We start from the raw sequence: 57,671 nt of genomic DNA, 5'->3' as shown, positions 1-57,671 counted from the left end.
CTGGTCCTGGTGTTTTTTGACTGGAATCGCATCAAACCGCCCCTCAATGCCAAAGTCTCCGAAGAACTGCATCGCCCGTTTGCCATCAACGGCAACCTCGCCGTGGTGTGGCAGCGAGAGCCCGATGAAGGCGGCTGGCGTGCCTGGGTGCCATGGCCTCATGTGATTGCCGAAGACTTGACCCTGGGTAACCCGGACTGGTCGAAAAAACCGCAGATGGTTTCGTTGAAGAAAGTCGAGCTGCGTATTTCGCCCCTGGCTCTGCTGGCACAGCGTGTGGTTATCCCGCGTATCGATCTCACCGAACCGAGTGCAGAGTTACAGCGCCTGGCCGATGGTCGCGCCAACTGGACCTTCACGTTCGACCCTAAAGACCCCAATGCCGAACCCTCCAACTGGGTGGTGGACATCGGTGCCATCGGCTTTGACAAAGGCCACGTGACGCTGGATGACCAGACCCTCAAGACCCAGCTCGACGTGATCATTGACCCCTTGGGCAAACCGATTCCCTTCGGTGAAATCGTCGGCGATGCCGATGCCAAGAAGGCTCTGGAGAAAGGCTCGGCGCCCCAGGACTATGCGTTCGCCCTCAAGGTCAAAGGCCAGTATCACGGCCAGAAGCTCGACAGCACCGGCAAGATCGGCGGCCTGCTGGCCCTGCAGGATGCGGCCAAGCCGTTCCCGCTACAGGCCCAGGTCAAGATCGCTGACACCAACATCGCCCTGGCTGGCACCCTGACCGACCCGCTCAACCTCGGCGCTCTTGACCTGCGCCTGAAGCTGTCCGGCAGCAGCCTGGGCAACCTGTATCCACTGACCGGCGTCACGCTGCCGGACTCGCCGGCCTACGCCACCGACGGTCACTTGATCGCCAAGCTGCACGATGCCAGCGGCGCGTCCTTCCGCTACGACAACTTCAACGGCAAGATCGGCAACAGCGACATTCACGGCAACCTCGCCTACGTCGCCAGCCAGCCACGGCCCAAGCTCAGCGGCGCGCTGGTGTCCAACCAGTTGCTGATGACTGACCTTGCACCCTTGATCGGCGCCGACTCCAACGCCAAGCAAAAGGCCCGTGGCGGCGAAAGCAAACAGCCGGCGACCAAAGTGCTGCCGGTGGAAGAGTTCCGCACCGAACGCTGGCGCGACATGGATGCCGATGTGGAATTCACCGGTAAACGTATCGTGCACAGTGCCGAATTACCCTTTACCGATCTTTATACCCATCTGGTGCTCAACGACGGCGAGCTGAGCCTGGAGCCACTGCGTTTCGGCGTCGCTGGTGGCAAGCTCGATGCGCAGATTCGCCTGAATGGCCGCATCACACCGATGGAAGGTCGCGCCAAATTGACCGCGCGCAATTTCAAGCTCAAGCAACTGTTCCCGAGCTTCGAGCCGATGAAAACCAGCTTCGGTGAACTCAACGGCGATGCCGATATTGCCGGGCGAGGTAACTCCGTGGCGGCGCTGCTGGGCAGCTCCAATGGTGACCTGAAGATGCTGATCAACGACGGTGCCATCAGCCGTGGCCTGATGGAAATCGCCGGGCTCAACGTGGGCAACTACGTGGTGGGCCGCTTGTTCGGCGATAAGGAAGTGAAGATCAACTGTGCCGCCGCGGACTTCGGCATCAAGACGGGCTTGGCGACTACGCGGCTGTTTGTGTTCGATACCGAGAACGCCATCATCTACATCGATGGCACCGCGAACATGGCGACCGAGCAGTTGGACCTGACCGTCACCCCGGAATCCAAAGGCTTCCGTCTCTTCTCCCTGCGCTCGCCGTTGTATGTGAACGGGCCGTTTATCAAGCCGAATGCCGGGGTCAAGGCCATTCCATTAGCCCTGCGCGGCGCGGGCATGGTGGCGCTGGGCGTGATCGCCGGTCCTGCTGCCGGCTTGCTTGCGTTGGTCGCCCCAAGTGGTGGCGAGCCCAATGAGTGCGCGCCGCTGCTGCAGCAGATGAAAGAAGGCAAGGCGCCGAAGACCGTTAAAGGCTAACCAAATGTGGGAGGGGGCTTGCCCCCGATAACGGTATGTCAGTCAGTACCTCTGAGACTGAATCACCGCTATCGGGAGCAAGCCCCCTCCCACATGGGATTTACGCTATTTAAAGACTTTCGAGGATGTCGGCCATATCGTCCGCATGCTCTTCTTCCTGAGCGAGGATCTCCTCAAACAGGCGGCGAGTGGTCGGGTCTTTGTCGCCGATGTACTGGATGATCTCGCGGTAGCTGTCCACCGCGATGCGCTCGGCGACCAGGTCTTCGTAGACCATTTCCTTCAAGCTGTTACCGGCCACGTACTGCGCGTGGGAGTTCTTCGACAACAGATCGGGGTTGAACTCCGGCTCGCCGCCCAGCTGCACGATGCGCTCGGCCAGTTTGTCGGCATGTTCGGCTTCCTGGGTGGCGTGCTCCAGAAATTCCTCTGCGGCGACGGCTGCTTTAACGCCGCTGGCCATGAAATAGTGGCGCTTGTAGCGCAGCACGCACACCAGCTCGGTGGCCAGCGACGCGTTGAGCAGGCGGATAATTTCTTCGCGGTCGGCGTCGTAGCCTTCGGTCACGGCACCGTTTTCGACGTTCTGGCGGGCGCGGCTGCGCAGGGTCGCAACGTCGGTCAAGTTTGCTTCAGTCATCTCAATCTCCTGGGGCTAATCCGGGTTACGCCACGCTCTGTCGGCGTGATCGCTCCAAGTTGTGAGTGCCGGGCAGCGCAAAAAGTTTTATCGGATTTACCTCGCGCGTCACGAGCCCGACTTGCAACTGGGCTAGGCTGCATTGCATCAAACGCGCTGCGAGGATATTCGCTTCATGTCACAGTCGTTGGCCACACGCTATCCCCTGGTATTGGTGCCCGGCATGCTCGGATTTGTGCGCATCGGGTTTTTCCCCTACTGGTATGGCATCGTCCCGGCTTTGCGGGCTGGTGGGGCTCAGGTATTCCCGATACAGGTGGCACCGCTGGACTCCAGCGAGGTGCGTGGCGAGCAACTGCTGGTGCAGATCGAGCGCATACGCCGCGAGACTGGGGCGGAAAAGGTCAACTTGATCGGCCATAGCCAAGGCTCACTGACTGCGCGCTATGCAGCAGCCCTGCGCCCGGATTGGGTGGCGTCGGTGACTTCGGTGGCCGGGCCGAACCACGGTTCTGAGCTGGCGGACCATATCCACACGCATTACCCCATCGACGGCGCCAAGGGCCGGATCATGAGCGCGCTGTTTCACCTGGTCGCCTGGGTGATGGGTGTGCTGGAAACCGGTTATCGCGGGCCGCGCTTCAAGGCGGATCTGCAGGCGTCTCACCATTCCCTCACCAGTGAAGGTGTGGCTTTGTTCAATCGCCGGTATCCCCAAGGCTTACCCGAGACATGGGGCGGGCAGGGTGCGGAGGTGGTCAACGGCGTGCGCTATTACTCGTGGTCCGGCACGTTGCAGCCGGGCATCACGGATCGGGGCCGTAATTTGTTTGATGGTACCCACCGCAGTTGCCGCTTGTTCGCCCGCAGCTTTGTGCGGGAAAAGGGCCAGTGTGATGGCATGGTCGGGCGCTACAGCTCACACCTGGGCACGGTGATTGGCGATGATTTTGCCTTGGACCATTTTGATATCGTCAATCAGTCCATGGGGCTGGTGGGCAAGGGCGCCGAGCCGATCCGATTGTTTGTGGAGCATGCCCGGCGCTTGAAAGCGGCGGGTGTTTAAGCCAGGCGGCGCACCGGTGTGGTCCAGCGCTCCGACAAGATCACCCCGCCCAAGGTCAGCAAACCGCCCACCAGGTGATACAACGCCAGTTCCTCCTTCAATACCACCGCTGCAATCAACGCGGTAATCAACGGCAGCAGGTTGAAAAACAGCGTGGTACGGCTTGGTCCCAAGGTCTTCACCGAGTGCATCCACGCCAACGGCGCGAGCATCGACGCCAGTAAACACGCGTACAGCACCAGTGGGATATTTGCCCAGCCCAGGCCGGTTTTGGCCGAGAACAGGAACAGCGGAAACAACACCACCACCGCCACCAGTATCTGCAAATACAGCAACACCAACGGCGGCAGGCGCAGCTGCCATTTTTTCAGCAAGGTGCTGTAGACCGCGTAGGCCAGTGTGGCGACCAGCATCATGGCGTCGCCCAGGTTGACCCCGTGTTGCAACAGCGCGCCCAGGCTGCCGGACGACACCACCACGACCACACCGGCAAACGACAGCACAGCCCCGGTGAGTGCGCCGAAGGTCAGGCGTTGGCCGAGGCTGATGATCGCTGCTGTCAGGGCCATCAACGGCATCAGCGACAGGATGATGCCCATGTTGGTGGCGGTGGTCAGGGAGGCGGCGTAATACGCCAGGCTTTGGTACACGGCCATGCCCAGCACGCCGAGGATGACGATCTTGCCCAGATTCGGGCGGATCTGCGCCCAGTGAGCGATCACCGGCTTGAGCATGAACGGCGTGAACAGTAGCGCCGCCAGCAGCCAGCGGTAAAAACCGATCTCCGACGGGAAAATCGAGCCCACGGCCAGTTTGTTGACCACGGTGTTGCCGGCCCAGATAAAAATGGCCAGCAGGGGATACGCGTACTGCATCGAAAGAAACCAAGTGTGTTGATGAAGGGGGATTATCCCCTGTCTGGATCGAAGCCTATACTGCGATCCAGACAACTCACCTTTGCATCCAGACAATATGGCCCGACACACCGTACGCCTCGCCGATTTCCGTAGCTTGCCCAGCCCGGTCTACTTCCGTTATTCCGACTTTGCCCCTGACACCGAGTGCACGCCGCACCAGCACTTCTGGGGCTCGCTGGATTACTCCGCCAGCGGTGTGATGCGCATGGAAGTGGCCGGTAACCGCTTTATGTCGCCGCCGCAGTACGCGGTCTGGATCCCGCCCAATACTGAGCACAGCTCCTACAACGCCCAGGCGATTGTCTATCACTCGGTCGGCCTGGCCCCCGAGCTCTGCGAGCAACTGCCACAACAGCCTTGCACACTGGCGATCAGCGACATTCTCAAGGCGATCCTGCGCGACTTCGCCCGGCGTGACGTGAATATTCCGCATTCCGAAGCCGATATCCGCCTGGCCCAAGTATTGGTGGATCAACTGCGGCAGGCACCGATCCACGACGGTTTCCTGCCCTACGCCCGCCGCCCAGGGCTGCTTGGCGTTCTGGAAGGTATGCAGGCCGACCCCGGCGATAACCGCCCGCTGGCGCAATGGGCTGAACAGGTGCATGTGAGCGAACGCACCCTGGCGCGCCAGTTTGTGCGCGAGTTGGGCATGAGCTTCGGTGAATGGCGCCAGCGTCTGCGCTACCTGGCGGCCATCGAAGCCCTCGACAGCGAACGCAGCGTGCAGCAGGTGGCGTTCGACCTCGGCTACAGCACCGCCTCGGCGTTTATCGCGATGTTCCAGCGCCATGCCGGCTGCACGCCGGAGCAGTACCGCCGGACGAATATTCGCTGTGGATGAAGATGTAACAGGCTTTGACTACACTGCGGATAGGCCATGCCCATCGGCGTGGTAACAGGGAGAAAACTCCATGAAGATGCTGCGTATTCCGTTATTGATGATGGGCTTGCTGCTGTGTTCCCAAGGCTTTGCCGCCACTGCCCAGCAAAACAAAATGACCACCTGCAATGCTGAGGCCACCACCAAGACGCTCAAGGGCGACGAGCGCAAGGCGTTCATGAAAACCTGCCTGTCGGCCCCGGCTGCCAATGACGCCAAGACCCTGACGCCGCAGCAGCAGAAGATGAAGGATTGCAATGCGTCGGCGAAAACCAAAGCGCTGACCGGCGATGCGCGCAAGACGTTCATGAGCACCTGCCTCAAAGGTTGATCACGATTTCGTAGGTGCTGAAGATTAAAAGTGGGAGGGGAGGTGCCCCTCTCACACTTGATCGCATTCACAACCTATCCACTCGCTTGATTCTCTGAAGGCTGGCAGACTGCCCATCCTTTAACGCCGTTCGTTTTGAGGCTGTATGCCAACGTTTTCTCAGCGTCATGTGTTGTTGCTGGCCAGCTACATCATCATTTTCGGCGGACTGCTGCTGGTGCTGCCGCTGAAATTGCTGCCCAGCCTGCTGGCCGGTTTGTTGGTCTATGAACTGGTCAACATGCTCACCCCCCAACTGCAACGGCTGATCGAAGGCCGCCGCGCGCGCTGGCTGGCAGTGGCGTTGCTCGGGACCCTGATTGTCAGCGTGCTTGCGCTGATCTTCGCCGGCGCCATTAGCTTCCTGCTCCACGAAGCGGAAAATCCCGGGGCTTCCCTCGACAAATTCATGGGCGTGGTCGACCGTGCGCGGGGCCAACTTCCGCCATTCCTCGACGCCTACCTGCCGGCCAGCGCCGCCGAATTCCGTGTGGCCATCGGTGAGTGGCTGAGCAAACACCTGAGCGAGCTGCAACTGGTGGGCAAAGACGCCGCGCACATGTTCGTCACCCTGCTGATCGGCATGGTGCTCGGCGCGATCATCGCCCTGCAGCGCGTGCCTGACCTGACCAAGCGCAAGCCCCTGGCGGCGGCGCTGTTCGACCGCCTGCACCTGCTGGTCCAGGCCTTTCGCAACATCGTCTTCGCTCAGATCAAGATCGCCGCGCTCAACACCGCCTTCACCGCCATATTCCTCGCCGTGGTGCTGCCGCTGTGTGGCATTCACCTGCCGCTGACCAAAACCCTGATCGTGCTGACCTTCCTGCTCGGCCTGCTGCCGGTGATCGGCAACCTGATGTCCAACACCCTGATCACCATCGTCGCGCTGTCGCTGTCGATCTGGGTGGCAGTGGCGGCGTTGGGCTATTTAATCGTGATCCACAAGGTCGAGTACTTCCTCAATGCGCGCATTGTTGGCGGGCAGATCAGTGCCAAGTCGTGGGAATTGCTGCTCGCGATGTTGGTGTTTGAAGCCGCATTCGGTCTGCCGGGCGTGGTGGCGGGGCCGATCTACTATGCGTATCTGAAGAGTGAGCTGAAACTGGGTGGGATGGTTTAAGGCGTGTTGTGCCTGGGTGGGCGCCATCGGGGGCAAGCCCCCTCCAATTTACTGTGTTTACACATATAGATTTGTGAATACAGTCAGTGTGGGAGGGGGCTTGCCCCCGATGAAGTCACCACCGTATTTCAGGTGAAACTCAGCAGCCGTACCGCTTGCTCGCCTCAATCGCCAGACCGCTGCCGATGCTGCCAAAGATATTGCCTTCCACATGCCGCGCATTCGGCAGCATCGCCGAGATGCTGTGGCGCAGCGCCGGAATGCCGCTGGAACCGCCGGTAAAGAACACCGTGTCCACTTGCGCCACGGTCACGGAAGCGTCGTTGAGCAGTTGCGTCACGCTGCCGCGCACACGCTCCAGCAGGGCGTCGATGGACGATTCGAACAGCGCCCGGCTCAAGTCGACGCTCAGGCCCGCTTCGATACGGTCCAGCGCCACATGGCGGCTGTCTGCGTGGGTCAGCTGGATCTTGGTTTCTTCCACTTCCATCGCCAGCCAGTGCCCGGCGCGCTGTTCGATCAACTTGAACAGGCGGTCGATGCCGCCGGTGTCTTCGATGTCATAGCGCATGCTGCCCAGGGCCAGCTGGGATTTTTGCGAGTACACCGAGTTGATGGTGTGCCAGGTCGCCAGGTTCATGTGGTGACTGGTGGGCATGTAGGCGCCACTTTTCATACGGCTGCCGTAGCCGAACAGCGGCATCATGCCTTGCAGGCTCAGTTGCTTATCGAAGTCGGTACCGCCGATATGCACGCCGCCGGTGGCGAGGATGTCGTCGTGGCGGTTGTCGTTGTGACGGCGGTCGGGCGACAGGCGCACCAGGGAGAAGTCGGACGTACCCCCGCCGATGTCGACGATCAGCACCAACTCTTCTTTCTCGATGGTGGACTCGTAGTCGAACGCGGCGGCAATTGGTTCGTACTGGAACGAGATGTCCTTGAAGCCGATCTTGCGCGCCACATCCACCAGAGTGTTTTCCGCTTCCTGGTCGGCCATCGGATCGTCATCGACGAAGAACACCGGGCGGCCCAGTACCACTTCTTCGAACTCGCGGCCGGCGTTGGCTTCGGCGCGGCTCTTGAGCTGGCCGATAAACAGTGCCAGCAGGTCGGTGAACGGCATTGCCGTGCCCAGCACGCTGGTGTCGTGCTTGATCAGCTTGGAACCCAGCAGGCTCTTGAGCGAGCGCATCAGGCGGCCTTCGTAGTTTTCCAGGTACTCGTGCAGCGCCAGGCGACCGTATACCGGGCGGCGCTCCTCGAAGTTGAAGAACACCACCGACGGCAGGGTGATCTTGTCGTCCTCCAGCGCGATAAGCGTCTCCTCGCCGGGGCGGATCCAGCCGACCGTGGAGTTGGACGTGCCAAAGTCGATACCACAAGCACGGGCTGGGGATGGGTTTTTCATGTCTATCGGGTTCCGGTCGAAAAACGGCCGCGCAGTGTATGCCAGTCGAAGGCGGATGCGTAGGCCGACCATCCGTTAAATCGTGCTTGAAAGTGTGGGATTTGCCCCCACATCTGGTGCATACGGCAAGTGCCGATAAAACTCTGACGTACCCCCAGGCCACAAGACTCAACAGGTGCAAAGCAGCGCACGTTGTGCCCAGGGCTGTGCGATCTCGATGAAGGATGGTGAACCGCCGATGGATTTCAAAGACTATTACAAGATATTGGGTGTCGAGCCGAGCGCCGATGACAAGGAAATCAAGGCCGCCTATCGCAAACTCGCGCGTAAATATCACCCCGATGTGAGCAAGGAAAAAGACGCCGAAGCCAAGTTCAAGGACGCGTCTGAAGCCTATGAAGCGCTCAAGAGCGCCGATAAGCGCGCCGAATACGATGAACTGCGCAAATACGGCCAGCACGGCCAGCCGTTCCAGGGGCCACCGGGCTGGCAGAGCCGTGGCGGCTTTGGCGGCGGCGGGCAGGGCGAGGACTTTTCGGACTTCTTCAGTTCGATCTTCGGTAACCGTGGCGATGCTTTCGGCGGCGGCCAGCGCCGTCCGGCCGGGCGTAAAGGCCAGGATGTCGAGATGCAACTGACGGTGTCGCTTGAAGAAACGCTGTCCACCGAGTCCAAGCAGATCAGCTTCCAGGTGCCGCAATACGACGCCTCGGGCCGGCATGTGAGCAACACCACCAAGAGCCTGAACGTGAAGATCCCCGCCGGTGTGACCGACGGCGAGCGCATCCGCCTCAAGGCTCAGGGCGCGCCGGGCATCGGCGGTGGGGCCAACGGCGATCTGTACCTGATCATCAAGTTTGCGCCCCATAGCAAGTTTGAAGTGGATGGCGAAAACCTGATCATCAACCTGCCGCTGGCGCCGTGGGAACTGGCGCTGGGCACTGAAGTGGCCGTACCGACGCTGACCGGCAAAATCAACCTCAAGGTGCCGGCTGGCAGCCAGAACGGCCAGCGCATGCGCGCCAAGGGCCACGGCTTGCTGAACAAGGCGGGCCAGCGCGGTTACCTGTTCGTGCAGCTCAAGGCTGTGATGCCCAAAGCTGCAGACGACGAGGTCAAGGCCTTGTGGCAAGCGCTGGCGGAGAAAGCCGCGTTCAACCCGCGCGAACAGTTCTGAACTGACGCAAAAGCGCCAAACGGCACAACTATATGTGCCTTTTGGCGCAAGGGCGTTCGATAGGCTGAGGGCTTAATTCCTGGCCACGGATGAGCCCAAATGCCAAACATACCTTCGCCCGCTTCTTCCTCGCCCGGCTATAGCGGAGTGCATTACGACTTCCTGAAAAGCCGCGTCCCTTCCTGGTTTCTGCAGGCGCCCAAGCAGCGCCAGCAAGAGTTGGCCGACCACTCGCTGAAACTGCCGGATTGGTACCTGAAAGCCGACTCGGCAGGTCGAGCCAGCCTCGCGGTCGCTCACACCCGCTTCCGCGCCGCTCAGCGCGACCTCGAAGACAACCTTGCCCGCATTGACGACGTGCTCGATTTCGCCGAACCGCTGCTTAAAGCGCAGATTCAGCAACGTTTCAACATGGACCTGGATGTCAGGCAGGTGTACTTCGCCCGCAAGTACACCCCCGGAAAAGAGCAAGCTGCCTTTGGTGGATTTTTTACCGTCGATCAAACCAGCAGTCCGGATGCCAATTACCGTTATCGCGGCGTAACGCTGCTTGAAGCCGCCCTGGCCAACTTCGAGCCTTCTGAAGAACAACCCTTGAGTTGCCGCGATTGCTCGATCATCACTCGATTCAGCGCGTTCGAAGGGGAGGTGATCCCGGGGTTCGACGTTCTGCAGGATCAAGCCGTGGCCATCCTGCCCCACGAGTTTGCCCAGCTGTGTCGCTCGTTGAACGTGGGTAAGTTGTATCAGGAGCATCTCAAGGCGGTGCTTGAGCCGCAGGATCAAACCCAGCGCACCACATTGGAGAACCAATTGCATGCGCACCAACGCCAGCAATTTACCCTGAGTCTCGATATTGCCAGCCGGCAACGGTTGGCTGACGCCAACGGGAGAGCGGGTGTGAGTGCCAGCGCACGGCGGATGCTCGATCAGGTGCTCAGCGGCTCGCGCAACGCTTACCTCGATGGCAGCCCGGTCACGTTTGCGGCGTTGAAAATCTTCGGCATTGTGCTCGTCGGGCCATTGCTGATCGGGCCAGAGCGCCTGAGCAGTGTCGATGCCGAGCGGGTGGTGGTGTATATCCCCAACGATCCGCAGCAGCCGATGCGCGAATATGCCTCCGGCGACGCGTTCATGGCCGATTTGAGAGCGCGTCTGCACAGCATCGCCTACCGCCGTTTCTTCAGCCAGTTCATCCCCGTGCAGCATCAAGGTGAGTTCTTTCAGCAACTCAACAAGCTCTATCAACCAAAGGAAAGCGACGACACGCAGACGGATTTCGTACTGCAAGCCGAGCCCGCCAGATTGCCGATCGAAGCGTTCGAGATCACCGGCGACGTGTGGATCGGACAGCGTCAGGCGCATATGCGCAAGCTGCTCAGCGATGCCAGGGCGGTGGCCGTGCCCACCGGCGACGAGGACGCGCAGGCGCGGGCCAGGCGCATGGCAGGTTTCCTGGACGCGGTGCTCAATGTATTCAACCTGGCGGCGTTTGTGGTGCCGGGGCTTGGACCGATCATGCTGGCGGTGGGCGCTGGGCAGATGATGACTGACGTGTTCCATGGCATCGAGGCGTATGAACAGGGTGAAATCAAAGAGATGTGGCGCTGCTTTTCCTCGGTAGCGCTCAATGCTGCATTTTTTGCCGCGGGCGCTGCGGTATTGCCGCATGTTCAATGGTCGGGCCAGGTCGAAAGCCTGAGAAACGTACGCCTGCCCACAGGCGGGAAGACCCTTTGGCGTCCACGACTCGACGGTTATGAACTACCGGATTACGAGCCGCAGGGGCAAGCAGATGAGCACGGTGTGTACCGCCAGAATGGACAACCGGTGCTCGCTATTGAGGGCAAGCATTACCGTATTGTCGAGGACGCCACCACCGGGCATTACCGTATCCAGCACCCGACGCGAGCAGAGGCCTACCAGCCGTTGCTGCGCCACAACAACCAGGGCAGGTGGCTGCATGAGGCCGACCGGCCCCAGGAGTGGACAGGGGCGACGCTGATGCGGCGTATCGGCCCTGCGATGGAGGGCTTCAGCGACGAGGAGCTTGAGCAGATCCGTCAGGTCAGCGATGTCCACGAGGACCAGTTGCGTAGAGTGCACGCGCAAAGTGAGCCGGTGCCGGCGGTGTTGCTGGACACCGCGCAGCAATTTCGCGCCTACGGGCAGGCGAAGGAACTCAACCGGCAGATCACGGCTGGACGTCTCTCTGCCGAGTTGACCGGTTATGCCGCCAGCCTGGTCACAGAGCTTGCCCATTGGCCGGCCAGCACGGGTATTGACGTGTTGGGAGAGGACGGGCTCGACACTTCGGCGGTGCGCTATGGCAACCGGCTGGCGACGGGGCGGGACCTGATCCGGATCAGCCGTGCCGAGCTGATGCAGGGCCAGCTGTCCAGGCGCATTGTCGAGCACCTCAGCCACGAACAGTTAACGCCACTGTTGGGTGAGCGTACAGGGCTCGACACCCCGTCGCGTGCGGCGGAATTGACTCGCCGCCTGGCGGAGTATGCGGCCACCCAGCACACCCGGCTGTTCAAAAGCCTGTACAGCGAGCGCCTTGCGCCTAAAAGCCCCGCCGTGCAGGTTTTGCAGCGCGACTTCAAGCGCTTGCCGAGCCTGATCGCCCAGGAACTGCTGGACTCGGCTTCCCCCAAAGAGCTGGAATTCATCACTGCCAAGGGGCGACTCCCCTTACGGCTGGCCGAAGAGGCGCGCAAGCTGCAGGCGCAGATGCGTCTGTTGCACGCTTATGAAGGGTTGTATCTGGAGCGGCTGGACAACCCGGATACCGAAACCCTGGTGCTGCACTCCCTGGAAAACCTGCCCGGCTGGCACGACAACATCCGGCTTGAAGTGCGCGAGGGCTCGTTCGATGGCAGCTTGCGCGCGGTGTTTGGCCCCGAGGACGCAGGCCAGCGCAAAGTGCTGGCGCGTGTGGCTGATGGGCTTTATCAACCCTTCGATGAAGAGGGCAATGAACTACACGGTACCGACAGCTTGTATAGAGCGTTGCAGCACGCCTTGCCCGATGCCCATCGCAACGCGATCAGCCTGCCCCATGTCGGCCAAGGTGATCAGTTGCATGCGTTGGTCATTCAGCGGGCGCTGCCACGGGATGCCTTAAGCAACGCCTTGCGCATGGCGCCGCGGAACAAGCCGTTCTTCAGGTTCCCGCAGCGCGCACCGAGCGGCCAGCCGGGCTATCCGTTGAGCGGACGCGGGGTGGGCGGAGTTGAGGGCACTTTCCGTCGTCGGCTGCGAACGCTTTACCCCAGTTTGACGGAGGAGCAGGTTGAGGCCTTTCTGCAGGACCGCAGCCTCACCGACGACGCCTGGCTGCGTGCGTTGGAGCGTGATTTCGCAGACCTTGAAGAGACGTTTTACAACTGGCTTTTGAAGGGGCCGAGAACGCCGTCGATTTTGCGCGCACGGTACCGGATTGTGGATGCCATCATGAACGCCTGGAGAATGACCGGCGAGCCGGACATAGATCCCCTCGGTAACGTGCGAGGGCAGCGGATCAATCTGCGAGGCGGCGCTCGCGACCAGCAGCGGATGCTCGGGGCGCAGCTGGCAACCCTGCCAGAGCTGCCAGGCAACTTCGATCATGTCACCAACCTGCAGGTGACCCGGTGCGACCTGACCAACCAGGGCGCGCGTTTTCTGTCGGCGTTCCGCAGGGTGCGGCTGTTGGACCTGAGCGAAAATCGCTTGACTGTCCTGCCGCCCGCCCTTGCGAACATGCCGTTCATGGAAGGGCTGGACCTGGCCGATAACGCCTTGGTTCTGACGGCAGAGACCGCGCAGCACATCAACAATATGACCCGACTGATTTCGCTGACACTGGCCGGTAACCCCATCGGTGAGTGGTTGAACCTCAAGCGCCTGCGTTTTCTGCAATGGCTGGAACTGGCGGGCTGCGGTTTGAAGGCACTGCCGGCGGGCCTTTTCGCCCACCCCAGGCCGCGAGGTTTTGTTCTGGACCTGACCGGCAATCCAATCACTGAAATGCCTGATGTGGCGCCGGGCTCGGACAGGGCAGAGATCATCGCCAGAATCGTGGTGACCCGTGAGTTGCTGGCGCCTGAGGCACTCGATCGGCTCAAGCTCTATATAGAGTCCATCGGGATGGATGCCGGGCGACGTTTTCCCCCCAGGGGCGTGCAGGACAGCGCCCATTGGATGGCCGGCCTGACGCAACAGGAGTGGGTGGTGAAAGCCCGCTACTGGGACGCGGTCGAGGAGCTTGAAGGCAGCGAGCCGTTTTTCAATGAACTGCGCAAACTGAACGAATCTTCCGATGCGGGAACGCCTGAATACAGGAACGATTTGACAGCCAAGGTGTGGCGCATGATCGAGGCCATGCATGAAGACAGTGTGCTGTGTGACACCTTGTTCAAAATGGCCGCTGCACCCACCACGTGTGTCGACGCCGGGGCCCAGTTGTTCAATGCCATGGGCGGGGAGGTGCTGGTGTCCCAAGCCAACGCAATTCCCAATGTCGAGCTGAAAAAAATCGAACTGCTGGACCTGGCCAGGGGGCGCGCAAGGCTCCATGAGTTGGGTCGGATCGCTCAAGCGAGAGTCAACGAACTGCTCGCGCAGGGTCGCAATTTTCCTCAATATGACGCGCAGGGTGAGTTGGTGCGGCAGTACGACGCCCAGGGAAATGCGCTGCGCAGCATCGACGAAGTCGAGATATACCTGGCCTATGCCACACGGCTGGCCGGGCGTCTGGATTTACCCTGGCAGTCCAAGAGCATGATGTTCAACGAGCCGGATGTCACAAGCGCGATGGTGGACGAGGCTTACCTGCGTGTGCGGGCGTTGGAGGAAGGCGACCAGCTACGCAACCAGATCGTGGAGGAACCCTTTTGGGCCAACTTCGTCGAGTCGTTGAACCCCGAACCCTTCAAGGTGCTGCAGGTCAGGGGCGATGACTTGATCAGTTTGCAGGTCGCTCAACAGGAATGGGCGAATGACGGCGATCTTTCGCCGCAGCAAAAGCAAGCGCTGCGCAAGACGATCGATACCACGGTGCTGGCGCTGGGCAAATCGTCGGTGAACTCCGTGCCGGGGTACGTGATGAGTGACGAGGAGTATTTCTCCGACATCAGCGCCGTGCAAAAGGCGCGCTTGCAACTGCTCTACACCATGACCGATCAAATCATGGGCCGCAGCCCGCAACCCGCTCAGGGCAGCGAAGCTTGAGCCCATGAGCGGGTGACGATTCAGAATAGGAAGTAACGCTGTGCCATCGGCAGCACGTCCGCCGGTTCGCACCACAGCAGCACACCATCGGCCTTGACCTGATAGGTCTGCGGATCCACTTCGATTTCCGGTAGGTAATCGTTGTGGATCAGGTCGGTTTTTTGCACATCGCGACAGCCCTTAACCACCGCGATCTGCTTCTTCAAACCCAGGGCGTCGGGCAATCCGGCGTCCAGCGCGGCCTGGCTGATAAAGGTCAGGCTGGTGGCGTGCAACGAGCTGCCAAAGCTGGCGAACATCGGGCGGTAGTGCACGGGTTGCGGGGTGGGGATTGACGCGTTGGCGTCGCCCATCAGGCTGGAGGCAATTGCGCCGCCCTTGAGAATCAGGGTCGGCTTGATGCCAAAGAACGCCGGCCGCCACAGCACCAGGTCAGCCCATTTCCCCACCTCGATGGAACCGACGATATGGCTGATGCCATGGGTGATCGCCGGGTTGATGGTGTACTTGGCGATGTACCGTTTGGCGCGGAAATTGTCGTTGCCGGCGCCATCGCCCGGCAGCGGGCCGCGCTGTTTTTTCATCTTGTCGGCGGTTTGCCAGGTGCGCGTGATCACTTCGCCCACGCGGCCCATGGCCTGGCTGTCGGAGCTGATCATCGAGAACGCGCCGAGGTCGTGCAGGATGTCTTCGGCGGCGATGGTCTCGCGGCGGATGCGGCTTTCAGCGAAGGCCACGTCTTCGGCAATGCTCGGGTCCAGGTGATGGCAGACCATCAACATGTCCAAGTGCTCATCGATGGTATTGCGCGTGAACGGCCGCGTCGGGTTGGTCGAACTTGGCAGTACGTTGGGGAAGCCGCAGGCCTTGATGATGTCCGGCGCATGGCCGCCACCGGCACCTTCGGTGTGGTAGGTGTGAATGGTGCGACCCTTGAGCGCGGCGAGGGTGGTTTCGACGAAGCCGGACTCGTTGAGGGTGTCGCTGTGGATCGCCACCTGCACGTCGTACTGGTCGGCGACGCTCAGGCAGTTGTCGATGCTGGCGGGCGTGGTGCCCCAGTCTTCGTGCAGCTTCAAACCGATGGCGCCGGCCTTGACCTGCTCGATCAACGGCTCCGGCAAGCTGGCGTTGCCCTTGCCGGTAAAACCGATGTTCATCGGGAATGAATCACTGGCCTGAAGCATGCGTGCCAGGTGCCACGGGCCCGACGTGCAGGTGGTGGCGTTGGTGCCGGTGGCCGGGCCGGTACCGCCGCCGATCATGGTGGTGACGCCGCTGGTCAGTGCTTCCTCGATCTGCTGCGGGCAGATGAAGTGCACATGGGAATCGATGCCGCCGGCGGTGAGGATCATGCCTTCACCGGCGATCACTTCGGTGCTGGCGCCGATGGCCATGGTCACGCCCGGCTGGATGTCCGGGTTGCCGGCCTTGCCGATGGCGTGGATACGACCGTTCTTCAGGCCGACATCGGCTTTGACGATGCCCCAGTGATCAATGATCAGCGCGTTGGTGATCAGGGTGTCCACCACTTCATGGGCGAGCAACTGACTCTGGCCCTGGCCGTCGCGGATCACTTTGCCGCCGCCGAATTTGACTTCTTCGCCGTAGACGGTGAAGTCCTGTTCGACTTCGACGAACAGCTCGGTGTCGGCCAGGCGGACCTTGTCACCGACGGTGGGGCCGTACATGTCGGCGTAGGCTTGGCGGCTGATTTTCATAGGTGTGTGCCCTGAGAAGAATGTGTTGAATGTGACACCGCTATCGGGGGCAAGCCCCCTCCCACCTTTGATGTGTGAACACATTCAAATGTGGGAGGGGCGGTGCGACGATTCGACTTGCCCCCGATGAGGCCCTAAAGATCGCCCATGACCCGCCCGGCAAACCCGAATACCCGCCGTCCGCCGCTCAAATCGACCAACTCGATCTCACGGCTCTGCCCCGGCTCAAACCGTACCGCCGTGCCCGCCGGAATATTCAGGCGCATGCCGCGGCTTGCCGCACGGTCAAACGTCAGCGCGTCATTAGTTTCGAAAAAGTGATAGTGCGAGCCCACCTGGATCGGCCGGTCGCCGCTGTTGGCCACGCTGAGCGTGATGGTGCGACGGCCGACGTTGAGTTCGATCTCGCCGGGCTGGATCTGATATTCGCCAGGAATCATGCAGGTTGCCCCAGGGTCTTGAAGTAGATGGCGGTCGGGCTGTAGCGCCCGTCCGGGCTTTGGCAGTAATCGGGCAGTTCGCCGATCTTGGTGTAGCGCAGCGCCTGGTAGAACGCTTCGGCCCCGGAGCCGGCTTCGGTGTCCAGGTACAGCAGGCCGCGCTTGTGCTGGCGTGCGGCAAGTTCCAGGGTGTGCATCAGTTGTTGGCCGAGGCCGTGGCGGCGCGCACTGCTGTGCACCAGCAGCTTTTGCACCTCGGCGCGGTTCAGGCCATTGGCTTTCTGGCACAGCGCCAATTGCACGCTGGCCTGCACCTGTTCGTCACGCACCACCACCCACAGCAGCAGGCTGGCGTCTTCGATGCTCGACTGAACGCCGCGCAGATACTCGCGGGCCTGGGCTTCATCGAAGTCGGCCATAAAACCCACCGATGCGCCGTGCTTGACCGCGTCCAGCAACAGCTCAATCAGGCCCTCGCGGTAATGGGCAAAACTCTCTGCATTGACTCGACGCAGTTGCGCAGCGCTCATCGATCACTCCTTGGGCGGTTCGGCGCCCGGGTTCAAGGCCAGTTGCATAAAGGTCAGGTCGAGCCAGCGACCAAATTTGATACCCACCTGCGGCATTTGCCCGGTGGTGATAAACCCCAGGCGCTCATGCAGGCGGATCGAAGCCTGGTTGCCGCTTTCGATGGCGGCGACCATCACGTACTTGCCGCCTATGCGCGCGCGTTCGATCAAGGCCGCCATCAACTGCGGGCCAAGGCCTTTGCCACGCTGGTCGTTACGCACATACACCGAGTGCTCGACGCTGTAGCGAAAGCCTTCGAAAGGGCGCCAGTCGCCAAACGAGGCGTAGCCGGTGACTTCATCGTGCTCGACCGATACCAGGATCGGATACGCCTGGGCCTGACGCGCGTTAAACCATGCCAAGCGGTTGGCCAGGTCTACCGGTTGTTCGTTCCAGATCGCCGTGGTGTTGCGTACCGCATCGTTGTAGATGTCGCGGATGGCTGGCAGGTCGCTTTCAATTGCATCACGAATCATGACCGGGCCTCAGGCGATGGGTTGGTGGACGGTGACCAGTTTGGTGCCGTCCGGGAAGGTCGCTTCCACCTGGATATCCGGGATCATTTCCGGGATGCCTTCCATCACCTGTTCACGGCTGAGCAGGGTGGTGCCGTAGTGCATCAAGTCGGCAACGGTGCGGCCATCGCGGGCGCCTTCCATCAAGGCGGCGGAGATATAGGCGATGGTTTCCGGGTAGTTGAGCTTCACCCCGCGCGCCAGGCGGCGTTCGGCCACTAAGCCTGCGGTGAAGATCAGCAGTTTGTCTTTTTCCCGTGGGGTCAGGTCCATGGTTCAAGGTCCTTCAAACATCATTCATAAAAACACCGCAGATCCCCTGTGGGAGGGGGCTTGCCCCCGATGGGGAATGCCAGGCAATACATCTGTCACTGACCCACCGCTATCGGGAGCAAGCCCCCTCCCACATGTTGATCTTCATGTGCTCCAGATTCGTGGTGCGACCGCCTCTCGCCCAAACAGAGCGGGACGTAACAATTTCCATAAATCAATCAACCATCCCCGCGCCAGCAGCGCTTCACTGGCCAGGCAGCGGGCGACCAGCAAGCCGGGTAATTGGGTCAGGTCGCCGCGTACTGCATTCGGCAGAGCGCGGCATTGCTCAAGCAATTCAGGGGTGATTTCGCCAGTCACCAACAGGGTGGCAAATACCGGCTGCCCGTCCAGGCCGATAGGCGAGTCGAGCAACCCATCGGCGCCGACAATGCGCTGGCGTTCATGCCAGAGCAACTGGCCGTCGCGGCGGATATCCAGGTGCGATTGAAAGTGCCCCAAGTCGAAGCGCTCGCCACTGGCCGGACGGCCCAGGGCGATCACGTCCCAGTAGAACAATCGGGCATCGCCTTGCAGGTCGATGCGCGTGGTGAGTTCGGCCTGGGCAGCGCTGAATACGATGGTTTCCTGGGGCAGCCATTCCAGGGTGGCGCCGGCTTCGACAGTCAGTTCGAGTTGCTGAAAGGCCGGGCCGCTGGCGCGGTACCACTTGGCCGCGCCAGGGCTGGTCAATTGGGCCCAGGCGCCCTCGGCGACGTGGGCGCTGATGTCCAGGCGATCCCCACCGGCAATCCCGCCGGGCGGGTGCACGATGATGTGCTGGCACACCTCGGGGCCTTCGGCATACAGGTGCTTTTGCACCCGCAGCGGGCCGAGGTGGCGGCGCATCACCGGGCGCGTGGTGTCGCCGAAACGCGCATAGCCGAGTTCCAGCTCGGCGTGCCAGCTGGGGGTGAACAGGGCAGGGGTAACGGGCAGGTTCATGTCTTTATGCTTATCGTTAGGACGCTACAGATTAGATGGTTACGAGACCGCGTACACCCTCGCTTTCCATATTTTCTCCACGGCCTTGCTGCACGATTTCGCCCCGTGACATCACCAGGTACTGGTCGGCCAGTTCAGCGGCGAAGTCGTAGAACTGTTCCACCAACAGAATCGCCATATCGCCCTGCGCTGCGAGCTTTTTGATCACGGCGCCGATCTCCTTGATCACCGACGGTTGGATGCCTTCGGTAGGCTCATCGAGAATCAACAGGCGTGGGCGGCTGGCGAGGGCTCTCCCGATAGCAAGCTGTTGCTGCTGGCCGCCGGATAAGTCACCGCCGCGCCGATGCTTCATTTGCAGTAATACCGGGAACAGTTCGTAGATAAACGCCGGCACTTCCTTGGCCTCGGAACCCGGGAAGCGCGACAGGCCCATCAACAAGTTTTCTTCCACCGTCAGCCGCCCGAAAATCTCCCGGCCTTGAGGCACGTAGGCGATACCGGCGTGCACGCGCTGGTGCGGTTTGAAACCGGTGATGGCCTTGCCTTCCCAGTTCACCGCACCCTCTTTGGCGGGCAGCAACCCCATCAAACACTTGAGCAGGGTGGTCTTGCCCACGCCATTACGGCCGAGCAGGCAGGTGACTTCGCCGATCTTCACGTCAAACGAGAGCCCGCGCAGGATGTGGCTACCGCCGTAATACTGGTGCAGCTTGTCGACTTGCAGCATGTTCAAACCCTCCTCAAATCGTGCCGGTGGCTGGCTTTTATGGTGAATCGACTTTTGTGGTGAGCCGACTTTTGTGGTGAGCCGACTTTTGTGGTGAACCGACTTTTGTGGTGAGCGGGCTTTTTGTGGTGAGCGGGCTTGCCCCGCGCTGGGCCGCGAAGCGGCCCCTTTCCCATTCACCGCGTTCTATCAGGTAAAACTCATTGCCTGGTTCTGGGGCCGCTTCGCGACCCAGCGCGGGGCAAGCCCGCTCACCACATAGTCCTGCGCAACACACATTTTCGTATCCACCTGAAGCTGTTCAGCGACCGAGATAAACCTCGATCACCCGCTCATTTTCCTGCACCTGTTCCAGCGACCCTTCGGCCAGCACGCTGCCTTGGTGCAACACCGTCACATGGTCGGCAATCGAACCGACAAAGCCCATGTCGTGCTCCACCACCATCAACGAATGCTTGCCCGCCAGGCGCTTGAACAGTTCGGCAGTAAATTCGGTTTCGGCGTCGGTCATGCCCGCCACCGGTTCGTCCAGCAGCAACAGTTGCGGGTCTTGCATCAGCAGCATGCCGATTTCCAGGAACTGCTTCTGGCCGTGGGACAGCAACCCGGCGGGGCGATGCACCGAGGCAGTGAGGCGGATGGTATCGAGCACTTCATCAATCCGGTCTTTCTGCTCGCCACTCAAACGTGCACGCAAGCTGGCCCACACCGACTTGTCGGTCTTCTGCGCCAGCTCCAGGTTTTCGAACACGCTCAAGGCTTCGAACACCGTTGGCTTCTGGAACTTGCGGCCGATACCAGCCTGGGCGATTTGCACTTCGCTCATGCTGGTCAGGTCCAGGGTTTCGCCGAACCAGGCATTGCCGTGGCTGGGCCGGGTCTTGCCGGTGATCACGTCCATCATCGTGGTCTTGCCCGCGCCGTTGGGGCCGATGATGCAGCGCAGTTCACCGACGCCGATGTAGAGATTCAAGTCGTTGAGTGCCTTGAAACCGTCGAAGCTGACGCTGATGTCTTCCAGGGTCAGGATGGTGCCATGGCGGGTGTTGAGGCCCTTGCCCGCGGCCTGGCCGATGCCGATGGCATCGCGGCCGCTGCCCGCGTCAAAAATAGGTTCGAGCATGACGTTCCTCATTTCTTCAGCAAGCCGATAACGCCCTTGGGCAGGTACAGGGTGACGATGATGAACAGCGCCCCGAGGAAGAACAGCCAGTATTCCGGAAAGGCCACGGTGAACCAGCTCTTCATGCCATTGACCACACCGGCGCCGAGCAGCGGGCCGATCAAGGTGCCGCGCCCGCCCAAGGCCACCCACACGGCGGCTTCGATGGAGTTGGTCGGCGACATTTCACTCGGGTTGATGATGCCCACTTGTGGCACGTACAAGGCGCCGGCCAAACCGCACAGCACCGCACTCAACACCCACACAAACAGCTTGAAACCACGCGGGTCGTAGCCACAGAACATCAGGCGGTTCTCCGCGTCGCGCAGGGCGGTCAGCACCCGGCCGAACTTGCTCTGGGCCAGGCGCCAGCCGATGTACAGGCTGGCGACCAACAGCAGCACCGTGGCCAGGAACAACGCTGCCCGTGTGCCAGGCTCGGTAATGCCAAAACCCAAGATGCTGCGAAAGTTGGTAAAGCCGTTATTGCCGCCGAACCCGGTTTCGTTGCGAAAGAACAACAGCATCCCGGCGAAGGTCAGGGCCTGGGTCATGATCGAGAAATACACGCCCTTGATCCGCGAACGGAAGGCGAAGAAACCGAACACCAAAGCGAGCAAACCCGGGGCCAATACCACCAGGCACAGCGCCCAGAGGAAGTGATCGGTGCCGGCCCAATACCAGGGCAATTCGGTCCACGACAGGAAGGTCATGAACGCCGGCAGCTCATCGCCGGACGCCTGGCGCATCAGGTACATGCCCATTGCATAACCGCCGAGGGCGAAGAACAAACCGTGACCGAGGGACAGCATCCCGGCGTAACCCCACACCAGATCCAGGGCCAGGGCGACGATGGCGTAGCAGAGGATCTTGCCCACCAGCGTCAGGGTGTAGGCCGAGACATGCAGCGGGTTTTCCGGCGAGAGCAGCGAGCACAGCGGCAAGGCCAGCAGCAGGATCAGGATGATCACACCGGTGGCAATCGTCGCCTTGGGGCCGGCCTTTTGCGCGGCCGTAAGCATCAATGGCTGGTTCATCAGTCGATCACCCGTCCTTTCAGTGCGAAGAGTCCTTGCGGGCGTTTCTGGATAAACAGAATGATCAGCGCGAGGATCAGGATCTTGCCGAGCACGGCGCCGATCTGCGGTTCCAGAATCTTGTTGGCGATACCCAGGCCGAAGGCCGCCGTGACGCTACCGGCCAACTGGCCGACACCGCCCAATACCACCACCAGGAACGAGTCGATGATGTAGCTCTGGCCCAAGTCCGGGCCAACGTTGCCGATCTGGCTCAGCGCGACGCCGCCTAACCCGGCGATGCCCGAGCCCAGGCCAAAGGCGAGCATGTCCACGCGCCCGGTGGGCACGCCGCAGCAGGCGGCCATGTTGCGGTTCTGGGTGACGGCGCGCACGTTGAGGCCCAGGCGCGTCTTGTTCAGCAGCAGCCAAGTGAGCACGACGACAAACAGTGCGAAGGCGATGATCACGATGCGGTTGTAAGGCAGCACCAGGTTGGGCAGCACTTGGATACCGCCGGACAACCATTCAGGGTTGGCCACTTCGACGTTCTGCGCGCCGAACACCAGGCGCACGGCCTGGATCAGCATCAGGCTGATGCCCCAGGTGGCGAGCAGGGTTTCCAATGGCCGGCCGTACAGGTGACGAATCACCGTGCGCTCGAGGGCCATGCCGATCGCGGCGGTGACGAAAAACGCCACCGGCAGCGCGATCAGCGGGTAGAACTCGATGGCCGCAGGCACGTAGCGCAGCATCAGCAGTTGCACCACATAGGTGGAATAGGCGCCGAGCATCAGCATCTCGCCGTGGGCCATGTTGATCACGCCGAGCAGGCCGAAGGTGATCGCCAGCCCCAGGGCCGCGAGCAGCAGGATCGAGCCCAGGGACATGCCGCTGAAGGCCTGGCCGAGGATTTCGCCAAACATCAATTTGCGTTTGACCTGGGCCAGGCTGGTTTCGGCGGCGGTGTGCACGGCGGCATCGGTTTCGACGCCAGGTGCGAGCAAGGCTTCAAGGCGCGTGCGGGCCAGCGGGTCGCCGGTGCTGCCGAGCAAGCGCACGGCAGCCAGGCGCACGGCCGGGTCGGTGTCGACCAGTTGCAGGTTGGCCAGGGCCAGGCTCAGGGCGGTGTGCACGCCTTCGTCGGTTTCGGCGGCAACTTGCTGGTCGAGGAATTTGAGCTGCGCAGGTTGCGCGGTTTTTTGCAGCGTTTGCGCAGCCGCCAAGCGCACCTTGGGGTCGGCGGCGAGCAGTTGCTGGCTGGCTTGCACGTTATCGATCAAGCCGCGCAGGCGGTTGTTCAGGCGCACGGTTTTGGTTTCGCCATTGACCGTAAGCTGACCTTGTTGCAGGGCGTCCACCAACTCGATGCGCGCCGGGTCAGGCTTTGCGGCCCAGTCCTGGAGGAGCTTGGCTTGTTGCGTCGGGTTGGCGGCCTGGAAGTCTTCGGCGTCGCTGGCGTGTGCGGCCAGGGGTAGCAACAGCAGTAGCGTCAGGAGGTAGCGTGTGAGGGCAGTGGGCATAAACAAATGTCCTGATCATGCGTGGACAGTGTGGGAGGGGGCTTGCCCCCGATAGCAGAGTGTCAGGTGATACTTCTGTCACTGACTCACCGCCATCGGGGGTAAGCCCCCTCCCACATTTGACTTGTGGTGGGGCTTTAGTTGCTCTTCACAGCGTGATCCGGTTTTTTGTCATTGCCAGGAATGTACGGGCTCCACGGCTGGGCGCGAATCGGCTCCTGGGTCTGCCACACCACCGAGAACTGCCCGTCCGCCTGGATCTCACCGATCATCACTGGCTTGTGCAGGTGGTGGTTGGTCTTGTCCATGGTCAGGGTAAAGCCGGACGGCGCGGCGAAGGTCTGGCCGGCCAGGGCTTCACGCACTTTGTCGACGTCGGTGGACTTGGCTTTCTCTGCTGCCTGGGCCCACATATGGATGCCCACATAGGTGGCTTCCATCGGGTCGTTGGTCACGGCTTTGTCCGCGCCCGGCAGGTTGTGTTTCTTGGCGTAGGCTTTCCAGTCTGCGACGAATTTCTGGTTGACCGGGTTCTCCACCGACTGGAAGTAGTTCCACGCGGCGAGGTTGCCCACCAACGGCTTGGTGTCGATGCCGCGCAGTTCTTCTTCGCCCACGGAGAACGCCACGACCGGTACGTCGGTGGCTTTCAGGCCCTGGTTGGCCAGCTCCTTGTAGAACGGCACGTTGGAGTCGCCATTCACGGTGGAGATCACAGCGGTCTTGCCGCCGGCGGAGAATTTTTTGATGTTGGCAACGATGGTCTGGTAGTCGGCGTGGCCGAACGGGGTGTAGACCTCTTCGATGTCTTTATCCGCTACGCCTTTGGAATGCAGGAACGAGCGCAGGATCTTGTTGGTGGTGCGCGGGTACACGTAGTCGGTGCCCAGCAGGAAGAAGCGCTTGGCGCTGCCGCCTTCTTCGCTCATCAGGTATTCCACCGCCGGGATCGCTTGCTGATTCGGCGCCGCACCGGTGTAGAACACGTTGGGCGACATCTCTTCACCTTCGTATTGCACCGGGTAGAACAGCAGGCCATTGAGTTCTTCGAACACTGGCAACACCGATTTACGCGACACCGACGTCCAGCAACCGAACACCACCGCGACCTTGTCCTGGGTCAGCAACTGGCGGCCTTTTTCAGCGAACAGCGGCCAGTTTGAGGCTGGGTCCACGACCACCGGTTCAAGCATCTTGCCGTTCACCCCACCCTTTGCGTTGATCTCGTCGATGGTCATCAGCGCCATGTCCTTGAGGGACGTTTCCGAGATGGCCATGGTCCCGGACAGCGAATGCAGGATGCCGACCTTAATGGTCTCGGCGGCCTGGATAGTCCAGGTCATGCCCATGGCGGCGATGGATGCCGACAGGGTGAAAGCCTTGATCAAGCTGCGACGCTTCATGGTGCGGTCTCCATAGGTCAATGTTGTTATGTGGGAGCAATTGCAAGGGCTGTGCCTATCAGTGCCGTCGCGATGCATTCATGCGTGCTTGACGTTTTGCCCAGGATTTCGCGCACCAGATCGGGGCTTTGAACCGGATGATGTGCGCGCTGGCGCACGCTAACGGTGCGGGCTAACTACTTACCGCTCGACGCCTTCCCAGAGGTACAAGAATGGCCGCCAACACTCAGTCAAAAGGAATGTGTATGGCTATTCGATTATCACGCCAGGAACGCGCTGCCGGTGCCGGGAGGGGAGCGTCGCGCTTGCCGCCGTTAAGCCCGGCGTTTGTGCATGAGGCCGACGCCGCGTACTGGGCCCATCGGAAAATCGGCGACCGCCGCGACCGCGAGTACGGCGGCGTCATCCTGAAAAACCCCGCCGGTAAATACTTCGCCACCGATCCGGTGCCAGGGGATGGCATGCAGTTCGATCTGCTCAACGTTCTGGGCATCAGCGCCGAAGGTTATTACCAGCAACCCAGGGGCTACACCTGCGTCGCCAGTTACCATTCGCACCCGGCCCAGCACGCGTTGATCCGCGAGCGCAATCCGTCGTTCGACGAGCGAATGGCCAAGGCATTTCTCGGTTTTTTTTCAGGTTCGGACTTCAGCCACGATGTGGATGATCGCGAATTCTTTCCGGCGGCGTATCTATCGGGGCCGGACGGCTCACTGATTCGCTACGCGCCCAGCGGTTCGTCCCCGGAGCGCAGCTTCGCACTGTGGCTGCGGGCGGGAAAACCGGCCGGCAGTCGGGTGGGGGTGTATGGGCCCTTCAATGAGTTTGTGAAAAAGGTCTCCACGCTGGGCGAGCTGAGCCTGATTGTGCCTACTGCACTGTGGGGCGGTTCTTTCGGTAAGGTGCCGGCGAACTGGGTAGTGTTCGAACCCTTCAGTTCGTCCACGTTGACCGAGTTGCCCTTGTTTACCTCCGTCTTCGATCAAGCTACCAAGGCCATTCGCTCGGCCCTCGCCGGCGGTGGTGCTGGCGGCGTGTTGCTCAAGGCTCGCGACAAGGAGGCCTATATCGCCACTGTCGGTAGGACCCTCGACCCTCACCAGCCTTTCTTGCGGCAACTGTTCCCCAGTCGCGAGGGCAAGTTCGCATTTCCCGCCGATTATGGGGTAGCGGGTTTCTACCTGGGGCCAACGCCACCGGCGACCGTGCTCCCCGTCCAGGAGCCAGAGCTCTACCAGGCATTCTTCGCGCCACGGGCGCTGGCGCTCGGCATCTACCAGGCGCACACGCTGGAGACGGTGGATCAGGCCTTGGGCGTGTCGATTTATTACCGTACCCAGGGGCGAGCGTTGCTCAAATACCGCTGCTCCCTGACCAGTGCCGAAGCGGCACTGTTCAAGGTTGAGGCGGATGGCTCTGTCGTGGATGACGGTTTGGACGCCGCGCTGTTGAGCGGCCAGATGAGCCCGCGCGACTTTGTACGGCGGGTGGCGAGCACCGGGCAACTGAGCGTGGAGCAGACCAGCGCATTGTGGAGTGTGGCCGGTGTCGTCTATGAGAACTGGGTGCCGGACAAGACCGTTACACAGCCCACATCTACCACCACGCCGGGCTCCGGCGGCACATCGGTGACGCTGCCCGCATTGAGCCCGGCCTTTATTCATGCCGATGACGCAGCGTTGTGGGCGCACCGGCGTATTGGTGCACGGCGTGATCGTGAGTACGGCGGTGTGATTCTGCGCAACCTGCAAGGGTATTTTTTTGCCACAGAGCCGGTCAGTGGTCAGGGGCTTGAGTTTGACATCCGCGACGTCCTCGGCACCCGCGAGGATGGCAGTTTCTTGCCGATTGCCGGTTACCGCCGCGCCGGGCTTTATCATTCCCATCCGGCGGATTACGAACAGGTTGCCAGTGCCAACCCGAAGATGTCCGAGCATCAGGTGAAGGCCTATCTGAATTTCTTTTCTCCATGGGATGCCGCTGGGGATATCACCTATCAGCACAACTTTGCATTGTCTTACCTGTCGGGTCCCGATGATTCACTGGTGCGCTATCGCCCCAGTGGGTCGTTCGCCGAGGCGCAATACGCCAAGTGGATTTTGGGCACGGTCAGCGAGGCAGCGTGGGGGACGGATGGCTCGATAGAAGGTCACGTTAAAAAAATGCTCGCGGTGGGTGAGTTGAGCTTTGTCACCAGCAACCCGTTGTGGGGCGGCTCTCGGGGGGTGGTTCCGCAGAGCTGGCAGCCCTATCAGGCGTTCGCTGCGCCAGCGCCGGGGTTGTTGCCGCTGTTGTCCCACGTCTGCGCCACGGTCAGCGATGCCATTCAAGCGGGCGTGGCGCTCGGCAGCGGCGCCAGGACGTCCTGGCGCCTTGGGCTGGTGCTCAAGCGCGATGGCAAGGATGAATTCGTCGCGACCCAGGCCCACCTCCTCGACGAGCCACGCTTTTATGTGAGCCACCTGTTATCGACGGATGCGGACGGCAATTACCTGCTGCCGGACGAGCATCACATTGTTGGTTTTTACTGCGACCCTCCTGCCGAACACGGCCGCGTGGCGGTGAACCAACCCTGGTTGTACCGCAGCTTTTTTCCGCCGTTGGGTTTGGGGAGCGCGGCACAGCAGGCTGGTCTTATCGCTAACCTGCAGGTGCCGGATCAGCCGCTTGGGCTCTATCAGCAAACCGCAGATGGGGCGCTGTTGCGCTACCGATTTAACTTCTCGCCCGCAGAAATCGAACTCCTCGGCAGCAGCCCTGAAGCCGATAACGCGCTGCTCACAGGCAGCCTCACACCCCAGGACTATGTCCGGCAGGTCGCGGCCGTCGGTGAGCTGACCGTGCTCGCCACCAACCGCATGTGGGACCGCGCGGGTGTGGTTACCGCAGCGTGGCGACCGTTTACCGATGTCCCCGAGGTAACGGTGGGGCCGGCCTTCATTCAGCCCGATGACGCTGCGCGCTGGGCACACAACCAGATCGGCACACGGCGTGACAAAGAGTATGGCGGGCTCATTCTCAAGCGCGGCAACCGCTACTTCGCCACGCATCCGGCCAGCGGTGAGCAGGTGCTGTTCGATTTCAGCACGATCCTGGCAGTGGACGATGAGGGCAACTTTATCGCGCCCCATCCTTACGAGTGCCATGCGCTCTACCATTCCCACCCCGCCGACGAAGGCTCGATAAGACAATTCAACCCCGGTTTCACCGCGGATCAGGTTGAGCTGTTCAACAGTTTTTATTCCAACGCCGACCAGGTGTTTGTCATCACCCATCGTAACTTTGCGCGCGTGCATTACCTGTCTGGGACGGTCAACTCGCTGCTCAAATATGTGAGCAGCGGCTCGGCCGAGGAGACAAGCCTCAAGGCTCAACTGACAGGCACTGAGCCGGTCGTGCCATTCTCCGCGTTCGAAGGCGCTGTGTGGCGGTTGGCGAAAGCCGGCGAGTTACACGTGCTGGTACCCTCGCCCGTGTGGGGCGGTGTGCGCGGCAAGGTGCCTCTGGATTGGACCTTGCGCAGTCCAGTGAGCAGCGACGGGGTTGCGCAGGCACAACCGTTCTTCACCCCGATCGTCAGTACCGCGCAAGCGGCGGTGTTGGTGGCCTTGAGCTTTTCGGCGGGTTTGCCCCGGACCGGCTATCAGGGGGTTGTCCTCAAGCACCTGACGGCTTCGACCTATGTCGCCACCGAACCCACGGCCCTGGGCGCTGCGTTGACCGGGCTGTTCCCGGTACGCAACAACGGCCAGCCCCGGCTGCCCTCCAATCATCGCGTGGTGGGCTTCTATTATTCCCCGGCGCCTTTGGCCGACACGCCGTTACCCGCCACGGAACCCTGGCTGTACAAGCGTTTCGTCAGCCCTCAACTGCTGGTCACGGCGATGAATCAGGCGGCCGCCACGAAGAGCCTGCAGATTGCCGAGATGGGCTTGAAGCTGTTTTTGCACACTGACGACGGGGCGCTTTTGCAATGGCAAGCGCCCGAAGCCAAGGCGGCCACTGAACTGTTCAATGTGGCCATTGACGGCACGGTGACGGATAACGGCAATCAGGCAGCGTTGATGGACGGTTCGTTGTCTCCCCGGGCGTTTGTGCGTCGTGTTATTCGTGCGGGCGAGCTGACGGTACGCCAGACAGGCCAGCTTTGGACCGAGCGAGGGGTGGTGTATGACAGTGAAGTCCTGCCATTGGGTGCGGGCAAGCGTGATAGCGTCGATGCAACCTTCCTGAGTGCCGACGATGCCGCGCGGCACGCCCACGAGCGCATCGGCATACGGCGTGATGCGGGGTATGGCGGCTACATCCTGCGGCGTCCCGACCAGCGCTTCACGTTCACCGAACCGGTACGTTTCCAGGGCAATGGCTTTGCCGCAGACTTGCTGCTGTCATCGTCCGACAATGGGTTAGTCGTACCGCCCGCCGAGCATGTCATTTGTGGGCGCTACAGTTCCCATCCACCGCTGTCCCAAGCTGACCTGGAACGTTGGCGCCGTCTGGGTTGGACACTGACCGATCTTGAGATCACCGTCACGATGTTCGCCGATCAGGAAATCCGTTCGGTGATCCAGTCCGGGCTTCCGGCGTACTTGAGCGGAACGCCCAACAACCTGATCTGTTACATCCCCAGCGGCTCACAAAAGGAAGCGTTGGTACTGGCCAATACCCGTCAAACGCCGGGGGTTGATAGCTACCGTCTTCGCCTGGAGCGAGGTGCGCTCAAGCCGCAAGATATCGTGATCCGCCTGGCGGACGCAGGCGAACTGCGGGTGCTCAGCCATACACGGTTGTGGGGGCCGCGCCTGCGAGTCTATGACGACTGGACGCCAAATTTCGAATACGCCCAGGTAGCCCCGCAAACGCCGTCGTTGAGCGCCATTTTCACCACCCTGGACGCTGCGGCGATCAATGCCCATAAGCGTGGCCATGGGCGCAGCCTGGAGGCTCAGGGGTATACGGCTTACTTGCTCAAGCACCCGCAAAAAAATGAATACGTGGTCAGCGAGCTGGCGCCGCAGGCGTCTGAGGGGCGGTTAAGTAACGCATCGCTTGGCGCGCCTTATCTTGAAGGAGGGGATTTCGCTCATGGTTTCGTGGTGGCCGGGATGCTCTATTCCCAGCAATGGTTGCCCAGCGGCGTGAGTTCTTCTGAAGCCTGGCTGACCCGCTTTTTCGCGACTCCGCAATTGCTGCAACGGGCCGAGAAAGATGCCCGTCATTTGCCGGGCGCGGATACCGGCGACGTGTTACCGGTTTATCTGTCGACGCTTGAAGGCGCGCTATTGCGCTATCAGCCGGCCAAGACCTCGCTGTTCAGTGGCGGCGAGAATGGCGGCGAAGTCAGCGTGCAGGGGATGAGCCTGCGCAGCGGCACTCTGGATATTCGCCGCTATGTGACGTTGATGGCGCAAACCGGTGATTTGACGGTGCTGTACTCCAGTCAATGCTGGGACCGCCGGGGCGCGGTGAGCAAGGAATCTTCGCGCTGGCGACCCTACGCCCACTTTATTCGCCGCCGTCTGGGGCCAGTGTTCAACGAGCAGGATGACGCGGCGCGGTATGCCCATTCTCGCCTTCAGGCTGTCAATGGACGGCGGCTGTTCGGCGGCCTGATTCTCCAGCGTCCTGACGGCCTGTTCGTTGCCACTGAACCGGTCAGCGTGCCGCGCGAAGACTTCGAGCACACCTGGATTTTTCCTGATGAGATGGTAGCGGTTGGCGGCTTTCCCGCGGCCCATACCCTGGTGGCGCGCTACCGCTCAAGCCCTGGGCGCGAACTGCCGTTTACCCTGGATGCCACGCAACGCGACATCTACCGCACTATGCTCTCGACCCGGGTGATCAGTGCTGTGCTGACCACTGCCCATGCCAGCTTGAGCCGTGAGTACCTGTTCGGCGCCGACGGCAGCATCATCAGTTACAGCCGCAGCAACTCGTTGCTGGAAGCGACGTTGAAAGACGATTTGGCGCCCCTGAATCTGGTGCGGGAGGACCGCCTGGAGAACACGCTTGAGCAACAGATCCGCGCAGGAGAGCTCACGCCAGAAGCGTTTGTCCAGCGCTTGAGCAAGGCGGGGCGCCTGCGCGTTGTGGAAGGCAGCGAGGTCTGGGGGCCGCCGCGTTTACTTCAGGGGTTTGTTCCCAAAGCGTTTCGCTTGCCTGGGGCTCAGATCGAAAACGCCCTGGCGGATCCTGCCTTCAGTCCGGTATTTGCCCAGGAGCGGGCGGCTGTGCGTTATGCCCATGAACGCTGTCAGTACGGGTCCGCGTTGCAGTTCGGCTACGTGTTCAAGGACGCGCGCAAAGAGCAGTACATGGTGACGATGCCGCTGGTGCGTAGCAGTTATTGGAAGTTCGAGCAGGTGTTTCCAAGCGGCCTGCTGCCCCAGGGTTATGTCTTGGAAGGTATCTATCTATGTGCGGCCCTTGAAACACTGACACCGGGGCACGACCCCCATGGGCAAATGATTCATTCGCCCATGGTCATCGACAATGGCATTCGCTTCGCCCGCCATGGTGTGAAGGGCAAGCAGCTATCGCTGTACCTGTCCTGCCCGGAGGGGGCGTTGCTCAGGTATCAATACCTGCAAACGGACGAGGCGCTGGACGATCGCAGCCATTTCCCGACGCTTCGCCAGCAACTGCACGAGGGCAAGATCACGCTGCTTGACTATGTGCATGAGCTGGCTGGACTCGGCAACCTTGATGTCCTGGTCGAGGGATCGGTCTGGGCGGGTACGCGACGAATCACGCCCGGCTGGCAGCCGGGAACGGGAGAAGGATTCTTCGATTACCCGATGGGTTGCGGTCCGTTGTTTTCCCACCCAGACGATGCCGCCCGCTACGTTCAACGTCGGCTGTCGGCAATCCAGGGCCATAACTATGTCGCCGCGGTCCTGGCCAACCCGAACGACTCATCGTTCATCACCACCTTGCCGCTGTGGCCGGGGCTGGATGCGACGCGCCTGTTCCGCCTGTTTTACACCGGGCCTTCGGGGCCTGTGCAGCCGATGTCGCCGCCAGCGAGCGGGCCGGTACCTTACCCGGATTTTCCGGACTTGTACCGGGTGGTGGGTGCGCAGTTGGCCTACCGGGACACGGCGCCCGTCGAGAGTGCGGCGTCCGAGGATGATTCGCTGAACAGCAACTTTATCGAACCGACATTCCTGGCTTATTGCATCCGCATTCTCAAGGCTCAGTCACGCTCTACGACGAACTTTTACCTGATGACTCGGGGGGGCGCGCTGTTGAAATACGTGTTGGGGCTTTCATCCCCGGAAAATGAGCTGATGACGTCTGCGGCCAGTCTCACGCCTGTTGAGTTTTTCAGGCGATTGGCTGGAGTCGGTCAACTGTCGGTACTCGATCGGGATGGCTACTGGCATAACGAGGGGCTGATTTCCGAGGTGCTAAAGGACCGTCGCAAAGAGGTGGGAACCGACGAACCCTTGGTCGACGAACCGCTTCAACTGCGTGACCGTGATGAGCTGTAACCCCGTGCTCAGCGCGTGTGCATCAGGCCGCTGGCAAGGTACTGGGTGATCGGTCGTTTGATCCGCTTGGAGGCTTGCTCGCCGCGATGAGCGGCGAGCAACGATGACGCAGAACGTGTGATGAGCTAGCGCTTATCCGCTGCGGGACAAGAGTCGCGCAAGGCTAAAGAAGGCCTCTGTCTTGGGTCCTCGCCGGGTTCATGCAGAACCTGGGGCGGACTCACGCGGGCCAAAAAAACGCGACAGCACCAGACGATCCAAGGCCCATACGATGATCAGCGAAGCGCCCACCAGCGGGAAAATGATCGCCAGGCCCAGCATGATCACCATCGCGGTTTTCCACTTCGGCAGGTCGTGGCGCAACGGTGGCACCCCCAGGCCGCCCTGGGGCCTGCGCTTCCACCAGATCACCACGCCACTGACGGCGCTCAGCAAAATCATCAGGCAGATCACTAGCACGATCAGTTGGTTGACCCAGCCGAACATCTTGCCTTCGTGCAGCATCACGCCGGTCTCGGTGGTCCGCGCTACCCAGTTGTAGTGCTCCCAGCGCACATCGGCGAGGACTTTGCCGGTGTATTGGTCCACATGCAGAGTGGCGTCGTTGCGCGGGTCGTTGGCGAACACCGCGACGGTGAACACGCCGGTGGCGGTGGTGGGGAAGGTGATGCTGTAGCCTGGCTCGACCTTGCGTGCGGAGGCCAAATCCACCACCTGTTGCAGGCGGATGGTCGGCGCGGCCGGGCCTGCGTGCATGGCGCCGTGGTTCATGTGTTCGGCGTGGTCGCCGGACATGGGCATCGGCGTATTTTCCATGGCCCAGGGCACGGTCTGTTGGGTCGCAGTGTTGAGCACTCGCGCCTGCTGGTCGGACTGCGGCACGTTGTTCCACATCGCCGCTGGGAAGGTATTCCACAGCCCCGCGTACTGCTTGCCCCAGAAGCCTGTCCACGTCATGCCGCTGAGCAGCATCACCAGCAAAAATGCCGCGCCCCAGAACCCGGCGACCGCATGCAGGTCGCGCCAGAACAACCGGCCGCGACTGCCCAGGCGTGGCCACAGCACCCCCGCTGAAGACTTGCCACGCGGCCACCACAGATACACACCGGACACGACCAACATCACGCCCCACCCGGCGGCGAGTTCTATGAGGCGGTCGCCGGTAGTGCCGATCATCAGTTCACCGTGCAGCGCACGAGCGATGGCTTGCAGGTTGTAGGTTGCGTCCTGCTCACCGAGTACGGTGCCGCGATAAGGGTCGACGAACACCGTCACTTCGCGACCCTCGTTGTGCATCACAAACTGCGCGCTGCTGGTGGCGTCGGCCGGCGGCAGGTATTTGCTGATCGCGCCTTTGGGGTAAGCGCGTTGGGCGCGCATCAATTGTTCGTCGGCGCTCAAGGCGTGTTCGGCTGCGGGTACGGTCAGCAGGTTGCCGTACATCAGCGGGTCGAGTTGGGGTTTGAACAGGTAGATGATGCCGGTCACGGCCAGCAGCGCCATGAAGGGCGCGACAAAGAGGCCAGCGTAGAAATGCCAGCGCCAGGCCAGGTTGTAGAAAGAGATTTTTTGAGTCTTCATCAGGTAGTGCTCCGCAAGGCTATGGATCTTAGGTGTGGGGCTGCCAGGCAACCCCGCTGTCGGTAAGGCCGACTCCTACTGCGGTGCTTTAGAAACTCATGTCGACTTTAGTCCAGAGGGTTCGCCCCGGCTCCTTGATGGCTTGCGGGTCGTTGGCCGGGTAGCCGAAGCCGGCATTGCCCGCGAGGTTCAAATGCTCGGCGTAGGCCTTGCCGAACAGGTTGTCGACGCCGGTGCTGACCTTGACGTTTTTTGTGATGCGATAGGCGCCGTTCAGCGAGAACACGCCAAAGCCGCTGCTCTTGTCGTAGTCCTTGCCGACCACGTTGCCCTTGTTCTGATCGATACGGTTCTGCGCGGCGACCACTCGCCACAGCGCGCCCGCACTCCAGTCGTCTTCGCTGTAGGTCAGGCCCACGCGTGCATCCAGGGGTGGCATTTGTGGCAGGGCCTTGCCGTCGCTGCTGTTCTTGCCCCAGGCGTAGGCGAGGGTCGCGTCGGCTTTCCAATGACGGGTCAGCTTGTACGCCGCGCCCACTTCACCGCCCATGATGCGAGCATCGACGTTGCGGGCCTGGGAGGTGGTGCCCATCATGCCCGGCCGGTAGTCGAACAGGATGAAGTCACGTACTTGCCCGATGTAGCCAGAAGCCCAGGCTTCGAGGTCGTCTGCTTTGTATTGCGCGCCGAAGTCGAGTTGGGTGGTCTTCTCCGGTTTCACGCCGTCGAAGGCATTCACCGAACCGACCGCGCCGGTGTTGGGAGAGAACAACTCCCAGTAATCCGGGAAGCGTTGCGAGTGGCCCAGGCCGGCGTAGAGGGTGGTGGGGCTGTCGGCCAGGTCGTGCTCGTAGCGCATAAAGCCCGAGGGCAGGGTATCGGCGCGGGTGTCGTCGGCGGTCGGGTTGGCGCGTGCACTCATCCCGGAGCCGGTGGTTTGCCGGAAGTCCTTGGCCGAGGCGCGGTCCAGACGTGCGCCGGTGATCAGTCGATCGCGGTCGGCGGCGTACCAGGTCAGTTCGCCGAACACGCCGTAGTTGTGGAAGTTGGCGTCCTTGACCTTGGGCAACTCTTTGTAGGTGTCGATGCCCATGCTGCTGCGTTGGCGGTGTTCATTGGTCTGCGCATCCAGGCCGCCGATCAACTGCAGATCGGCCCAGCGCCAAGTGGCCTTGATCCGCGCACCGAGGGTTCGACGATCAACGTTGGAGGCCATCGGCCCGGCCATCATCCCGGTGCCCGACGGCGTGCGTAGGCTGTAGTTGTCCATCACATGGTCGGCGTAGTTGTAGTAGACCTGTGCCTCGACCTTATCCAGCACCTCACCGATATTGGACTTCTCGAAACGCAGCCCGAGGCTTTCGCGCAGGAACTGTGAACCGTCCATGCCGCGTCCGGCGTAGCGCGCCTCGCCGTCGCCACGCCCTGCGGTGAGTTCCAGCAGGGTGTCGGCGTCGGGGGTGAAACCCACGGCCACGTCGCCGTTCCACTTGTCGTAGCGCGAAGCAACGGTGTCGTGGTTGCCGTCTTTGTAATCGTCGGCATGGGCCTGGTTGCCGATCACACGCACATAGCCCAGAGGCCCACCGGCAGCGGCATCGATGACCTTGTCGAAACGCCCATTGGAGCCTGCCAGCACACTCGCGTTGAGCCGTGTGCCCAATTCGCCGAAGTGCTCGGGCTCGCGGTCGAACAAGATGGTACCGGCCGAGGCGCCTGGCCCCCAGAGTACGGTTTGCGGGCCTTTGATCACCGTGAGGGTGTCGTAGGTTTCCGGGGAAATATACGAAGTGGGTGCGTCCATGCGGCCTGGGCAGGCGCCGAGCATCATGCTGCCGTTGGTGAGGATATTCAGGCGCGAGCCGAACATGCCACGCAGCACCGGGTCGCCATTGGTGCCGCCATTGCGCACCAGGGCGAAGCCGGGGATGGTCTTGAGGTAGTCGCCACCATCGCTGGCGGGCACCGGTTGGCGCGGGTCTTTCGGGTTCGTGACCACGGTCAGGGGGGAGCTGGGCGCAATCGCGGTGATCACAGTGGGGCTCAGTTCATGTTCATGCTCTTCGGCATGGGCCTGAGGCGTCAGCAGGGCGCCGCATAAAACGGCGAGCACAGGGGTACATCCCAAACGGGTGTCAGCAGAAAACCTGGACATGACAAATTCCATCAATCAATCGTAAACAACACGGCCAGCAGCCTGCGGCTGTCTGTCTAAAGTCGGCCGGGGTGAAGTAACGGTGCTTAGGGTTTACGAGGCGATGGGCGGCGCACGGCTGCGGGCGCCGGGGAAGATGCTCTGCCGGGCATGACCCAGGCGCGTAGCGGGGGTGAGCGCATTGGCCGGCGGCGGAGTGTTGAGGGTGACGTAGGAGACGCTGCCGGGCAGGGCGGGGCAACTGAACAGCAGGTCGCAGTAACCGCACTTGGCCCAGAGCGCGTGATGTTCGTCGGGGGCTTTAGGGTGATGGGATTCGCCATGCTCGCCCGGCATGTCCATGGACATGCTCATTGGCATCGACATCGACATACCGGCGTGATGATCCATCGGCATCGCTTGGGAAATCAGCGGACCGATAAAGATCATCAGCATGGCAAACAGGCTGATCCAACTGCCGCGCTTCACGCGGTGGTGTGGAGAGAGCCTGGCGCGAGGGGCGCCCATCGAGTGTTGGCCTATTGAGCGTGTTTATGCTCGTGGCCGGCCATCGGCGGTACTTTCTGTACGGACACTTCCACCTCGACCTTGCCGGCTTTTTCAAAGGTCAGGATCAGGGGGAATTGCTTGCCATCGGCCAACAGGCTGCGGTCTTTGAGACCCAGCAGCATCACGTGATAGGCCATGGGCGCGAAGGTCAGGTCACCTTTGGCTGGCACGGTGACGCTCGGTACTTGTTGCATCTTCATCAAGTCACCCTGCATCACATGCTCATGCAACTCGGCCTTCTCGGCCACCGGCGTGGCGACGCCGACCAGGCGATCCGGCTCAGCACCGGTGTTGTGAATCACGAAATACGCAGCGACGGTGGGTGCATTGGGTGGCAATTCCTGGGACCAGGGATCGCTGACCAGCAAGTCGCCGGCTTTGTAGTCCTCGGCATTGGCGGCACTGAACACCGGCAGCAACAACGCGGCCAGAAGCAGGGAAGATTTGAGCATGGCAGTTCTCCAGAACGGTTCTAAACGCAGTTCACTTGCGAAGACAATCAGACCGTTGGAGACGCGCGGGGGTTGAGGCTCGGCCATTGCTGGCGCGGAGTGGGTTGCTGGGGCGAAGACGACGGCAGATTCTGGAACGCATCGAACCGCGTGACATACAACTGCGGCACATGCCCTGGCAAGGCCACCAACGGCGCCGAACCTGAGCAACACCAGCAATGCTGCATGGTGGAATGATCATCCTGCTGCGGCGCCGGAATCTCCAGCTTGCCCAGGGCGATGGTCTTGAGGCTTGCACCATTGGAAGAACAGAAACTGCCCCAGAGCAATTGCTTGACCGGGTCATCCGCCTGCTGCATCGCACTGGCCATCGGCATGGCAAACGCATTGAACAGCACTGCAAGGCAGGCGATCCAGGCAATTGCAAAGCGTTGACGGGCCATGGCGGACAATCCGTAGGGTTAAACGATCAGGCGGGTATTTAGCCTGATCGGTGGGGATAAGTAAAAAGCGGTGGTGTGGTTTGGTGTCGCAGTGCTATCAGATCGCTGTGGCGTGAAGCTTGAGGCCCAAAGCCTTCATGACTTTCATGATAGTCGCGAACTCGGGATTGCCATTGCTGGAGAGGGCTTTGTATAGACTTTCTCTTCCGAGGCCGGCGTCGCGGGCTACTTGGGTCATGCCTTGGGCGCGGGCGATATCGTTAAGAGCGGTACGAATCAATAGACCATCACCAGCATCATCCTCAAAGCAGGTCTCTAAATATGCAGCCATCTCCAGAGGGGTTTTCAGATATTTTGCCGCATCGAAGCGGGTAAAGGACTCGCTCATAATTTATTCCTCGCTACCAAAATTTATTGCGATTTGCTTTGCACGTTTGATGTCTCTGCTCTGTGTTGATTTGTCACCGCCGATTAGCAACAGATAAACCACCTCGTCTCGGCGGGTGAAGTAAACGCGATACCCTGGGCCGTAATGGATCCGCATTTCAAACACGCTATCCCCCACTGACTCGCAGTCACCAAAATTTCCGGCTTCAGCCATTCGCACTCTCTTGATTACGCGAACTTTTACGAACGGGTCCCGAACTGCTTCCAACCATTTGACAAACTCAGTGGTTTCATTGAACTCAATTGTCACGGATCGTATTCCTCAGGATACAAAATGGCAAGCTGTGACACGTTGTCGAAACGGCGTGCCCCCTCGCGGGGAGTTAACCCAAAACCGCGAGGGTGGAGGTTAGGGCGGGGGCTTTTGGCTGAGCCAGCCAGCTGGTTCGGAAGTGTTTGTAGGGGGAATCGACTTTTTGGAGGGAGGCCAAATAGCTAGTCGTTTGGCTGGTTATTCGTACAAGCAGAAATTTCCGACAGGGATTTGAGGTTGTCCCTAGGACACTCGGTCTCTAGTCTCCGCGCACCGCTGCAAACGCAGCGGACGGGCGTCGCGGCCCGGGTTCCTATGGACGCTGAGCGTCATCGTCTGCTTTCAGTTGGCGCTTTTTTATCGTCTACTGTGCGGCGCAATGGTGGCTGTGCGCGGGATACCTTCGGGTATGCCGGGTTGCCTTAGGACCGGTCCGCGAACCTGCGTACAGCTGCCACCCTATCGCGTCGCGGCGAATCAGTGGCAGCTCCACTTTCCTAAGGAGCTTCACAATGATCAAGCCCACCCCAAATCCCCCCGTCCGGCTCTTCACCGTGGCCGATGGCATCAGCACCGAAGACCTGTTGGTCAACCTCAGCGAAACACTCGCCTCGGCTAACGCGCTGAGTTGTGACTTGGCGTTTGATCTGGAAGGTCGAAAACGAGAGGAGTTGCTGGGCGTTGCGCAGTTGATTGAGCTGGCGCAGTTGTTGGCTGATCGTGTACACAGCGGCGTTGGGCAGGTATCAGCCGCAAGCAGCTAACAATGCAGTTCAAAATGTGGGAGGGGGCTTGCTCCCGATTGCGGTGTGTCAGTCACTGATTTATTGGCTGATCTACTGCAATCGGGAGCAAGCCCCCTCCCACATTTGAACTTCGGTGTTCAAGGCGAGTGGATTGCCTGCAGTACCGCCGCCACCGTTGGGAACTCCCTGTCCACCGCCGCCAATACCGGCCGCTTCAACACCAACACCGGCACTCCACGCTCGCGCGCCACTTCCAGCTTGGGCTCGGTGGCTGTGCTGCCACTGTTCTTGCTGATCAGCACATCAATCCCACGCCGTTCAAACAAAACCCGCTCGTCTTCAATCAAAAACGGTCCACGGGCGCCGATCACTTCACACCGCTCATTGCCCGGATACACATCCAGCGCGCGCAGCGTCCAGAACTGGTCGGCGGGGATTTCATCAAGATGCTGCAATGGCTCGCGGCCTAAGGTGAACAGCGGGCGCTTGAAGGGTTTCAACGCCGTAATCAACTCGGCCCAGTCACTGACCTCACGCCAATCGTCACCGGCCTGCGGTTGCCACGCCGGGCGACGTACTGCCCAGCACGGCACACCGCACACCTTTGCCGCCTCGGCGGCATTGCGGCTGATCTGCGCCGCATACGGATGGGTCGCGTCGAGGATCAGGCTGATCTGTTCGTCGCGAACAAATTGCGCCAATCCTTCGGCGCCGCCATAACCGCCGACACGCACTTGGCAGGTGAGATCCGTTGGCACACGGCCCACGCCCGCCAGGCTGTAAATATGCTCCGGGCCCAACGTGCGAGCGATGGCGAGCGCTTCGGTCACGCCACCCAACAGCAGAATCCGTTTCATCGCGGCTTGACCACTTCCAGCAAGGTGATCGGAAGCGCCTGCCGCCACGTATCGAATTCACCCAGCGGCTGGGCCTGAGCGACGTGGATGCGCGTCAGTTCGCCGCCATGTTGACCGCGCCAGTTCATCAGTGTCATTTCACTTTGCAGGGTCACGGCGTTGGCGACGAGCCGACCGCCGGGGCGCAGGTGTTGCCAGCAGGTGTCGAGCACGCCGTCGCGGGTGACACCGCCGCCGATGAAGATGGCGTCCGGTGCCTCCAGACCATGCAAGGCGTCCGGCGCTTTGCCGCGAATCAGTTGCAGACCGGGCACGCCGAGGGCGTCGCGGTTGTGTTCTATCAGGCCCTGGCGGCCTGCGTCGGCTTCAATCGCCAATGCGCGGCAGCTCGGGTGAGCGCGCATCCATTCGATACCGATGGAGCCGCTGCCCGCGCCTACGTCCCACAGCAGTTCGCCGGGCATCGGGGCGAGGCGGGCGAGGGTCATGGCGCGCACATCGCGTTTGGTCAGTTGGCCGTCGTGGTGGAAGGCGGAATCGGGCAGGCCAGCGATGCGCGACAGGCGCGGTGTGTCGCTGCAGGCCAGGCAGTCGATGGCGATCAGGTTCAAATCAGCGACGCGCGCGTGTTGCCAATCATCAGCCAAGCCATCGATGCGCCGCTCGTCGACACCGCCCAGGTGTTCAAACACGCTCAACCGGCTGGGCCCAAACCCGGACTCAGCCAGCAACGAAGCAATCAACGCAGGACTGCTGCCGTCATTGCTCAACACCAGCAACCGCACCCCCGTGGCCAGATGCGCATTGATCGCCGCCAACGGTCGGGCCACCACGGATAACGTCACCACTTCCTGCAACGGCCAGCCCAGCCGCGCTGCCGCCAACGACACCGACGACGGCGCCGGTAAAATCAGCAGTTCTTCAGCCGCGACCTGCCGCGCCAGACTGGCCCCCACGCCATAGAACATCGGATCGCCGCTGGCCAGCACACACACAGGCGTACCGCGCTGCGTCAGCACCGGCTCAAGGGAAAACGGGCTCGGCCACACTTGGCGCTCGCCGCGAATACACACCGGCAACAGGTCCAACTGGCGCTGAGCACCTATAATCCGCGTGGCGCGCAGCAGGGCATGCCGGGCATTTCTGCCCAGACCCTTGAAGCCGTCTTCACCGATGCCTACAACCGTCAGCCAGGGCGACATATCCATTCCTTGAGCGACATCCGACGGGCAGGCTTTTCATGCCGCCGGACAAAGCAGGCATAATACCGCGCCTTTACCTGTGAACCGGTAGCCCCGTGAACCCAACGCCCGCTCTGAATACCTTGCGCCCCTCGGCTTGTCCGGGGTTGCTGCGTATCGTCCAGGCCTTGGATGGCGGTATCTGCCGGATCAAATTGGCCGGTGGTTCGATCACCTCAGCACAAGCCGACGCTGTGGCGGATGCCGCCCAGGCCTATGCCGGCGGGGTGATCGAGGCGACCAACCGCGCCAATCTGCAAATACGCGGGATCGGCGCCGAGCAGGATGCGCTGATTGCCATGCTGCTGGCCGCAGGCCTCGGCCCGAGCAACGCCGCCGGTGACGATGTGCGCAATCTGATGCTCAGCCCCAGCGCCGGCATCGACCCGCAGATGCTGTTCGACACCCGCCCGCTGGCCGAGCAGATCCTCGCCACCCTGCAAAACCACCCGCGTTTCCATGAGTTGTCGGCCAAGTTCGCCGTGCAGTTGGATGGCGGTGAGGATCTGGCGATGCTCGAACATCATCACGATCTGTGGCTGTCGGCGTTCCTACGCGATGGCGAGACGCTGCTCGCGTTCGGTCTGGCCGGCTGTCCGGGCCTGGATGCGCCATTGGCAGCTGTGCCATTGGATCAGGGCCACGCGCTGGTGGTGGCCGTGCTGGAAGCCTTTCTCGACCTGGCCACCCCAGAACAAACACGCATGCGCCATTTGCCTGTGGATAACTTACTGAGCCATCTGCGCCTGCCGCTGCTGCCGATCGATGGCTTCAAACGCCCGCCCAGTGGCGCTTTACTGCACCTTGGCACTTATCCACAGCCTCAAAAAAATCAGTTCTATGTCGCTGCTATCGCGCCCTTGGGTCGCCTGGATTCGACGATGCTCAAGGGCGCCGCACAACTCGCCCGCGACTATGGCGACGGCACCTTGCGCTTCACCCCCTGGCAAGGCGTGCTGTTGCCCAACGTCGAAAAACCTCACGCCGTGACCGAGCGCTTGGCGCAGTTGGGCTTTCTTTGCACCATCGACCAACCGCTGGCGCGCCTGACCGCCTGCACCGGTTCCAGCGGCTGCGCCAAGGCCCTGGCCGATACCAAGGCCGATGCCCTGCAACTGGCTGCGCAGCAACTCGACCATGACGTGCACCTGACCGGCTGCTCGCGCTCCTGCGCCGCCGCGCACACTGCGCCGGTCACCTTGCTGGCGGTGAGCCCTGGCCACTACGACCTCTATTTTCGCGATGCAGCCCACCCAGGTTTCGGCCGGCTGCACGCGCGCACTCTTTCCATTGAAGCGGCGAGCGCCCTGTTGCGCGCTCGTCCACGGAGCAACACCGATGATTGATTACATCCGCGACGGTCAGGAGATCTATCGCAACTCCTTCGCCATTATTCGCGCGGAAGCCAAGTTGGACCGTATCCCGGCTGATTTGGAAAAACTCGCGGTGCGGGTGATTCATGCCTGCGGCATGGTCGACGCCATCGACGGCCTGCAATTCTCCGAAGGCGCCGGCAAGGCCGGGCGCGATGCGCTGGCCGCTGGCGCGCCGATTCTGTGTGATGCGCGGATGGTCTCCGAAGGCGTGACCCGCGCGCGCCTGCCGGCCAACAACGAGGTGATCTGCACCCTACGCGATGACAGCGTGCCGCAACTGGCGCGCGAGCTGGGCAACACCCGTTCCGCCGCTGCCCTGGAGCTGTGGCGCCCGCACCTGGAAGGCAGCGTGGTGGTGATCGGCAACGCGCCGACCGCGTTGTTCTACCTGCTGGAAATGCTCGACGCCGGCGCACCGAAACCGGCGTTGATCCTCGGTTTCCCCGTGGGTTTTGTCGGTGCTGCCGAATCCAAGGCGATGCTGGCCGCTGACAGCCGTGGTGTGCCGTTCGTGATCATGCAAGGCCGCCTGGGCGGCAGCGCCATGGCCGCTGCGGCGGTCAATGCACTCGCCACGGAGGTCGAATAATGCAGGCACGCGGACGTTTGATCGGCCTGGGCGTCGGCCCCGGCGACCCGGAGTTGATCACCCTCAAGGCCCTGCGCCTGCTGCGTGAATCGCCAGTGGTGGCGTACTTCGTCGCCAAGGGCAAGAAGGGCAACGCGTTCGGCATCATCGAGGACCACTTGGTGCCGCAACAGACCCTGATGCCGCTGGTGTACCCGGTGACCACCGAGGCACTGCCGGCGCCGCTGTCCTACGAGCAAGTGATCAGCGATTTCTACGACACCGCCAGCATCGACGTGGCCGCGCACCTGGACGCCGGCCGCGATGTGGCGGTGATCTGCGAAGGTGATCCGTTCTTCTACGGCTCCTACATGTACCTGCACGACCGTTTGGCCGAGCGCTACGAAGCGCAGGTCATTCCGGGGGTGTGCTCGATGCTCGGTGGCGCGTCCGTGCTGGGCGCGCCGTTGGTGTACCGCAACCAGAGCCTGTCGGTGCTCTCGGGTGTGCTGCCCCATGAAGACCTCAAGCGCCGCCTGGCGGATGCCGACGCGGCGGTGATCATGAAACTGGGCCGCAACTTCCCCAAGGTGCGCCAAGTGTTGGAAGAACTCGGCCTGGCCGAGCGCGCGTTGTATGTGGAGCGCGCCACCATGGCCAACCAGAAGATCGTGCCACTGGATCAGGTTGACCCGTCGTCCTCACCGTACTTCTCGCTGATCATCGTGCCCGGTGAACGGTGGCAAGGGTGATAAATCCGGCAATTGTCATCCTCGGCCAGGGCAGCCTGGCGACCGCGCGCAAGATCCAGCAGGTGTACCCCGGCGCAGTGATCCACGGCTTGGCCGGACGGGTTGAAGGTGCGGACCAGGCTTACAGCGAATTCGGCGCCACCTTGCGTCAGTTGTATCAGCAAGGCACGCCGCTGATTGCCCTGTGCGCCGCCGGTATCGTGATCCGCACCCTGGCGCCGCTGCTGCTGGAAAAAGGCGAAGAACCTGCCGTGCTGGCCGTGGCGGAAGATGGCAGCGCGGTGGTGCCGTTGCTCGGTGGCCTGGGCGGTGTGAACGTAATGGCGCGGGACATCGCGGCCGTACTCAACGTGGCGGCTGCAATCACCACCAGTGGTGAGCTGCGTTTCGGCACTTGTTTGCTCAACCCGCCTGCGGGTTATGAACTGGCGGATCTGGAGCTGGGCAAGCGCTTCGTGTCCGACCTGCTGGCCGGCGAACGCGTGCGTATCGAAGGCGCGGCGCCGTGGCTGGATCAAGCGAATTTGCCGCAAGACCAGCAAGCCCGTTTGGCGATTCACGTGGGCACTGCCGAGCGCGTGCCGGCGGCCAATGAATTGCTGATCTATCCGAAGACGGTATCTGTCACCTGCAAGCCGGGTGCGGATTTGGCTGCGCGAGTGCGAGGGGCTTTGCATGATGCCGGCATCGCCGTGCAATCCCTGGCGTGCCTGCTGGCCAGCGACACGCAGATGGCCGAGGCGTCGCTGCATGAAGCCGCATCGGCATTGGGAGTGCCGTTGCGTTTCAGCAGCGTTATCCAGGATGCCGACATCGTGATTGACGTTGCCGAGCAGCCGTTGGACCTGTCGCGCGTTGGTCGCCCGCGTGGCCGCCTTGCCGTGATCGGCCTGGGCCCCGGCGCCGCCGAATTGATGGTGCCGGCGGTGAAAGCCGAACTGGCACGTTGCACCGATGTGCTGGGCTATGAAACCTACGTGCGCATGGCCGGGCCATTTCGCGCCGATCAGGTTCAGCACTGCTCCGACAATCGCGAAGAAATGCAGCGCGCGCGCCATGCCTTCGAGCTGGCCGCCCAAGGGCGTTCGGTGGTGGTGGTGTCGTCCGGTGACCCTGGCGTGTTCGCCATGGCGGCGGCGGTGATCGAGGCGTTGCACGAGTCCAGCGATCCGGCCTGGCATCAGGTCGACCTGGAGATCCTGCCCGGTGTCTCGGCCTCTCTGGCCACCGCAGCTCAGGCGGGTGCGCCGTTGGGCCATGATTTCTGCGTCATGTCGCTGTCGGACAACCTCAAGCCGTGGTCGATCATCGAGAAGCGCCTGGATCTGGCTTCCCAGGCCGACCTGGCCCTGGCGTTCTATAACCCGATCTCGCGGTCACGCCCGTGGCAGTTGGGCCGCGCCCTGGAAATCGTCGCGCTGCACCGTACGCCGCAAACACCGGTGGTGCTGGGCCGCGATATCGGCCGGCCGGGCCAGACATTGCGTGTCACCACCCTTGGGCAACTCACGCCTGACCAAGTGGACATGCGCACCATGGTGCTGATCGGCTCGTCCACCACCTGCACATTCCCCCGTGCCGGTGGTGGTGAGTGGGTATATACGCCTCGCTGGTACGGCGAAAAACCCGTCTCCTGAAACGGCCTGTTGGCTGCTGGAAAGCTCCGAATGACGCAGTGATTGTTCTGCTGTTGTTCGGGGCTTTTTCTTTTTTACACGAGGAAAAACCGAGCGCTCACGGGGCCCCCGCGTGATTGCTGGGGTGGGTTGGTTGGCGCGTCTGGCCAAGGGATGTTTGTCGTCTGGAAAGCCCATCGCCCCCTGGACTAGTGTTCAAGCAAGCCCCATGTGGGGTGCTTGTGGAGAACTGAAATGGAGCGACAACACAAAAGGATCAACAGTACGAAAAGGCGCAAGTTGATCGCCGCCTACAAACTGCCGGGTGCGCCGGGCAAGCAGCCGTCCCTGGCGATCAATGCCGAGGATGATTGCAACGCTGCCGTGGTGAACAACAGCGTCATGTCGTTTGCCGAGGGGCTGTCCGGCCTGAGCCGGGAATACATCCGCAAAAGCTATTTGTTGGCCAGCAGCTACGTCAGCGATGTATTGAAGATTCACCGAGGTACCGAGGCCTGGTACGACGAATTTATCAAGGTGATGATCAGCCTGGGTTGGCTGCCGGTGCGCAGCCGTTTCGAGCGGGTCTCACATTCGGGCAAGGGTTTGTCGGTGCAGTTGGCGGCCCTGAATATCATCGCCACGATGCTGGCATCGATGTCGGTTTCGGGGCCATTGATCACGGCGCTGCCTAAACTGGCGGCCGATGCGTTGGAGGCCATGAAGCAACAACCGGCGTCCTTTGAGCTGTTCAAACGCAACAGTACGGTGCACCAGGGCGGTGATTTCGGCCTGGCGTCCTGCGTAGAAGCGGACGGCGAATTGACAATGGTGCTGGTGACTTACAGCACTCAGAGCGTGAGTAAGCAGGTGGGGTTGCCGTTCCTTGAATGGGACAGCTCCTCGGTCGAGGCCTTCAGCGGGCAAACCTGCCTGGTGCTGAATACCTCGGTGGTCAACGAAAAAACCATCCAATTAATGCGCGAGAGTGCGGGCGACAAAGTGCAGTTGGCAATTGCCAAGTACCGGATTTAGGGCACCAGATAACCACGCACGCCGGTAAAGATAATTTGCGCGGCGAGGGCGCACACGAACAACCCCATCAACCGGCTGACAATCTGCAAGCCCTGGTCACCGAGAATGCGTTCAATACGGTTGGACAGGTACAGCACCACGCCAACGGTGAAGCTGGCCAGGGCGATGCTGAGGATGGCAGTGATCTTGTCATCCCAATGGGGCTGGCTGACGCCCATCACCAGCAACGCACCGATAGTGCCGGGGCCGACGGTGAGGGGAATGGTCAGCGGCACGATGGTCACGTCCTGCTGCACGTTGTCGGTCTGCACCGCTGACTTGCCTTGGGCCATGCCCAGGGCCGAAATAAACAACACACTGCCGGCACCGATGCGAAACGCATCCACGGTGATGCCGAACACACTGAAAATCACCCGGCCGAACAGATAGAGCAATACGCTCGACACCAGGGTCGCCAGCGCCACTTTCCAGGCCAGGCGTCGGCGTTCTTTGCTGGAGTAGCCACGGGTCAGGCTGATAAAGCAGGACAGCACGAAGAACGGGCTGTAGAGCACCAGCATTTTCAGGTAGACGCTGAATAACACGTGGAGCATGGGGAGTGGCTCGCGGCAGGAAAAGTGGGGGGAGAGTCTATCAGGCGATAGGCTTCAAATGTGGGAGGGGGCTTGCTCCCGATGGCGGTGTAACAGTCAGATTACCTGTCACTGAACCACCGCCATCGGGGGCAAGCCCCCACCTACATTGGCATTGCATTCCAGATCATGAAACCGTGCTGTGTTCCGCCCGCTGCTGACGCTGTGCCACCCAAAACTCCACCAGCTCACGCAGCTGCGACAATTCCACCGGCTTGGCCATATGCCCATCCATCCCTGCCTGGCGTGCGCGTTCTTTGTGTTCCGAGAGGATATGAGCCGTGAGCGCCACTACCGGTGTGCGAATGCGCTGGTGGCTGACTTCCCACGCACGCAGCTGCTGGGTGGCCGAGAAGCCATCGAGGACCGGCATTTCACAGTCCATCAACACCAGGTCGTAGCGCTGGGCCTTCATCGCTTCCAGCGCTTCTTCGCCGTTGCTGGCGGTGTCCGGGTTGAGGTTGAGTTTGCCGAGCATGCCGCGAATCACTTTGGTTGAAATGCTGTTGTCTTCGGCCACCAGGATTTTGAAATCGCTCGGTACGATCACCGCAGCCGGGGCATTCAACACTGGGCGAGGTTGCACGCCGCCTTTGCTGCGTTGAGTCAGTTCATCGGCCAGGGTGGTCTTGAGCGTGTAGCCGGCGACCGGCTTGGCGAGGATGCGTTTGATCCCACAGTTGCGCGCGATGACCTTGCTTGGCGCGTTGCTGATGCCGGTGAGCATAATCAGCAGAATGTCGTGATTCAGGCTCGGGTCTTCCTTGATCTTCGCCGCCAGTTGCATGCCGGTCATGCCGGGCATGTTCTGGTCCAGCAGCACCACGTCGAAGTAATCACGCAGGTGCGCCTTGGTGCGCAGCAATGCCAGGGCTTCCTTGCCCGATGGCACCGCGCTGACGTTCAGGCCCCAGGCCGTGCACTGCTGCACCAGCACTTTGCGGCAGGTGTCGTTGTCGTCCACCACCAACACGCGCGCGCCCTTGAGCGGGCCATCGAGGTCGGAGGTAGGGTGTTCCAGGCGTTCCGGGTCCAGCGGCAGGGTCAGCCACAACGTGCTGCCTTGATGGCTGCCACTCTTGATGCCGAATTCGCCGTTCATCAGCATGATCAGTTGGCGTGCGATCACCAGGCCCAAGTGGCCGCTCAGGCGAGTGGCCGAGAGGAAGTTCTTGCTGTGCAGTTCGCTGTGCAGCAGCGCGTCGCGCTCGGCGGCCTCCATCGGCAGGCCGCTGTCCTGCACGGCAATGCGCAGGCGTGGCTTGGTGCTGCGGTCGTCCAGGGCAACGACGATCAGCACTTCGCCTTCATCGGTCTTGTGCAGGGCGTTTTCCAGCAGGCTCAGCAGCGCCTGGCGCAGGCGTGTGGGGTCACCGCTGATGACGCGCGGCACTTGGGGCTGGATAAAGCTGATCAACTCGACATTCTGCTGCTCGGCCTTGGCGCGGAAGATGCTCAGGCAGTCATCAATCAGGGCATTGAGATCGAACTGCACGTCATCCAACTCGATCTGGCCGGATTCGAGCTTGGAGATATCGAGGATTTCGTTGATCAGTGTGAGCAACTCGTTGCCGGCGCTGTGGATGGTCTGCACGTAGTCGCGCTGCTTCACCGACAACGGCGTGCCCAGCAGCAACTCGGTCATGCCCAGCACGCCGTTCATGGGGGTACGGATTTCGTGGCTGATCTTGGCCAGGAACTCGGCCTTGGCGGCAATCTCGGCGTTGCTGGCGGCCAGGTCGCGACTGAGGCTGAAGCGAGCCTCAACAATCGCGCGCTGGCGCTCGCCCATGGCCAGGCTCATCAACAGGCCACTGAGGCAGATAAATGCCAGCAGCGTGATGATCAACCCCTGGGGCGACACCATCGTCAGACCCAGCAACGCGGGGAGGATGATCAGCGTGCCGATGTTGAACACCACCATGCCGGCTACGAACAAGCGTGCCGGGCGGTAGCCTTTCTGCCAGTGATATGACGAGACAAACAGCATGCTCAGGCCCGCCAACGCCACCAGCGCGTAGGTCATGATGTTCAGCGGCAGTGTGTTGACGAACAACAACAGCAGGCCACACAGCACGATAAACAGGATATCGGCCATCAACAATTTGTTTAGCGGGTGTGGACCCAGGGGCGTGAAGAAACGATAGGCGAACATCAGCCCGCACGGTGCGGTCAGCAGCAGGGCCAGGTAGGCGCCAGGGGTCTGAATCCCGTGCCAATTCGGCAGCCATGGGCCCACCAGGTTGAGCAGCAGCGCCAGGCTGAGCATCAACAACAGTTCGGATGCTGCCAGCCATAGACTGCTGCGCGAGCGGTGGTAAGCGAAGCGTGTGAGGTTGTGCAGGATCAGCATCAACAGACAGCCGAACAACAGGCCGTAGATCAGCGTCTGGGTCTGGTCGGCGGCGACCAGCACGGCCGGTTCCAGGGTGATATAGGGGCGAAGTTCGTGTTCCGACACCAGACGCAGGTAGACCTCAAGAGGTTTCTGGCTCTGGGGCATCGGTAGCATGAAGTCGCTGCTGGGTAACGGGCGTTCCGACTGGGGCTGGCGGGTGCCGGTGCTTTGTTGCTCGACCAGTGTGTCGCCGTCCAGCACGTAGAGGCTCAGGTGCGACAGGTCCGGAGCGAATATCCGCAGCACTTGTTCGTGCTTGCCGGGTTGCAGCTTGAACCGCACCCACAACGCACCGTCCGGCTGCGCAGCAGTAACGCGGTCCAGTTCGATGGGGCTGAATTGATTGGTGTAGCGGGGCGAACGGATGTCGCTCAGTTGCAGGTCGGCCTGTTCATCAAGCAATACTGCCCAGCCACTGCCTTGCGCGGCGGCCTGGGCCGGGAGCAAGCAGAGCAGCGTCAGCAGACTGACAGTGAAACCTATGGCGATCCTGAGCCAGCGCACGGCGAAATCCCTTCGTAGGTTGATGCACGGTTAACTATGCGCGGGGCAGCCTTATACGGCAAGGGCCTTGGGCCCTTGCCTAACCGAACGGATAGCTAGTGTTACTGGGTTTCGCCACGCTCGCGGGCAATGGCGCGGTAGCCGATGTCCGTGCGATAGAAGCAACCTTTCCAGTCGATCTTCTTGGCCAGTGCATAAGCCTGTTGCTGCGCAGCGTCGACACTGGCACCCATTGCCGTGGCGCACAGTACACGGCCACCGGCGGTCACTACCTTGCCATCCTTGAGCGCGGTGCCCGCATGGAACACCTTGCCTTCCAGCGTAGCGGCAGCGTCGAGGCCTTCAATCACATCGCCCTTGGCGTAGTCGGCAGGGTAACCGCCGGCCGCGAGCACAATGCCAACGCTCGGGCGTGGATCCCATTGTGCTTCAACCTTGTCCAGGGCTTGAGCCAGGGCGGCTTCCACCAGCAGCACCAGGCTCGATTGCAGGCGCAGCATCACCGGTTGGGTTTCCGGATCGCCGAAGCGGCAGTTGAACTCGATGACTTTCGGGTTACCGGCCTTGTCGATCATCAGACCGGCGTAGAGGAAACCGGTGTAGACATTGCCTTCATCGGCCATGCCACGCACGGTCGGCCAGATCACCAGGTCCATCACGCGTTGATGCACTTCGCTGGTGACCACTGGGGCAGGGGAGTAGGCGCCCATGCCGCCGGTGTTCGGACCGCTGTCGCCGTCGCCGACGCGCTTGTGATCCTGGCTGGTGGCCATCGGCAGTACGTTCTTGCCATCGACCATCACGATAAAGCTGGCTTCTTCGCCGTCGAGGAATTCCTCGATGACAACGCGCGAACCGGCGTCACCAAAGGCGTTACCGGCGAGCATGTCGCGCACGGCGTCTTCGGCTTCCTGCAGGGTCATGGCGACAATCACGCCTTTACCGGCGGCCAGGCCATCGGCCTTGATCACGATTGGCGCACCTTTTTCACGCAGGTAAGCCAGGGCCGGCTCGATCTCGGTGAAGTTCTGGTAGTCGGCGGTCGGGATTTTGTGGCGTGCCAGGAAATCCTTGGTGAAGGCTTTGGAACCTTCCAACTGGGCAGCGCCAGCGGTAGGGCCGAAGCAGTCCAGGCCACGGCTGCGGAACAGGTCCACAACACCGGCGACCAGAGGGACTTCCGGACCGACGATGGTCAGGGAGACGTTTTTCTCGGCGAAGTCGGCCAGTTGCTCAAGGGCTAGCACGTCGATGGCGACGTTTTCGCACTTGGCTTCAATGGCGGTACCGGCGTTGCCGGGTGCTACGAAAACTTTCTGGACACGTGGGTCCTGGGCAACTTTCCAGGCCAGGGCGTGTTCACGGCCACCGCTGCCAATGATCAAAACATTCATTTCAAAAACCTCTGTGAAACGCTGTGCTTTCTGTAGGAGCGAGGGTGACGCTTAGTTCTTGCTCGCGAAGATCGTCAACGATAACGGGGGGCATCTGACTCCCCGTGGCGTTCTCGGGCTTTTCGCGAGCAAGAACTAGGCGTCCCGCTCGCTCCTACAGTAGGAAAGCAGTGGTGTTTAGTGACGGAAGTGGCGCATGCCGGTGAAGACCATGGCGATGCCAGCTTCATCAGCAGCGGCGATAACCTCTGCGTCGCGCATCGAGCCGCCCGGTTGGATAACGGCGGTTACGCCGGCCTTGGCTGCATTGTCCAAGCCGTCACGGAACGGGAAGAACGCATCGGATGCCATCACCGAACCTACAACCTGCAAACCAGCGTGCTCAGCCTTGATCGCGGCGATACGCGCCGAGTTCACGCGGCTCATCTGGCCGGCGCCGACACCGATGGTCTGACGGTTCTTGGCGTAGACGATGGCGTTGGATTTAACGTATTTGGCGACTTTCCAGGCGAAGATCAGGTCGTTGATCTCTTGCTCGGTGGGGGCGCGCTTGGTCACCACTTTCAGGTCTTCGCTGCCGATCATGCCGATGTCGCGGCTCTGTACCAGCAAGCCGCCATTGACGCGCTTGTAGTCCCAGGCTGCGGCGCGGTCAGCCGACCACTCACCGCAGGCCAACAGACGCACGTTAGCTTTGGCAGCCACAATGGCGCGGGCTTCTTCGCTGACGGAAGGGGCGATGATGACTTCAACGAACTGACGCTCGACGATGGCCTTGGCGGTCTCGGCGTCCAGCTCACGGTTGAAGGCAATGATGCCGCCGAACGCCGACTCGGTGTCGGTGGCGTAGGCCAGTTCGTACGCCTGGCGGATGCCGCCTTCGGCGTCCGGGCTCACGGCCACGCCACATGGGTTGGCGTGCTTGACGATCACGCAGGCCGGCTTGACGAAGCTCTTCACGCATTCCAGCGCGGCGTCTGTGTCGGCCACGTTGTTGTAGGACAGTTCTTTGCCTTGCAGTTGGGTCGCAGTGGCGATACCCACTTCGGCAGGTTTGGCTTCCACGTAGAACGCCGCGCTCTGGTGCGGGTTCTCGCCGTAGCGCATTTCCTGGGCCTTGATGAACTGGCTGTTGAAGGTGCGCGGGAACTGGCTGCGGCCTTCTGTGCTCAAGGTCTCGGCGGCCTGGTTCACGGTGCCCATGTAGTTGGCGATCATGCCGTCGTAGGCGGCGGTGTGTTCGAACGCCTTGAGCATCAGGTCGAAGCGCTGGGCGTAGGTCAGGCCGCCGGCTTTCAGGCTTTCCAGTACTTGGGCGTAGTCACCGGCGTTCACCACGATGGCCACGTCTTTGTGGTTCTTGGCTGCCGAACGAACCATGGTTGGGCCGCCGATATCGATGTTCTCGATGGCGGTCGGCAGGTCGCAGCCTGGCTTGTTGATGGTGGCTTCGAACGGGTAGAGGTTAACCGCTACCAGGTCAATCGGCTTGATGCCGTGCTCGGTCATGATGGCGTCGTCGATGCCGCGACGGCCGAGGATGCCGCCGTGGATTTTCGGATGCAGGGTCTTGACCCGACCGTCCATCATTTCTGCGAAACCGGTGTAGTCCGCGACTTCTACTGCGGCCACGCCGTTGTCCTGCAGCAGTTTGAAGGTCCCGCCTGTGGAGAGGATTTCCACGCCCAGGGCTTCCAGCTCCCGGGCAAATTCGAGGATCCCGGTCTTGTCGGAGACACTGATCAAGGCGCGGCGGATCGGCAGGCGGGTAGTCTGGTCGGTCATTTCAATTTCCATCAAAAGCAAAGGAGTCAGCAAAAAAGGCGACCGGTTTTACGCGGGCGCCTTTCTGGTTGGATTGAATGCTTACAGCAAATCGTATTGTTTGAGCTTTTTACGCAGAGTGCCACGGTTGAGGCCCAGCAGCTCACTGGCTTTGGTCTGGTTGCCCTTGACGTAGTTCATCACGCATTCGAGCAAGGGCGCCTCGACTTCGGAGAGCACCAGGTTGTACACATCCGTGACGGAAGCGCCCTCAAGGTGGGCGAAATAATTATGCAGCGCCTTCTCGACACTCCCGCGAAGGGTCTGGCCTTCTTCGCTCGGCGTGTTGAGGTGCTGTTTCAAATTGACGTTGTCGCTCACGGGTGTTGTTCCACTCACTAAAGTCTCGGTCATCATCGTCATGCGGCCACCCCTTCTCCGTCCCCTGCTCTCAGGCTCTTGTCTCGCTCGGCAAAAAACTCACGAACGGCGGTGACCTGTGCTTGCGTTTCATCCAAACGATTGAACCCGGCGCGAAACTCCCTGGCGCCCGGCAGGGTTGCGAGATACCAACCCACATGCTTGCGAGCAATGCGCACGCCCATCACGTCTCCATAGAAGGTGTGAAGTGCAGCCAGATGCTCAAGCAGAATACGTTCCACCTCGACCAACTCCGGCGCAGGCAAGACTTCACCGGTACGCAGAAAATGTTCGATCTCACGAAAAATCCATGGACGCCCCTGGGCGGCCCGGCCAATCAACAAACCATCGGCACCGGTGGCGTGCAGCACGCGCCGGGCTTTTTCGGCTGAGTCGATGTCGCCATTGGCAAACACGGGCATCGACACTGCCTGCTTGATTGCGGCGATGGTGTCGTACTCGGCTTCACCGGTGTATAGATCGGCGCGTGTGCGGCCATGCACTGCCAGCGCTGTAATGCCTGCCTGTTCGGCGATCTTCGCCACCGTCAGGCCGTTTTTGTTGTCCCGGTCCCAGCCGGTACGAATCTTCAGGGTTACCGGCACATCCACTGCGGCGACAACGGCCTGCAGGATCTCGGCAACCAACTGCTCATCTTTCAATAGTGCGGAACCGGCGGCCTTGTTGCAGACCTTCTTGGCCGGGCAGCCCATGTTGATGTCGATAATCTGTGCGCCCAACTCCACATTGGCTCGGGCCGCATCCGCCAGCATCTGCGCATCACCGCCGGCGATCTGTACCGAGCGGGGCTCGGGATCACCTTCGTGGATCATGCGCATCCGCGATTTGCGGGTGTTCCACAAGCTCATGTCGCTGGTGACCATTTCCGAGACTACAAGACCCGCGCCCAAACGCTTGCACAGCTGACGAAAGGGCTGGTCGGTGACGCCCGCCATTGGGGCGAGGATCAAGCCGTTCTGCAATGTATATGGGCCGATGCGTACCGCCGACATAGGACTTCCCTGTTGTGGGGCCGGATCATTAGAGTTCGAAAAAGGGTTGGCATGATACCCGCTCTCGATGACTGGATAAAGGCTGGATTGGATAAAATCTGAACAGTTATTTCTTTATCGCCACCGGTTTGGATGCGCGGCGCCGAGTCAATAATCCACCGTCAAGCTTCGGCGCATGGGTCGCCTCACTCGGGCGAGTGGAAGCTCAGGCTGTAATTCACGGCTTTGTTGCCCGGATCAAGGATGTCCAAGGAGATATGGATCGGGGTCTGAGATGGCATTTCGCTAACACCGGCCAACTCGCCGCTGAGGTATTCGGCGGGTTTGAAGCGACGACTGGCAATCAGGCTGCCATTGAGGTCGGCAAAACGCAGCTCCAGCAGCGGAAAGGGCTGGGAGAACGTCGCGCGGTTATAGATGATCGCATCCACCACCAGCGCTCCCGCGAATTCCGGGTGGCTGCGCACCACCAGGTTGCTGCTCTTAATATGGGCGATATCGACCCGTGACGGCACCGTGCAGCCCAGTGTGGGGCACAGTTGCTGGAACCATGGGCGGTAAGCGTCCTGGCGGGCCAGGTCGTCGAATTGGTAGGCGATGTACTGGCCTGCCAGACCGGCCGCGGCGATCAGCACCAGCAGCATCCAGATCAGGCGGCGGCCCAAGCCCTGCGGGCGTTTTTGCGCATACAGGTGCAGCGGATCGTCTTCGAGGTCCTGAAGCAGGTTGTCGTGAACGCCGGCCTCGGGGCGTGGGCGTTTGCGGCGAAACTGGGGGCGCTCTTCGGGTTCCGGTTCGTCCGCTGACTGGGTGAGCGGGGTGAACGGTGGGTCGATGTCGTCATCATCAGGCGAAGCGCGCAACGGCGTTTCGTCGTCGATATTATCGATGTGATGCGACATGGACGGTTCGGTGCGCTGCTTGGTTGCTGGGACTTTGGTCGATTCCGGCTCGTCTTCCGAGACGTTGGTGCGCTCTTCAGGCGGCTCGCTGAACAGGCTGGCGGCCCATTTTTCTTCTTCGGCCTTGACGGTCTCGCGGCTGGCGCTGAGGGCGTCTTCTTTCTGCCTGCGCTCGGCACCCGGTTGGCGACGCTCCGCGCCCACGGGCAGCGTGTGCTGAATCTCGCGGCGCTCCAGCTTGGCCAGTTCTTCGTCCAGGTCCAGATTGTCGAGGTCCAGCTCTTCGGCGGTCCATTGCTTTTGGCTGATGGCGCGCGGTGCCTCAGGGGGCAGCGCGATCACCGGTTGTTCAGGCTCCGGCGCATGGGCGCGCTGCTCCAGCAACTGGCGAGCCGCGTTGAACACTTGCAGGCACGAGCCGCAGCGCACCACGCCACGGGCCACGCTCAATTGAGCGTGGTTGACGCGAAAGCGTGTTTGGCAATGCGGGCACTGGGTGACGAAACTGTCGGTCATGCGGCCATCCGATTCAGGCAAGCGCTCATTCTAGCGCCGACGCCCGCTGATGCGTACCCAGCCATCGCGGTTAGCGATCGGATCCAGCTCGAAATCCTGGGCATAGGCGGCAGCGACATCTTCGCCTTGCTCGGCAAGGATGCCCGACAGCGCCAGACGCCCACCCGGCTTAACCAGGCTCGACAGTTGCGGTGCCAGGGAAACCAGCGGCCCGGCGAGGATATTCGCCACCAGCACATCGGCCTGCACCTGGGGCAGGTCTTCAGGCAGGTAGAGCGGGAATTTGCCTTCAGGAATGTTGTTGCGCCCGGCGTTATCGCGGGAGGCTTCCAGAGCCTGCACGTCGATATCGGTGCCCACGGCTTCCTTGGCGCCCAGCAGCAGGGCGGCAATCGCCAGGATCCCCGAGCCGCAGCCGAAGTCCAGCACGTTGCTGTCGGTCAAGTCCTGGCCGTCGAGCCATTCCAGGCACAGTGCGGTGGTGGGGTGGGTGCCGGTGCCGAACGCTAGGCCGGGGTCGAGCAGCAGGTTGACCGCGTCAGGCACTGGGGCGGCATGCCAGCTCGGCACGATCCACAGACGCTGACCGAAACGCATCGGCTGGAAGTTATCCATCCAGCTGCGCTCCCAGTCCTGGTCTTCGATCACTTCGCTGTGATGCTCAGGCAGCGGGCCGCCGGTGAGCAGTTCCATATGGGCCAGCACGGCAGCGGCATCGGTGCCGTCTTCGAACAGGGCCAGCAGGTGAGTGTGGGACCACAGCGGGGTGGTGTTGAGTTCCGGTTCGAAGATCGGTTGGTCTTCGGCGTCCATGAAGGTCACCGAGACGGCGCCCACTTCGAGGAAAGCGTCTTCGTAGGTTTCGGCTTGTTCTGGGCTGATGGCGAGACGGACTTGCAGCCAAGGCATGGCGGGCACCTTTGAAAAAATGAGTGTGCGACGAGCGAGGTCGCGAAAGCGCGCAAGTTTACGCGAGCGAACAGCATAAGACGACATTACTGAGTGAATGCGGACCAAATGTGGGAGGGGGCTTGCTCCCGATTGCAGTGTGCCGGCCTCAGTATCTGTAACTGATCCACCGCTATCGGGAGCAAGCCCCCTCCCACATTTGGACTGTATGCATCCTGGAAAACAGGTGTGCAGAAACAACAAAACCGCCCGAAGGCGGTTTTGTTGGGTGGAGCACTTACTGGTTGGCCAGTTTGTGTTCCAGGTAGTGAATGTTCACACCACCTTCGCAGAAGCCTTCATCACGAACCAGGTCCCGATGCAGCGGGATGTTGGTCTTGATGCCGTCGACTACGATTTCGTCCAGGGCGTTACGCATACGGGCCATGGCCTCGTCGCGGGTGGCGCCCCAGGTGATCAGCTTGCCGATCAGCGAGTCGTAGTTGGACGGAACCTTGTAGCCGCTGTACAGGTGCGAAT

At 61.3% G+C, this 57,671-nt stretch carries 45 protein-coding genes and 1 pseudogene (1 of these 46 running past the window's edge); 14 read left to right on the top strand and 32 right to left on the bottom strand.

The annotated features are described in order from the left end of the window. Positions 1-2,001, top strand: the 3' portion of a protein-coding gene (locus CKW32_RS22520; RefSeq protein WP_095186049.1) for an AsmA family protein. 69 nt of this gene lie to the left of the window's left edge; the window shows 2,001 of its 2,070 coding nt (coding positions 70-2,070); its start codon lies off the left edge, out of view; the stop codon is at positions 1,999-2,001. Between the two features lie 109 nt (positions 2,002-2,110). On the opposite strand, the gene CKW32_RS22515 is transcribed toward CKW32_RS22520, so the two are convergent. Further along, complete coding sequence (locus CKW32_RS22515) at positions 2,111-2,641, bottom strand: bacterioferritin (protein ID WP_032890557.1); 531 nt, start codon at positions 2,639-2,641, stop codon at positions 2,111-2,113. A 175-nt stretch (positions 2,642-2,816) separates the two neighbouring features. On the opposite strand from CKW32_RS22515, the gene CKW32_RS22510 reads away from it, so the two are divergent. After that, positions 2,817-3,707, top strand: a complete 891-nt coding sequence (locus CKW32_RS22510; protein ID WP_032890559.1) for a triacylglycerol lipase — start codon at positions 2,817-2,819, stop codon at positions 3,705-3,707. Here CKW32_RS22510 and CKW32_RS22505 read toward each other — a convergent pair. Next, positions 3,704-4,582, bottom strand: coding sequence for a DMT family transporter (locus tag CKW32_RS22505; RefSeq protein WP_095186048.1), 879 nt, complete (start codon positions 4,580-4,582; stop codon positions 3,704-3,706). The genes CKW32_RS22510 and CKW32_RS22505 overlap by 4 nt on opposite strands. Before the next feature lie 97 nt (positions 4,583-4,679). Between CKW32_RS22505 and CKW32_RS22500 the strand changes: the two genes are divergently transcribed. The 3 genes from CKW32_RS22500 (at position 4,680) to CKW32_RS22490 (ending at position 6,997) form a co-directional block, all read left to right on the top strand. After that, on the top strand, positions 4,680-5,468 hold the full coding sequence (locus CKW32_RS22500) for a helix-turn-helix transcriptional regulator (RefSeq protein ID WP_032890562.1): 789 nt from the start codon (positions 4,680-4,682) through the stop codon (positions 5,466-5,468). A 70-nt stretch (positions 5,469-5,538) separates the two neighbouring features. Beyond that, a complete protein-coding gene (locus CKW32_RS22495) occupies positions 5,539-5,838 on the top strand; it encodes a PsiF family protein (RefSeq protein WP_017849707.1) in 300 nt (99 codons plus the stop codon). Between the two features lie 145 nt (positions 5,839-5,983). After that, entirely contained in the window at positions 5,984-6,997 is a 1,014-nt protein-coding gene (locus CKW32_RS22490; RefSeq protein ID WP_032890564.1) for an AI-2E family transporter, read from the top strand. 139 nt (positions 6,998-7,136) lie between these two features. Here the strand turns inward: CKW32_RS22490 and CKW32_RS22485 are convergent, their stop codons facing one another. Further along, on the bottom strand, positions 7,137-8,405 hold the full coding sequence (locus tag CKW32_RS22485) for an Hsp70 family protein (protein ID WP_095186047.1): 1,269 nt from the start codon (positions 8,403-8,405) through the stop codon (positions 7,137-7,139). A gap of 238 nt (positions 8,406-8,643) precedes the next feature. Here CKW32_RS22485 and CKW32_RS22480 point away from each other — a divergent pair, with 238 nt between their 5' ends. Both CKW32_RS22480 and CKW32_RS22475 read left to right on the top strand, forming a co-directional pair. After that, positions 8,644-9,582: a DnaJ C-terminal domain-containing protein gene (locus tag CKW32_RS22480; RefSeq protein ID WP_032890568.1), complete on the top strand. Its 939-nt coding sequence runs from the start codon at positions 8,644-8,646 to the stop codon at positions 9,580-9,582. Positions 9,583-9,681: 99 nt separating this feature from the next. Next, positions 9,682-14,799 (top strand): dermonecrotic toxin domain-containing protein, encoded by a 5,118-nt coding sequence (locus tag CKW32_RS22475; protein WP_256585353.1) that lies wholly within the window; start codon positions 9,682-9,684, stop codon positions 14,797-14,799. A gap of 20 nt (positions 14,800-14,819) precedes the next feature. Here the strand turns inward: CKW32_RS22475 and ureC are convergent, their stop codons facing one another. The 11 genes from ureC to urtA all read right to left on the bottom strand — a co-directional run bounded on the left by ureC (position 14,820) and on the right by urtA (position 25,136). Continuing rightward, positions 14,820-16,520, bottom strand: coding sequence for an urease subunit alpha (gene ureC, locus CKW32_RS22470; protein ID WP_032890570.1), 1,701 nt, complete (start codon positions 16,518-16,520; stop codon positions 14,820-14,822). 134 nt (positions 16,521-16,654) lie between these two features. Beyond that, positions 16,655-16,960 carry an urease subunit beta gene (locus CKW32_RS22465; RefSeq protein ID WP_032890572.1) on the bottom strand — a complete coding sequence of 102 codons (306 nt, stop codon included), beginning with the start codon at positions 16,958-16,960 and terminating at the stop codon, positions 16,655-16,657. Then, positions 16,957-17,490, bottom strand: coding sequence for an N-acetyltransferase (locus CKW32_RS22460; RefSeq protein WP_032890574.1), 534 nt, complete (start codon positions 17,488-17,490; stop codon positions 16,957-16,959). The genes CKW32_RS22465 and CKW32_RS22460 overlap by 4 nt, the downstream gene beginning before the upstream one ends. A 3-nt stretch (positions 17,491-17,493) precedes the next feature. After that, on the bottom strand, positions 17,494-18,006 hold the full coding sequence (locus CKW32_RS22455; RefSeq protein ID WP_095186046.1) for a GNAT family N-acetyltransferase: 513 nt from the start codon (positions 18,004-18,006) through the stop codon (positions 17,494-17,496). Between the two features lie 9 nt (positions 18,007-18,015). Then, entirely contained in the window at positions 18,016-18,318 is a 303-nt protein-coding gene (ureA, locus tag CKW32_RS22450; protein WP_003171437.1) for an urease subunit gamma, read from the bottom strand. Positions 18,319-18,462: 144 nt separating this feature from the next. After that, positions 18,463-19,302 carry an urease accessory protein UreD gene (locus CKW32_RS22445; RefSeq protein ID WP_032890578.1) on the bottom strand — a complete coding sequence of 280 codons (840 nt, stop codon included), beginning with the start codon at positions 19,300-19,302 and terminating at the stop codon, positions 18,463-18,465. 31 nt (positions 19,303-19,333) lie between these two features. Beyond that, complete coding sequence (urtE, locus tag CKW32_RS22440) at positions 19,334-20,032, bottom strand: urea ABC transporter ATP-binding subunit UrtE (protein WP_032890580.1); 699 nt, start codon at positions 20,030-20,032, stop codon at positions 19,334-19,336. Positions 20,033-20,333: 301 nt separating this feature from the next. Next, on the bottom strand, positions 20,334-21,167 hold the full coding sequence (gene urtD, locus CKW32_RS22435; RefSeq protein WP_095186045.1) for an urea ABC transporter ATP-binding protein UrtD: 834 nt from the start codon (positions 21,165-21,167) through the stop codon (positions 20,334-20,336). After that, a complete protein-coding gene (gene urtC, locus CKW32_RS22430; protein WP_095186044.1) occupies positions 21,164-22,231 on the bottom strand; it encodes an urea ABC transporter permease subunit UrtC in 1,068 nt (355 codons plus the stop codon). Before urtC ends, urtD begins: the two co-directional genes overlap by 4 nt. After that, positions 22,231-23,733, bottom strand: a complete 1,503-nt coding sequence (gene urtB, locus CKW32_RS22425) for an urea ABC transporter permease subunit UrtB (protein WP_032890588.1) — start codon at positions 23,731-23,733, stop codon at positions 22,231-22,233. Before urtB ends, urtC begins: the two co-directional genes overlap by 1 nt. Before the next feature lie 137 nt (positions 23,734-23,870). Continuing rightward, entirely contained in the window at positions 23,871-25,136 is a 1,266-nt protein-coding gene (urtA, locus tag CKW32_RS22420; RefSeq protein WP_032890589.1) for an urea ABC transporter substrate-binding protein, read from the bottom strand. A 245-nt stretch (positions 25,137-25,381) separates the two neighbouring features. On the opposite strand from urtA, the gene CKW32_RS22415 reads away from it, so the two are divergent. Next, positions 25,382-32,629 (top strand): DUF4329 domain-containing protein, encoded by a 7,248-nt coding sequence (locus CKW32_RS22415; RefSeq protein WP_160016662.1) that lies wholly within the window; start codon positions 25,382-25,384, stop codon positions 32,627-32,629. A 198-nt stretch (positions 32,630-32,827) separates the two neighbouring features. Here CKW32_RS22415 and CKW32_RS22410 read toward each other — a convergent pair whose 3' ends face one another. From CKW32_RS22410 to CKW32_RS22380, 7 genes are all read right to left on the bottom strand, one after another. Further along, complete coding sequence (locus tag CKW32_RS22410; protein WP_095186042.1) at positions 32,828-34,210, bottom strand: PepSY domain-containing protein; 1,383 nt, start codon at positions 34,208-34,210, stop codon at positions 32,828-32,830. An 88-nt stretch (positions 34,211-34,298) separates the two neighbouring features. After that, positions 34,299-36,365 (bottom strand): TonB-dependent copper receptor, encoded by a 2,067-nt coding sequence (locus CKW32_RS22405; RefSeq protein ID WP_095186041.1) that lies wholly within the window; start codon positions 36,363-36,365, stop codon positions 34,299-34,301. 93 nt (positions 36,366-36,458) lie between these two features. Next, entirely contained in the window at positions 36,459-36,872 is a 414-nt protein-coding gene (locus tag CKW32_RS22400; protein ID WP_095186040.1) for a DUF2946 domain-containing protein, read from the bottom strand. 11 nt (positions 36,873-36,883) lie between these two features. Beyond that, a complete protein-coding gene (locus CKW32_RS22395; RefSeq protein ID WP_032890598.1) occupies positions 36,884-37,366 on the bottom strand; it encodes a copper chaperone PCu(A)C in 483 nt (160 codons plus the stop codon). Between the two features lie 47 nt (positions 37,367-37,413). Continuing rightward, a complete protein-coding gene (locus tag CKW32_RS22390; protein WP_095186039.1) occupies positions 37,414-37,809 on the bottom strand; it encodes a DUF2946 domain-containing protein in 396 nt (131 codons plus the stop codon). Between the two features lie 97 nt (positions 37,810-37,906). Further along, positions 37,907-38,197 (bottom strand): addiction module antidote protein, encoded by a 291-nt coding sequence (locus CKW32_RS22385; protein ID WP_032890601.1) that lies wholly within the window; start codon positions 38,195-38,197, stop codon positions 37,907-37,909. A gap of 3 nt (positions 38,198-38,200) precedes the next feature. Further along, positions 38,201-38,500 carry a type II toxin-antitoxin system RelE/ParE family toxin gene (locus CKW32_RS22380; protein WP_032890654.1) on the bottom strand — a complete coding sequence of 100 codons (300 nt, stop codon included), beginning with the start codon at positions 38,498-38,500 and terminating at the stop codon, positions 38,201-38,203. Between the two features lie 521 nt (positions 38,501-39,021). On the opposite strand from CKW32_RS22380, the gene CKW32_RS22375 reads away from it, so the two are divergent. Beyond that, positions 39,022-39,273, top strand: a complete 252-nt coding sequence (locus CKW32_RS22375) for a DUF6124 family protein (RefSeq protein ID WP_032890602.1) — start codon at positions 39,022-39,024, stop codon at positions 39,271-39,273. A gap of 119 nt (positions 39,274-39,392) precedes the next feature. Here CKW32_RS22375 and CKW32_RS22370 read toward each other — a convergent pair whose 3' ends face one another. Further along, on the bottom strand, positions 39,393-40,112 hold the full coding sequence (locus CKW32_RS22370; RefSeq protein WP_095186038.1) for a cobalt-precorrin-6A reductase: 720 nt from the start codon (positions 40,110-40,112) through the stop codon (positions 39,393-39,395). Further along, entirely contained in the window at positions 40,109-41,314 is a 1,206-nt protein-coding gene (gene cbiE, locus CKW32_RS22365; protein WP_095186037.1) for a precorrin-6y C5,15-methyltransferase (decarboxylating) subunit CbiE, read from the bottom strand. The genes CKW32_RS22370 and cbiE overlap by 4 nt, the downstream gene beginning before the upstream one ends. A gap of 95 nt (positions 41,315-41,409) precedes the next feature. Between cbiE and cobG the strand changes: the two genes are divergently transcribed. The 5 genes from cobG (at position 41,410) to CKW32_RS22340 (ending at position 46,700) form a co-directional block, all read left to right on the top strand. Beyond that, a complete protein-coding gene (gene cobG / locus CKW32_RS22360; RefSeq protein WP_305885248.1) occupies positions 41,410-42,699 on the top strand; it encodes a precorrin-3B synthase in 1,290 nt (429 codons plus the stop codon). Beyond that, positions 42,692-43,318 carry a precorrin-8X methylmutase gene (locus tag CKW32_RS22355; protein ID WP_032890608.1) on the top strand — a complete coding sequence of 209 codons (627 nt, stop codon included), beginning with the start codon at positions 42,692-42,694 and terminating at the stop codon, positions 43,316-43,318. Before cobG ends, CKW32_RS22355 begins: the two co-directional genes overlap by 8 nt. Continuing rightward, entirely contained in the window at positions 43,318-44,049 is a 732-nt protein-coding gene (locus CKW32_RS22350; protein WP_032890609.1) for a precorrin-2 C(20)-methyltransferase, read from the top strand. The genes CKW32_RS22355 and CKW32_RS22350 overlap by 1 nt, the downstream gene beginning before the upstream one ends. Beyond that, the gene (gene cobJ, locus CKW32_RS22345; protein WP_095186167.1) at positions 44,049-45,686 is read left to right on the top strand and encodes a precorrin-3B C(17)-methyltransferase; all 1,638 of its coding nucleotides are present in this window, start codon (positions 44,049-44,051) and stop codon (positions 45,684-45,686) included. Before CKW32_RS22350 ends, cobJ begins: the two co-directional genes overlap by 1 nt. Before the next feature lie 234 nt (positions 45,687-45,920). Then, complete coding sequence (locus CKW32_RS22340) at positions 45,921-46,700, top strand: hypothetical protein (protein ID WP_095186035.1); 780 nt, start codon at positions 45,921-45,923, stop codon at positions 46,698-46,700. Here the strand turns inward: CKW32_RS22340 and CKW32_RS22335 are convergent. The 9 genes and pseudogenes from CKW32_RS22335 to CKW32_RS22295 form a co-directional block, all read right to left on the bottom strand. Continuing rightward, a complete protein-coding gene (locus CKW32_RS22335) occupies positions 46,697-47,293 on the bottom strand; it encodes a MarC family protein (protein WP_032890615.1) in 597 nt (198 codons plus the stop codon). The two genes, CKW32_RS22340 and CKW32_RS22335, sit on opposite strands and share 4 nt — an antisense overlap. A 166-nt stretch (positions 47,294-47,459) precedes the next feature. Continuing rightward, a complete protein-coding gene (locus tag CKW32_RS22330; RefSeq protein ID WP_095186034.1) occupies positions 47,460-50,234 on the bottom strand; it encodes a hybrid sensor histidine kinase/response regulator in 2,775 nt (924 codons plus the stop codon). A 101-nt stretch (positions 50,235-50,335) separates the two neighbouring features. After that, complete coding sequence (purD, locus tag CKW32_RS22325; protein WP_095186033.1) at positions 50,336-51,628, bottom strand: phosphoribosylamine--glycine ligase; 1,293 nt, start codon at positions 51,626-51,628, stop codon at positions 50,336-50,338. 177 nt (positions 51,629-51,805) lie between these two features. Beyond that, entirely contained in the window at positions 51,806-53,413 is a 1,608-nt protein-coding gene (gene purH / locus CKW32_RS22320; RefSeq protein ID WP_032890621.1) for a bifunctional phosphoribosylaminoimidazolecarboxamide formyltransferase/IMP cyclohydrolase, read from the bottom strand. 81 nt (positions 53,414-53,494) lie between these two features. Beyond that, positions 53,495-53,815: a DNA-binding transcriptional regulator Fis gene (gene fis / locus CKW32_RS22315; RefSeq protein ID WP_032890623.1), complete on the bottom strand. Its 321-nt coding sequence runs from the start codon at positions 53,813-53,815 to the stop codon at positions 53,495-53,497. Then, on the bottom strand, positions 53,812-54,825 hold the full coding sequence (dusB, locus tag CKW32_RS22310) for a tRNA dihydrouridine synthase DusB (RefSeq protein ID WP_017527884.1): 1,014 nt from the start codon (positions 54,823-54,825) through the stop codon (positions 53,812-53,814). Before dusB ends, fis begins: the two co-directional genes overlap by 4 nt. A 185-nt stretch (positions 54,826-55,010) precedes the next feature. Then, a complete protein-coding gene (locus CKW32_RS22305) occupies positions 55,011-56,243 on the bottom strand; it encodes a DUF3426 domain-containing protein (protein WP_095186032.1) in 1,233 nt (410 codons plus the stop codon). A 30-nt stretch (positions 56,244-56,273) separates the two neighbouring features. Beyond that, positions 56,274-57,152 (bottom strand): 50S ribosomal protein L11 methyltransferase, encoded by an 879-nt coding sequence (gene prmA / locus CKW32_RS22300; RefSeq protein ID WP_095186031.1) that lies wholly within the window; start codon positions 57,150-57,152, stop codon positions 56,274-56,276. 277 nt (positions 57,153-57,429) lie between these two features. Continuing rightward, positions 57,430-57,671: pseudogene (locus CKW32_RS22295) on the bottom strand (acetyl-CoA carboxylase biotin carboxylase subunit); the annotation flags it as partial.

It is taken from the genome of Pseudomonas sp. Irchel 3H9 (assembly GCF_900187495.1).
Taxonomy (GTDB): domain Bacteria; phylum Pseudomonadota; class Gammaproteobacteria; order Pseudomonadales; family Pseudomonadaceae; genus Aquipseudomonas; species Aquipseudomonas sivasensis.
The sequence above is the reverse complement of the archived record's forward strand: the minus strand, read 5'-3'. Positions and strand labels throughout refer to the sequence as shown.

Coding starts and splice junctions, on each gene's coding strand:
- CKW32_RS22515 (WP_032890557.1), bottom strand. CDS start 2,641: ATGACTGAAGCAAACTTGACCGACGTTGCGACCCTGCGCAGCCGCGCC.
- CKW32_RS22510 (WP_032890559.1), top strand. CDS start 2,817: ATGTCACAGTCGTTGGCCACACGCTATCCCCTGGTATTGGTGCCCGGC.
- CKW32_RS22505 (WP_095186048.1), bottom strand. CDS start 4,582: ATGCAGTACGCGTATCCCCTGCTGGCCATTTTTATCTGGGCCGGCAAC.
- CKW32_RS22500 (WP_032890562.1), top strand. CDS start 4,680: ATGGCCCGACACACCGTACGCCTCGCCGATTTCCGTAGCTTGCCCAGC.
- CKW32_RS22495 (WP_017849707.1), top strand. CDS start 5,539: ATGAAGATGCTGCGTATTCCGTTATTGATGATGGGCTTGCTGCTGTGT.
- CKW32_RS22490 (WP_032890564.1), top strand. CDS start 5,984: ATGCCAACGTTTTCTCAGCGTCATGTGTTGTTGCTGGCCAGCTACATC.
- CKW32_RS22485 (WP_095186047.1), bottom strand. CDS start 8,405: ATGAAAAACCCATCCCCAGCCCGTGCTTGTGGTATCGACTTTGGCACG.
- CKW32_RS22480 (WP_032890568.1), top strand. CDS start 8,644: ATGGATTTCAAAGACTATTACAAGATATTGGGTGTCGAGCCGAGCGCC.
- CKW32_RS22475 (WP_256585353.1), top strand. CDS start 9,682: ATGCCAAACATACCTTCGCCCGCTTCTTCCTCGCCCGGCTATAGCGGA.
- ureC (WP_032890570.1), bottom strand. CDS start 16,520: ATGAAAATCAGCCGCCAAGCCTACGCCGACATGTACGGCCCCACCGTC.
- CKW32_RS22465 (WP_032890572.1), bottom strand. CDS start 16,960: ATGATTCCTGGCGAATATCAGATCCAGCCCGGCGAGATCGAACTCAAC.
- CKW32_RS22460 (WP_032890574.1), bottom strand. CDS start 17,490: ATGAGCGCTGCGCAACTGCGTCGAGTCAATGCAGAGAGTTTTGCCCAT.
- CKW32_RS22455 (WP_095186046.1), bottom strand. CDS start 18,006: ATGATTCGTGATGCAATTGAAAGCGACCTGCCAGCCATCCGCGACATC.
- ureA (WP_003171437.1), bottom strand. CDS start 18,318: ATGGACCTGACCCCACGGGAAAAAGACAAACTGCTGATCTTCACCGCA.
- CKW32_RS22445 (WP_032890578.1), bottom strand. CDS start 19,302: ATGAACCTGCCCGTTACCCCTGCCCTGTTCACCCCCAGCTGGCACGCC.
- urtE (WP_032890580.1), bottom strand. CDS start 20,032: ATGCTGCAAGTCGACAAGCTGCACCAGTATTACGGCGGTAGCCACATC.
- urtD (WP_095186045.1), bottom strand. CDS start 21,167: ATGAGGAACGTCATGCTCGAACCTATTTTTGACGCGGGCAGCGGCCGC.
- urtC (WP_095186044.1), bottom strand. CDS start 22,231: ATGAACCAGCCATTGATGCTTACGGCCGCGCAAAAGGCCGGCCCCAAG.
- urtB (WP_032890588.1), bottom strand. CDS start 23,733: ATGCCCACTGCCCTCACACGCTACCTCCTGACGCTACTGCTGTTGCTA.
- urtA (WP_032890589.1), bottom strand. CDS start 25,136: ATGAAGCGTCGCAGCTTGATCAAGGCTTTCACCCTGTCGGCATCCATC.
- CKW32_RS22415 (WP_160016662.1), top strand. CDS start 25,382: ATGGCTATTCGATTATCACGCCAGGAACGCGCTGCCGGTGCCGGGAGG.
- CKW32_RS22410 (WP_095186042.1), bottom strand. CDS start 34,210: ATGAAGACTCAAAAAATCTCTTTCTACAACCTGGCCTGGCGCTGGCAT.
- CKW32_RS22405 (WP_095186041.1), bottom strand. CDS start 36,365: ATGTCCAGGTTTTCTGCTGACACCCGTTTGGGATGTACCCCTGTGCTC.
- CKW32_RS22400 (WP_095186040.1), bottom strand. CDS start 36,872: ATGGGCGCCCCTCGCGCCAGGCTCTCTCCACACCACCGCGTGAAGCGC.
- CKW32_RS22395 (WP_032890598.1), bottom strand. CDS start 37,366: ATGCTCAAATCTTCCCTGCTTCTGGCCGCGTTGTTGCTGCCGGTGTTC.
- CKW32_RS22390 (WP_095186039.1), bottom strand. CDS start 37,809: ATGGCCCGTCAACGCTTTGCAATTGCCTGGATCGCCTGCCTTGCAGTG.
- CKW32_RS22385 (WP_032890601.1), bottom strand. CDS start 38,197: ATGAGCGAGTCCTTTACCCGCTTCGATGCGGCAAAATATCTGAAAACC.
- CKW32_RS22375 (WP_032890602.1), top strand. CDS start 39,022: ATGATCAAGCCCACCCCAAATCCCCCCGTCCGGCTCTTCACCGTGGCC.
- CKW32_RS22370 (WP_095186038.1), bottom strand. CDS start 40,112: ATGAAACGGATTCTGCTGTTGGGTGGCGTGACCGAAGCGCTCGCCATC.
- cbiE (WP_095186037.1), bottom strand. CDS start 41,314: ATGTCGCCCTGGCTGACGGTTGTAGGCATCGGTGAAGACGGCTTCAAG.
- CKW32_RS22355 (WP_032890608.1), top strand. CDS start 42,692: ATGATTGATTACATCCGCGACGGTCAGGAGATCTATCGCAACTCCTTC.
- CKW32_RS22350 (WP_032890609.1), top strand. CDS start 43,318: ATGCAGGCACGCGGACGTTTGATCGGCCTGGGCGTCGGCCCCGGCGAC.
- CKW32_RS22340 (WP_095186035.1), top strand. CDS start 45,921: ATGGAGCGACAACACAAAAGGATCAACAGTACGAAAAGGCGCAAGTTG.
- CKW32_RS22335 (WP_032890615.1), bottom strand. CDS start 47,293: ATGCTCCACGTGTTATTCAGCGTCTACCTGAAAATGCTGGTGCTCTAC.
- purD (WP_095186033.1), bottom strand. CDS start 51,628: ATGAATGTTTTGATCATTGGCAGCGGTGGCCGTGAACACGCCCTGGCC.
- purH (WP_032890621.1), bottom strand. CDS start 53,413: ATGACCGACCAGACTACCCGCCTGCCGATCCGCCGCGCCTTGATCAGT.
- fis (WP_032890623.1), bottom strand. CDS start 53,815: ATGACGATGATGACCGAGACTTTAGTGAGTGGAACAACACCCGTGAGC.
- dusB (WP_017527884.1), bottom strand. CDS start 54,825: ATGTCGGCGGTACGCATCGGCCCATATACATTGCAGAACGGCTTGATC.
- CKW32_RS22305 (WP_095186032.1), bottom strand. CDS start 56,243: ATGACCGACAGTTTCGTCACCCAGTGCCCGCATTGCCAAACACGCTTT.
- prmA (WP_095186031.1), bottom strand. CDS start 57,152: ATGCCTTGGCTGCAAGTCCGTCTCGCCATCAGCCCAGAACAAGCCGAA.